The organism is Tolumonas osonensis, assembly GCF_014202415.1.
Taxonomy (GTDB): Bacteria; Pseudomonadota; Gammaproteobacteria; order Enterobacterales; family Aeromonadaceae; genus Tolumonas; species Tolumonas osonensis.
Map to the genome: position 1 here is coordinate 115,344 of NZ_JACHGR010000008.1, position 57,671 is coordinate 173,014.

55 protein-coding genes (2 of these 55 cut by a window edge) are annotated in these 57,671 nt (G+C 54.5%); 22 read left to right on the top strand and 33 right to left on the bottom strand.

The genetic code is table 11. The features are described from left to right. The 3 genes from HNR75_RS12125 to tkt form a co-directional block, all read left to right on the top strand. On the top strand, nucleotides 1-123 hold the final stretch of the coding sequence (locus tag HNR75_RS12125; RefSeq protein WP_188027248.1) for an MFS transporter. Its footprint begins 1,170 nt before the window's first position; only the last 123 of its 1,293 coding nucleotides appear in the window; its start codon lies beyond the left edge, outside the window; it ends in the stop codon at nucleotides 121-123. Nucleotides 124-194: 71 nt separating this feature from the next. Continuing rightward, nucleotides 195-1,148 (top strand): transaldolase, encoded by a 954-nt coding sequence (gene tal, locus HNR75_RS12130; protein WP_343043281.1) that lies wholly within the window; start codon nucleotides 195-197, stop codon nucleotides 1,146-1,148. Nucleotides 1,149-1,350: 202 nt separating this feature from the next. Then, on the top strand, nucleotides 1,351-3,351 hold the full coding sequence (gene tkt / locus HNR75_RS12135) for a transketolase (RefSeq protein WP_188027250.1): 2,001 nt from the start codon (nucleotides 1,351-1,353) through the stop codon (nucleotides 3,349-3,351). 80 nt (nucleotides 3,352-3,431) lie between these two features. Here tkt and rloA3 read toward each other — a convergent pair whose 3' ends face one another. Further along, a complete protein-coding gene (gene rloA3, locus HNR75_RS12140) occupies nucleotides 3,432-3,959 on the bottom strand; it encodes a retropepsin-like aspartic peptidase RloA3 (RefSeq protein WP_188027251.1) in 528 nt (175 codons plus the stop codon). A 533-nt stretch (nucleotides 3,960-4,492) separates the two neighbouring features. Between rloA3 and ilvG the strand changes: the two genes are divergently transcribed. From ilvG to ilvA, 5 genes are all read left to right on the top strand, one after another. Beyond that, the gene (gene ilvG / locus HNR75_RS12145; RefSeq protein ID WP_188027349.1) at nucleotides 4,493-6,142 is read left to right on the top strand and encodes an acetolactate synthase 2 catalytic subunit; all 1,650 of its coding nucleotides are present in this window, start codon (nucleotides 4,493-4,495) and stop codon (nucleotides 6,140-6,142) included. Further along, nucleotides 6,139-6,405: an acetolactate synthase 2 small subunit gene (gene ilvM, locus HNR75_RS12150; RefSeq protein ID WP_188027252.1), complete on the top strand. Its 267-nt coding sequence runs from the start codon at nucleotides 6,139-6,141 to the stop codon at nucleotides 6,403-6,405. The genes ilvG and ilvM overlap by 4 nt, the downstream gene beginning before the upstream one ends. 12 nt (nucleotides 6,406-6,417) lie before the next feature. After that, a complete protein-coding gene (locus tag HNR75_RS12155) occupies nucleotides 6,418-7,341 on the top strand; it encodes a branched-chain amino acid transaminase (protein WP_188027253.1) in 924 nt (307 codons plus the stop codon). Between the two features lie 119 nt (nucleotides 7,342-7,460). After that, nucleotides 7,461-9,311: a dihydroxy-acid dehydratase gene (gene ilvD, locus HNR75_RS12160; protein ID WP_188027254.1), complete on the top strand. Its 1,851-nt coding sequence runs from the start codon at nucleotides 7,461-7,463 to the stop codon at nucleotides 9,309-9,311. Nucleotides 9,312-9,313: 2 nt separating this feature from the next. Further along, nucleotides 9,314-10,849 carry a threonine ammonia-lyase, biosynthetic gene (gene ilvA / locus HNR75_RS12165; protein ID WP_188027255.1) on the top strand — a complete coding sequence of 512 codons (1,536 nt, stop codon included), beginning with the start codon at nucleotides 9,314-9,316 and terminating at the stop codon, nucleotides 10,847-10,849. Nucleotides 10,850-10,911: 62 nt separating this feature from the next. On the opposite strand, the gene HNR75_RS12170 is transcribed toward ilvA, so the two are convergent. After that, nucleotides 10,912-12,561, bottom strand: a complete 1,650-nt coding sequence (locus HNR75_RS12170; RefSeq protein ID WP_188027256.1) for a tannase/feruloyl esterase family alpha/beta hydrolase — start codon at nucleotides 12,559-12,561, stop codon at nucleotides 10,912-10,914. Nucleotides 12,562-12,692: 131 nt separating this feature from the next. Here HNR75_RS12170 and HNR75_RS12175 point away from each other — a divergent pair, with 131 nt between their 5' ends. From HNR75_RS12175 to HNR75_RS12185, 3 genes are all read left to right on the top strand, one after another. Then, nucleotides 12,693-13,574, top strand: coding sequence for a LysR family transcriptional regulator (locus tag HNR75_RS12175; RefSeq protein ID WP_188027257.1), 882 nt, complete (start codon nucleotides 12,693-12,695; stop codon nucleotides 13,572-13,574). Nucleotides 13,575-13,666: 92 nt separating this feature from the next. Then, nucleotides 13,667-14,881 (top strand): multidrug effflux MFS transporter, encoded by a 1,215-nt coding sequence (locus tag HNR75_RS12180; protein ID WP_188027258.1) that lies wholly within the window; start codon nucleotides 13,667-13,669, stop codon nucleotides 14,879-14,881. Then, entirely contained in the window at nucleotides 14,856-15,002 is a 147-nt protein-coding gene (locus tag HNR75_RS12185) for a hypothetical protein (RefSeq protein ID WP_188027259.1), read from the top strand. The genes HNR75_RS12180 and HNR75_RS12185 overlap by 26 nt, the downstream gene beginning before the upstream one ends. Nucleotides 15,003-15,010: 8 nt before the next feature. Here HNR75_RS12185 and HNR75_RS12190 read toward each other — a convergent pair whose 3' ends face one another. The 7 genes from HNR75_RS12190 to HNR75_RS12220 form a co-directional block, all read right to left on the bottom strand. Next, nucleotides 15,011-16,039 carry a LacI family DNA-binding transcriptional regulator gene (locus tag HNR75_RS12190; RefSeq protein ID WP_188027260.1) on the bottom strand — a complete coding sequence of 343 codons (1,029 nt, stop codon included), beginning with the start codon at nucleotides 16,037-16,039 and terminating at the stop codon, nucleotides 15,011-15,013. A 210-nt stretch (nucleotides 16,040-16,249) separates the two neighbouring features. Beyond that, the gene (locus tag HNR75_RS12195) at nucleotides 16,250-17,656 is read right to left on the bottom strand and encodes a 6-phospho-beta-glucosidase (RefSeq protein WP_188027261.1); all 1,407 of its coding nucleotides are present in this window, start codon (nucleotides 17,654-17,656) and stop codon (nucleotides 16,250-16,252) included. 108 nt (nucleotides 17,657-17,764) lie between these two features. After that, nucleotides 17,765-18,097: a PTS lactose/cellobiose transporter subunit IIA gene (locus tag HNR75_RS12200; RefSeq protein WP_188027262.1), complete on the bottom strand. Its 333-nt coding sequence runs from the start codon at nucleotides 18,095-18,097 to the stop codon at nucleotides 17,765-17,767. Nucleotides 18,098-18,132: 35 nt separating this feature from the next. Next, nucleotides 18,133-19,437, bottom strand: coding sequence for a PTS sugar transporter subunit IIC (locus HNR75_RS12205; protein ID WP_188027263.1), 1,305 nt, complete (start codon nucleotides 19,435-19,437; stop codon nucleotides 18,133-18,135). A gap of 24 nt (nucleotides 19,438-19,461) precedes the next feature. Next, a complete protein-coding gene (locus HNR75_RS12210) occupies nucleotides 19,462-19,767 on the bottom strand; it encodes a PTS sugar transporter subunit IIB (protein ID WP_188027264.1) in 306 nt (101 codons plus the stop codon). Between the two features lie 263 nt (nucleotides 19,768-20,030). Then, nucleotides 20,031-21,437 carry a glycoside hydrolase family 1 protein gene (locus tag HNR75_RS12215; RefSeq protein ID WP_188027265.1) on the bottom strand — a complete coding sequence of 469 codons (1,407 nt, stop codon included), beginning with the start codon at nucleotides 21,435-21,437 and terminating at the stop codon, nucleotides 20,031-20,033. A 62-nt stretch (nucleotides 21,438-21,499) separates the two neighbouring features. Continuing rightward, on the bottom strand, nucleotides 21,500-22,900 hold the full coding sequence (locus HNR75_RS12220; RefSeq protein ID WP_188027266.1) for a PTS transporter subunit EIIC: 1,401 nt from the start codon (nucleotides 22,898-22,900) through the stop codon (nucleotides 21,500-21,502). A 248-nt stretch (nucleotides 22,901-23,148) separates the two neighbouring features. Here HNR75_RS12220 and HNR75_RS12225 point away from each other — a divergent pair, with 248 nt between their 5' ends. Further along, a complete protein-coding gene (locus HNR75_RS12225; protein ID WP_188027267.1) occupies nucleotides 23,149-24,747 on the top strand; it encodes a carboxylesterase/lipase family protein in 1,599 nt (532 codons plus the stop codon). Between the two features lie 66 nt (nucleotides 24,748-24,813). Here HNR75_RS12225 and bfr (HNR75_RS12230) read toward each other — a convergent pair whose 3' ends face one another. Continuing rightward, a complete protein-coding gene (gene bfr, locus HNR75_RS12230) occupies nucleotides 24,814-25,281 on the bottom strand; it encodes a bacterioferritin (protein ID WP_188027268.1) in 468 nt (155 codons plus the stop codon). Nucleotides 25,282-25,290: 9 nt separating this feature from the next. Next, entirely contained in the window at nucleotides 25,291-25,755 is a 465-nt protein-coding gene (gene bfr / locus HNR75_RS12235; RefSeq protein ID WP_188027269.1) for a bacterioferritin, read from the bottom strand. A gap of 172 nt (nucleotides 25,756-25,927) precedes the next feature. Here bfr (HNR75_RS12235) and HNR75_RS12240 point away from each other — a divergent pair, with 172 nt between their 5' ends. From HNR75_RS12240 to HNR75_RS12250, 3 genes are all read left to right on the top strand, one after another. Continuing rightward, entirely contained in the window at nucleotides 25,928-26,125 is a 198-nt protein-coding gene (locus tag HNR75_RS12240) for a (2Fe-2S)-binding protein (protein ID WP_188027270.1), read from the top strand. 122 nt (nucleotides 26,126-26,247) lie between these two features. Then, a complete protein-coding gene (locus HNR75_RS12245) occupies nucleotides 26,248-28,521 on the top strand; it encodes a putative bifunctional diguanylate cyclase/phosphodiesterase (RefSeq protein ID WP_188027271.1) in 2,274 nt (757 codons plus the stop codon). Nucleotides 28,522-28,674: 153 nt separating this feature from the next. Further along, complete coding sequence (locus tag HNR75_RS12250; protein ID WP_188027272.1) at nucleotides 28,675-29,391, top strand: DUF554 domain-containing protein; 717 nt, start codon at nucleotides 28,675-28,677, stop codon at nucleotides 29,389-29,391. Nucleotides 29,392-29,405: 14 nt separating this feature from the next. Here HNR75_RS12250 and HNR75_RS12255 read toward each other — a convergent pair whose 3' ends face one another. The 12 genes from HNR75_RS12255 to lptM form a co-directional block, all read right to left on the bottom strand. After that, nucleotides 29,406-30,698 carry a cobyrinic acid a,c-diamide synthase CobB gene (locus HNR75_RS12255; RefSeq protein WP_188027273.1) on the bottom strand — a complete coding sequence of 431 codons (1,293 nt, stop codon included), beginning with the start codon at nucleotides 30,696-30,698 and terminating at the stop codon, nucleotides 29,406-29,408. A 31-nt stretch (nucleotides 30,699-30,729) separates the two neighbouring features. Further along, nucleotides 30,730-31,416 carry a GntR family transcriptional regulator gene (locus HNR75_RS12260; protein WP_188027274.1) on the bottom strand — a complete coding sequence of 229 codons (687 nt, stop codon included), beginning with the start codon at nucleotides 31,414-31,416 and terminating at the stop codon, nucleotides 30,730-30,732. Between the two features lie 92 nt (nucleotides 31,417-31,508). Further along, nucleotides 31,509-32,990: a mannitol dehydrogenase family protein gene (locus HNR75_RS12265; protein ID WP_188027275.1), complete on the bottom strand. Its 1,482-nt coding sequence runs from the start codon at nucleotides 32,988-32,990 to the stop codon at nucleotides 31,509-31,511. A gap of 14 nt (nucleotides 32,991-33,004) precedes the next feature. Continuing rightward, nucleotides 33,005-34,273 (bottom strand): MFS transporter, encoded by a 1,269-nt coding sequence (locus tag HNR75_RS12270; RefSeq protein WP_188027276.1) that lies wholly within the window; start codon nucleotides 34,271-34,273, stop codon nucleotides 33,005-33,007. A gap of 69 nt (nucleotides 34,274-34,342) precedes the next feature. Continuing rightward, entirely contained in the window at nucleotides 34,343-35,368 is a 1,026-nt protein-coding gene (locus tag HNR75_RS12275) for a Zn-dependent oxidoreductase (protein WP_223157895.1), read from the bottom strand. Between the two features lie 11 nt (nucleotides 35,369-35,379). Continuing rightward, nucleotides 35,380-36,594, bottom strand: a complete 1,215-nt coding sequence (gene manD / locus HNR75_RS12280) for a D-mannonate dehydratase ManD (RefSeq protein WP_188027277.1) — start codon at nucleotides 36,592-36,594, stop codon at nucleotides 35,380-35,382. Nucleotides 36,595-36,794: 200 nt separating this feature from the next. Next, nucleotides 36,795-38,285 carry a cobyric acid synthase gene (locus HNR75_RS12285; RefSeq protein WP_246358911.1) on the bottom strand — a complete coding sequence of 497 codons (1,491 nt, stop codon included), beginning with the start codon at nucleotides 38,283-38,285 and terminating at the stop codon, nucleotides 36,795-36,797. Nucleotides 38,286-38,383: 98 nt separating this feature from the next. Then, a complete protein-coding gene (gene xerC / locus HNR75_RS12290; RefSeq protein ID WP_188027278.1) occupies nucleotides 38,384-39,313 on the bottom strand; it encodes a tyrosine recombinase XerC in 930 nt (309 codons plus the stop codon). Continuing rightward, nucleotides 39,306-40,004, bottom strand: a complete 699-nt coding sequence (locus tag HNR75_RS12295) for a DUF484 family protein (protein WP_188027279.1) — start codon at nucleotides 40,002-40,004, stop codon at nucleotides 39,306-39,308. Before HNR75_RS12295 ends, xerC begins: the two co-directional genes overlap by 8 nt. Then, nucleotides 40,001-40,831, bottom strand: coding sequence for a diaminopimelate epimerase (gene dapF, locus HNR75_RS12300; protein ID WP_188027280.1), 831 nt, complete (start codon nucleotides 40,829-40,831; stop codon nucleotides 40,001-40,003). Before dapF ends, HNR75_RS12295 begins: the two co-directional genes overlap by 4 nt. A 15-nt stretch (nucleotides 40,832-40,846) precedes the next feature. Beyond that, nucleotides 40,847-42,097: a diaminopimelate decarboxylase gene (lysA, locus tag HNR75_RS12305; RefSeq protein WP_188027281.1), complete on the bottom strand. Its 1,251-nt coding sequence runs from the start codon at nucleotides 42,095-42,097 to the stop codon at nucleotides 40,847-40,849. A gap of 15 nt (nucleotides 42,098-42,112) precedes the next feature. Further along, nucleotides 42,113-42,304 (bottom strand): LPS translocon maturation chaperone LptM, encoded by a 192-nt coding sequence (gene lptM, locus HNR75_RS12310; RefSeq protein ID WP_223157896.1) that lies wholly within the window; start codon nucleotides 42,302-42,304, stop codon nucleotides 42,113-42,115. 44 nt (nucleotides 42,305-42,348) lie between these two features. On the opposite strand from lptM, the gene cyaY reads away from it, so the two are divergent. Continuing rightward, nucleotides 42,349-42,663, top strand: a complete 315-nt coding sequence (gene cyaY, locus HNR75_RS12315) for an iron donor protein CyaY (RefSeq protein WP_188027282.1) — start codon at nucleotides 42,349-42,351, stop codon at nucleotides 42,661-42,663. 5 nt (nucleotides 42,664-42,668) lie between these two features. Further along, nucleotides 42,669-42,953 carry an Rdx family protein gene (locus HNR75_RS12320; protein WP_188027283.1) on the top strand — a complete coding sequence of 95 codons (285 nt, stop codon included), beginning with the start codon at nucleotides 42,669-42,671 and terminating at the stop codon, nucleotides 42,951-42,953. A gap of 49 nt (nucleotides 42,954-43,002) precedes the next feature. Here HNR75_RS12320 and HNR75_RS12325 read toward each other — a convergent pair whose 3' ends face one another. Beyond that, nucleotides 43,003-43,362: a hypothetical protein gene (locus HNR75_RS12325; RefSeq protein ID WP_188027284.1), complete on the bottom strand. Its 360-nt coding sequence runs from the start codon at nucleotides 43,360-43,362 to the stop codon at nucleotides 43,003-43,005. Nucleotides 43,363-43,482: 120 nt separating this feature from the next. Continuing rightward, nucleotides 43,483-45,909 (bottom strand): class I adenylate cyclase, encoded by a 2,427-nt coding sequence (locus HNR75_RS12330; RefSeq protein WP_188027285.1) that lies wholly within the window; start codon nucleotides 45,907-45,909, stop codon nucleotides 43,483-43,485. Between the two features lie 182 nt (nucleotides 45,910-46,091). On the opposite strand from HNR75_RS12330, the gene hemC reads away from it, so the two are divergent. From hemC to HNR75_RS12355, 5 genes are all read left to right on the top strand, one after another. Then, on the top strand, nucleotides 46,092-47,018 hold the full coding sequence (gene hemC, locus HNR75_RS12335) for a hydroxymethylbilane synthase (RefSeq protein WP_188027286.1): 927 nt from the start codon (nucleotides 46,092-46,094) through the stop codon (nucleotides 47,016-47,018). After that, the gene (locus HNR75_RS12340) at nucleotides 47,015-47,740 is read left to right on the top strand and encodes a uroporphyrinogen-III synthase (RefSeq protein ID WP_188027287.1); all 726 of its coding nucleotides are present in this window, start codon (nucleotides 47,015-47,017) and stop codon (nucleotides 47,738-47,740) included. The genes hemC and HNR75_RS12340 overlap by 4 nt, the downstream gene beginning before the upstream one ends. Before the next feature lie 17 nt (nucleotides 47,741-47,757). Further along, nucleotides 47,758-48,828: a uroporphyrinogen-III C-methyltransferase gene (locus tag HNR75_RS12345; RefSeq protein WP_188027288.1), complete on the top strand. Its 1,071-nt coding sequence runs from the start codon at nucleotides 47,758-47,760 to the stop codon at nucleotides 48,826-48,828. A gap of 12 nt (nucleotides 48,829-48,840) precedes the next feature. Beyond that, the gene (locus tag HNR75_RS12350) at nucleotides 48,841-50,010 is read left to right on the top strand and encodes a heme biosynthesis HemY N-terminal domain-containing protein (protein WP_188027289.1); all 1,170 of its coding nucleotides are present in this window, start codon (nucleotides 48,841-48,843) and stop codon (nucleotides 50,008-50,010) included. A gap of 335 nt (nucleotides 50,011-50,345) precedes the next feature. Beyond that, the gene (locus HNR75_RS12355) at nucleotides 50,346-51,563 is read left to right on the top strand and encodes an ammonium transporter (RefSeq protein WP_246358913.1); all 1,218 of its coding nucleotides are present in this window, start codon (nucleotides 50,346-50,348) and stop codon (nucleotides 51,561-51,563) included. Nucleotides 51,564-51,693: 130 nt separating this feature from the next. Here the strand turns inward: HNR75_RS12355 and HNR75_RS12360 are convergent, their stop codons facing one another. The 8 genes in view from HNR75_RS12360 to atpB are tightly spaced (at most 44 nt apart) and all read right to left on the bottom strand, a layout consistent with a single transcriptional unit that may run on beyond the window. Further along, nucleotides 51,694-52,116 carry a F0F1 ATP synthase subunit epsilon gene (locus HNR75_RS12360; RefSeq protein ID WP_188027291.1) on the bottom strand — a complete coding sequence of 141 codons (423 nt, stop codon included), beginning with the start codon at nucleotides 52,114-52,116 and terminating at the stop codon, nucleotides 51,694-51,696. Nucleotides 52,117-52,133: 17 nt separating this feature from the next. After that, a complete protein-coding gene (atpD, locus tag HNR75_RS12365) occupies nucleotides 52,134-53,522 on the bottom strand; it encodes a F0F1 ATP synthase subunit beta (protein ID WP_188027292.1) in 1,389 nt (462 codons plus the stop codon). A 32-nt stretch (nucleotides 53,523-53,554) separates the two neighbouring features. Next, nucleotides 53,555-54,418 (bottom strand): F0F1 ATP synthase subunit gamma, encoded by an 864-nt coding sequence (atpG, locus tag HNR75_RS12370; protein ID WP_188027293.1) that lies wholly within the window; start codon nucleotides 54,416-54,418, stop codon nucleotides 53,555-53,557. Between the two features lie 44 nt (nucleotides 54,419-54,462). Further along, nucleotides 54,463-56,004, bottom strand: coding sequence for a F0F1 ATP synthase subunit alpha (gene atpA / locus HNR75_RS12375; RefSeq protein WP_188027294.1), 1,542 nt, complete (start codon nucleotides 56,002-56,004; stop codon nucleotides 54,463-54,465). Nucleotides 56,005-56,018: 14 nt separating this feature from the next. Beyond that, a complete protein-coding gene (gene atpH / locus HNR75_RS12380) occupies nucleotides 56,019-56,552 on the bottom strand; it encodes a F0F1 ATP synthase subunit delta (protein ID WP_188027295.1) in 534 nt (177 codons plus the stop codon). Between the two features lie 14 nt (nucleotides 56,553-56,566). Further along, complete coding sequence (gene atpF / locus HNR75_RS12385; protein ID WP_188027296.1) at nucleotides 56,567-57,037, bottom strand: F0F1 ATP synthase subunit B; 471 nt, start codon at nucleotides 57,035-57,037, stop codon at nucleotides 56,567-56,569. Nucleotides 57,038-57,078: 41 nt separating this feature from the next. Continuing rightward, entirely contained in the window at nucleotides 57,079-57,306 is a 228-nt protein-coding gene (gene atpE, locus HNR75_RS12390; protein ID WP_015880175.1) for a F0F1 ATP synthase subunit C, read from the bottom strand. Between the two features lie 44 nt (nucleotides 57,307-57,350). Beyond that, nucleotides 57,351-57,671, bottom strand: the end of a protein-coding gene (atpB, locus tag HNR75_RS12395) for a F0F1 ATP synthase subunit A (protein WP_188027297.1). The gene runs 459 nt beyond the window's last position; 321 of the gene's 780 nt are visible here — the last part of the coding sequence; its start codon lies off the right edge, out of view; the stop codon is at nucleotides 57,351-57,353.

Sequence of the window (57,671 nt, forward strand, 5' to 3'; positions counted from 1 at the left end):
ACCGGTCTGTATCTGTTCGCTGCCGTCCTGACGGTGATCATCAAGGTCGACCAGCCGGCACGGGAATCGCTGACGCAGCCAAAACAGAATGCCGCATACGAGGATGCATTAGATCCACTTTAAGTTGTCACGGCGCCATGCCGCCATGCATGGCGCCGGTAAAAATTTGTCTTAATCTATCCCAAGGAGTCGTTGTGAGCAGTTTATTACAACAGTTGCGTGCCGTTACCACCGTCGTCGCCGATACCGGCGAATTACCCGCCATCAAAACCTATTCCCCGGAAGATGCCACCACCAACCCGTCACTGATCCTCAAAGCCGTTTCCAGCCCGGAATACGCGCCGCTGCTGGAACAGGTGGTGGCGCAAGCCCGTCAGCTTTCTGCTGATTTGGCTGTGCAGGTTGAAGAAGCCGCCGACCGTCTGATTGTCGCCATCGGCTGTGAAGTGCTGAAGCACGTACCGGGCCGCATCTCCACCGAAGTCGATGCGCGTCTGTCCTTTGATACCGCCGCCACCATTGAAAAAGCCCGCAAGCTGATTGGCCTGTACGAGTATCAGGGCATTCCGCGCAGTCGCGTGCTGATCAAGATCGCCTCCACCTGGGAGGGCATTCGCGCCGCCGAGCAGCTGGAGAAAGAAGGCATCAACTGTAACCTGACTTTATTGTTCAGTTTCGCTCAGGCCCGCGCCTGTGCCGAAGCGGGTGCCTTCCTGATTTCACCGTTCGTCGGTCGTATCCTCGACTGGTACAAAGCCAAAACCGGCGAAACCTACACTGCGGAGAATGACCCAGGTGTGTTATCCGTGAAAGCGATTTACCAGTATTACAAACAGCACGGCTATTCCACCGTGGTGATGGGTGCGAGCTTCCGCAATCTCGGCGAAGTGCTGGCACTGGCCGGTTGCGACCGTCTGACTATCAGCCCGAACCTGCTGCAGGAATTGGGAGAAACCGCGGGTGAGCTGGTATGTCAGCTGGCCGATGACGGGCTGCGTCTGCCACGTCCGGCCGCAATGACGGAAGCGGAGTTCCGCTGGCAGCACAATGAAGATGCCATGGCGACCGAGAAACTGGCGGAAGGCATCCGGAACTTTGCGATTGATCAGGTGAAGCTGGAGCAGTTGCTGGCAACGCGGTTGGCATAATTTAGCTTTACCACGCTAGGCCGTCACTAATTCGGGGCGGACGATAAGGACATTGATGCTGACCCTCCGCGCCAGGGATGGCGCGGCGGAGCCCCCATGGATGGGTTTACGGCGTGTCAAGCAGCGATGCCCTTATTGGTCGCCTTACTCTCGACTTTCTTATTTCTAAAGCCTTTCTTTCATTTTTTACGGAGCCCCGCTCATGAGTTTAACCCCTAAAACCCTCGCCAATGCCGTACGCATGCTCAGTGTCGATGCCGTGCAACAGGCCAATTCCGGCCACCCCGGTGCTCCGATGGGCATGGCAGATATCGCCGAAGTATTGTGGCGTCATCATTTAAAACATAATCCGACTGACCCTAACTGGATCAACCGCGACCGCTTTGTACTCTCCAACGGCCATGGCTCAATGTTGCTGTATTCACTGCTGCATCTGACCGGTTATGACCTGCCACTGTCTGAGTTAAAACAGTTCCGTCAGTTGCATTCCAAAACCCCGGGCCATCCGGAATACGGCTATGCCCCCGGCGTGGAAACGACCACTGGTCCGTTAGGACAAGGCATTGCCAATGCGGTCGGTATGGCGTTAGCCGAGAAAACTCTAGCAGCGCAGTTCAATAAACCGAACCACAACATCGTCGACCATTACACCTACACCTTTATGGGTGACGGCTGTCTGATGGAAGGGATTTCACATGAAGTCTGCTCGCTGGCCGGGACTCTGGGTCTTGGCAAACTGATTGCCTTCTGGGATGACAACGGCATCTCCATCGACGGGCATGTTGATGGCTGGTTTACCGACGACACCCCCGCCCGATTTCGCGCCTATGGCTGGCAGGTCATCGATTCCGTGGACGGTCATGACCCGCAGGCGATTGACCGGGCGATTCAAGAAGCGAAGGAAGACCAGCAGCGGCCGACGCTGATTTGCTGCAAAACCATCATCGGTTACGGCTCGCCGAACAAGTCCGGCAGCCATGACTGTCATGGCGCCCCGCTGGGCAAAGACGAGGTCACCCAGGTACGGGAATTCCTAGACTGGCCACACGCGCCGTTTGAAATTCCGCAGGAGATCTATCAGGCGTGGGATGGCAAAACCAAAGGCCTGCAAGTTCAGAAGCAGTGGAACCAGCAGTTCGCGGCCTATCAGGAAGTGTTTCCGCAGGAAGCCGCAGAGCTGCTGCGTCGTAGCGGTGGCACTTTAACGGCGGATTGGTCAGACAAAGCCAATGCCTATATTGCTGACCTGCAGGCCAATCCGGCCAATATCGCTTCGCGTCAGGCCAGCCAGAAGGCCCTGAACGAATACGCTAAAATCCTGCCGGAACTCTTGGGTGGCTCGGCCGATTTAGCGCCGTCCAACCTGACCCGTCACACCAGTGCCCTGGATGTCAGCGCCGAAGTGCCACAGGGTAACTACCTGCACTACGGCGTGCGCGAGTTTGGTATGTCCGCCATCATGAACGGCATCACCCTGCACGGCGGCTTTATCCCCTACGGCGGCACCTTCCTGATGTTTATGGAATATGCCCGCAACGCAGTGCGTATGGCCGCCTTGATGAAACAGCGCTCGATTTTTGTCTATACCCATGACTCGATTGGTCTGGGGGAAGACGGTCCGACCCACCAGCCGGTGGAGCAACTGGCCAGCCTGCGTCTCACGCCAAACATGGAAACCTGGCGGCCGTGTGACCAGGTGGAATCGGCCGTGGTGTGGAAAGCCGCGATTGAACGTCAAAACGGCCCGAGTGCGCTGATATTCTCTCGCCAAAACCTGACCCAGCAGCCGCGCACCCCGCAGCAGCTGAACGATATCGAACGCGGTGGCTACACCCTGCTGGACTGCGACGGCACGCCGGAGCTGATTATTCTGGCGACCGGCTCGGAAGTGGGTCTGGCAGTTAACGCGGCGAACACGTTGAATGCCGAAGGCAAGAAAGTCCGTGTCGTTTCCCTGCCCTGCACCGAGCGCTTTGACAAGCAACCGGCAGAGTACAAAGAACAGGTGCTGCCGAAGTCAGTTCGTGCCCGTCTGGCAATTGAGGCCAGCATCGCCGATTACTGGCAGCGCTATACCGGGCTGGATGGCACCGTTATCGGCATGACCAGCTTCGGTGAATCCGCGCCGGCGGAGCAGTTGTTCCAACTGTTTGGCTTCAGTGACGAGAATGTACTGGCTAAAGCGCGAAATCTATTGGTGTAGCAGGTAAAGTCGCGTCATCTTTTAATAGCCACATCATTAATCCCCGTTCTGATGTGGCTTTTTTTACAGAGAAGAACCGGTCAGACACCCGGGCACTTCGGCTCCACCGTAAACTGGCGGGTGACGTCGATCAGCCCCAGATGCTGGATAGTACGGCGGCCGATCAGCAGCGGATATTTCATATCCCCGCGGTCACGCAAGGTGAACTGTTCTTCATAGACCTGATCACCGATGCAGATCTTCATCAGTACCACCGGACGATCATCCTTACCACCTGCGCCGCGCAGCGTCACTTCACGCACCACTTCCCGTTCAAACGTCTGGCGGGTGACCTTGTCGCTGTCATCCTGCGCTTCCACGTCAAAACGCACCCAGTCCTTGCCATTGCGGGTAAAGGACTCCAGCTTTTTGGCATCCAGGGAAGAAGTCAGCGCGCCGGTATCCATCTTGGCGTTCATCACCAGATTGCCCGGTAATATCATGGCTTTTTCCACCCAACCCAAAACCCGGTCCGGGGCCGGAGCTGAGGGAACAAAATCACGCTCAGCGGCATTCACTACACTGCTCAGGATCATCGCTATCAACGCCCACTTCAGGTTATTACGCATCGGTTCCTCTGATATAACTACGTGTTGTACGATTACAGCGGTCAACACCACTTCAGTTATTAGACAATAAAAATAGCATGCCAGTCATAACAGCGCAGTCTCTTTTCATGATCAGTCAATTTCACCGGATAGCTAAAAAATCTCATGACAGAGCAGTAAAAAAGTGACATTAATTAGTGGAAAATGCTGAGCGACTAGTGATTTATTCGTCGGACAAACCAGGATTTGCCCCAAAATGCTCGATAATTAAGCACCGCTTTGGAAAAAAAGGCTTGTTATCGTGCAACGAAATATGCTAATTCTGTGTCACTCGCGCATGATTTTGCGGCGCAAACTGGATTTTTTGAATTTTATGAGCAAGATTCATTCTCTGATTAGCATTATTGTGATCCTGGTCGTGGTGGTGATTATTCCACCGCTCGGGGCGCGATTGGCTACTCGCTAATTAGACAGAAAGTCACTCAAACCCCCGAGCACACCACTCGGGGGTTTTTTTTCAGCTATTTTTCGCAGTCAAACGAAAGGACATGGAAATGAACGGGGCCCAGTACTTAGTCAAGGCATTACACCAGCAAGGTGTCACCCAGGTGTTCGGTTATCCGGGTGGCGCGATCATGCCGGTGTACGACGCACTGTACGATGGGGGGATTCCTCACCTGTTATGTCGTCACGAACAAGGCGCGGCCATGGCCGCTATCGGTTATGCACGCTCTACCGGTAAGGTCGGTGTCTGCATCGCCACCTCCGGCCCGGGCGCCACCAACCTGATCACCGGTCTGGCGGATGCCCTGCTGGACTCGGTGCCGGTGGTGGCACTGACCGGTCAGGTCGCCTCGCCGCTGATCGGCACCGATGCTTTCCAGGAAGTGGATGTGCTGGGCCTGTCACTGGCCTGTACCAAGCACTCGTTCATGGTGCAGTCCGTGGACGAACTGGGTCAGGTGGTGGCCGATGCCTTCCGTATTGCCCGCTCTGGCCGTCCGGGCCCGGTTCTGGTCGATATTCCAAAAGACATCCAGCTGGCGCAGGCGGATCTGGATACCCTGATTGAACTGGCGGAAGAACAGTACGCAGACGATGAACAGCAGGCGCTCGCCGCTGCCCGTTCGCTGCTGGCTGATGCGAAAAAACCGGTGCTGTATGTGGGAGGTGGTGTTATTGCCGCCGATGCCGTCGCCGAACTGCGTCAGTTCGCTGCCACCACGCAAATGCCATCCGTGACTACACTAAAAGGGATCGGCACACTGGATCCGGCCTGTCCTCACTTCCTCGGCATGCTGGGCATGCACGGTACCAAAGCGGCGAACCTGGTGGTGCAGGAAGCCGATCTGCTGGTAGTGGCTGGTGCACGTTTTGATGATCGGGTCACCGGCAAGCTGGCCGCGTTCGCTCCGCACGCCAAAATCATTCATCTGGATATTGATGCCGCCGAAGTCGGCAAACTGCGTACCGCCCATGTCGCCTTGCATAACGATCTGAAAACCGTTCTGCCACAACTGGCGCAAACGTTGAGCATTGATAGCTGGCGCGAACACTGTAGCGCAATGAAAAATGATTTCCCGTGGCGTTATGACCACCCGGGCGAGCGCATCTACGCGCCGCTGTTGCTGAAACAGCTGAGCGACGCCCTGCCACAGAACAGCGTGGTGTGCTGTGACGTTGGCCAGCACCAGATGTGGGTGGCGCAGCATATGCGATTCAACAGCCCGCGCAATCACATCTCCAGCTCGGGTCTGGGCACGATGGGCTTTGGTCTGCCGGCCGCCGTGGGTGCGAAAATGGCACGTCCGGATGACGAAGTGGTCTTGGTCAGCGGTGACGGTTCCTTTATGATGAATGTGCAGGAACTGGGCACACTGCGCCGCGCCAAACTGCCGGTAAAAATGGTATTACTGGATAACCAGCGTCTGGGCATGGTGCGTCAGTGGCAGGAGCTGTTTTTCGACGCCCGGTTCAGTGAAACTATCCTGTCAGATAACCCCGATTTCGTGCGTCTGGCCGCCGCGTTTGATATTGCCGGCGAGACCATTACACGCAAAGAAGAAGTACCGGCGGCGATCGCCCGCATGCTGCAAAGCGACGGAGCCTATCTGCTGCATGTGTCGATTGCCGCAGAAGATAATGTCTGGCCTCTGGTTCCGCCAGGTGCCGCGAATCAGGATATGATGGAGAGCAAACCATGAAGCAACATCAGCTGAATTTGATCACCGGTTCCCGCCCGGAAGTGCTGGAGCGTGTGCTGCGGGTGGTGCGTCACCGTGGTTTTGCTCTGCGTCAGTTAAATATGGAAGCGTTACCCGATAGCAGTTCCCTGCGTATTGCCGTGACCGTGGAAAGCGAACGCCCGATCCAGCTGTTGCAGAGCCAACTGAATAAACTGGTCGATGTGTTTCACGTGGAAGCACTGGATCAATCCGAACAATCTGCCTTACAGATCAGCGCATAAGGAAATACGAGCATGTCACAGACTACAAAATATATTTGGTTCAATGGTGAAATGGTTGAATGGGATCGTGCACAGGTACACGTGATGACCCACGCTCTGCACTACGGTTCATCTGTGTTTGAAGGCATCCGCGCTTACGATACCCCGAACGGCACAGCGATTTTCCGCCTGGAAGAACACATCCAGCGTCTGTTTGATTCTGCCAAAATCTACTGGATGGAGATGCCGTTCGACAAAGCCGCCATTGAACAGGCCTGCTGTGACATCGTGACCAAAAACGGCATGAAGAGCGCTTATCTGCGTCCGCTGGCTTTCATCGGTAACGTGGGTCTGGGCGTATTGCCGAAGAGCGACAAGGTAGAAGTGATGATCGGCGCACTGCCGTGGGGTGCTTATCTGGGTGACGAAGCCCTGGCCAATGGCGTGGACGTGATGGTCTCTTCATGGAGCCGTCTTGCACCAAACACCATTCCGACGGGCGCCAAAGCCGGTGGTAACTACCTGTCATCACAGCTGATCGCCCGCGAAGCCCGCCGTAACGGTTATGTGGAAGGTATCGCGCTGGATACCAACGGTTATATCTCTGAAGGTTCAGGCGAAAACCTGTTCATCATCAAAAACGGTGTGCTGTACACCTCACCGGCGACTTCCGGCATCCTGCCGGGTATCACCCGTGACACCATCATGACGCTGGCCCGTGAACTGGGTTACACCATCCGTGAAGAGTCACTGCAACGTGAAGCGCTGTATCTGGCGGACGAAATCTTCATGTGTGGTACCGCAGCTGAAATCACGCCGGTACGTTCTGTGGATCGCATGCAGATCGGTGAAGGCCGTCGTGGTCCAATCACCGAAGAGATCCAGAAAGTGTTCTTTGGCCTGTTCAACGGTGAGACCGAAGATAAATGGGGCTGGTTAACTCCGGTTGCCAAGTAATTTTATGCAGAAGGCGCTCATTCAGGCGCCTTCTTGTTTTGCAGAAAATCGTATACATGCAGAGAAGTTGCCCGTAAGGCCGATGAAGATGCCCGGCAGCTTCCATTGAGGAGACAGCAATGCCTAAGTTACGTTCCGCAACGACCACCCAGGGTCGTAATATGGCCGGTGCCCGTGCACTGTGGCGCGCCACCGGTATGAAAGACGGCGATTTTGATAAGCCAATCATCGCCGTGGTGAACTCGTTTACCCAGTTCGTGCCGGGTCACGTACATCTGAAAGATCTGGGCCAGCTGGTTGCGCGTGAAATCGAAGCGGCCGGTGGTGTGGCGAAAGAGTTCAACACCATTGCGGTGGACGACGGTATCGCCATGGGTCACGGCGGTATGCTGTACTCCCTGCCTTCCCGCGAACTGATCGCCGATTCCGTGGAATACATGGTGAACGCCCACTGCGCCGATGCGATGGTCTGTATCTCCAACTGTGACAAAATCACCCCGGGTATGCTGATGGCCGCGATGCGCCTGAACATTCCGGTGATTTTCGTCTCCGGCGGTCCGATGGAAGCGGGTAAAACCAAACTGTCCGATCAAATCATCAAACTGGATCTGGTCGATGCCATGATCATGGCAGCTGACCCGACGGTCAGCGATGAAGATACTGCCGCGGTGGAACGCAGCGCCTGCCCGACCTGCGGCTCCTGCTCCGGGATGTTCACCGCCAACTCCATGAACTGTCTGACCGAAGCGCTGGGTCTGTCTCAGCCGGGTAACGGTTCACTGCTGGCGACCCATGCCGATCGTGAACAGCTGTTCAAAAGTGCCGGCCAGCGTATCGTTGAACTGGCGAAACGTTATTACGAACAAGATGATGCAACTGCATTGCCACGTTCCATCGCCACCCGTGATGCATTTGAAAATGCCATCGCGCTGGATATCGCCATGGGCGGTTCCACCAACACCGTATTACACCTGCTGGCCATTGCCCAGGAAGGTGATGTCGACTTCACCATGGCGGATATCGATCGCATGTCCCGCCGTGTACCACAGCTGTGTAAAGTCGCGCCGTCTACCCAGAAATACCATATGGAAGACGTGCACCGTGCCGGTGGTATCGTCGCGATTCTGGGTGAACTGAGCCGTGCCGGTCTGCTGCACACTGACGTGCGTAACGTGCTGGGTCTGTCGCTGGCAGAGCTGATCGAAAGATATGACATCGCGCTGAACCCATCCGATGAAGTGAAGAAATTCTACAGCGCCGGCCCCGGTGGCATTCCGACCACCAAAGCATTCAGTCAGGATTGCCGCTGGCCATCGCTGGATGTGGATCGTAAAGAGGGCTGTATCCGTACCAAAGAAAATGCCTACAGTCAGGACGGTGGTCTGGCCGTGCTGGCCGGTAATCTGGCGGTGGACGGCTGTATCGTTAAAACCGCCGGTGTGGACGAATCCATCCTGAAATTTGAAGGCCCGGCAGTGGTATTCGAGAGCCAGGACGATGCGGTCGCGGGCATCCTCGGCGGCAAAGTGAAAGCCGGCGATGTAGTGATCGTACGTTACGAAGGTCCGAAAGGCGGCCCGGGCATGCAGGAAATGCTGTATCCGACCTCTTACCTGAAATCCATGGGTCTGGGCAAGGTCTGCGCGCTGATCACCGACGGTCGTTTCTCCGGTGGTTCTTCAGGTCTCTCCATCGGTCACGTCTCTCCGGAAGCGGCTGCCGGCGGTAACATCGGTCTGATTGCCGATGGCGATCTGATCAGCATCGACATCCCGTCCCGTACCATCGACATCAAGATCAGCGATGCCGAGCTGGCCACCCGTCGTGCCGCGATGGAAGCCAAAGGCAAAGCAGCCTGGAAACCGGTAAACCGTGACCGTTTTGTTTCCTTTGCCCTGCGTGCGTATGCCAATCTGGCCACCAGCGCGGATAAAGGTGCGGTGCGCGATCGCAGCAAACTGGGAGAATAAGCATGAGCGACACACAACCGCAGGCCAGCGATTATCTTCGCAAAATCCTGCTGTCGCCGGTATACGAGGTGGCGAAAGTCACCCCGTTACAGACGCTGAAAAAGATCTCCGATCGGCTCGGTAACCATGTGGCACTGAAGCGTGAAGACCTGCAGCCGGTGCACTCGTTCAAGCTGCGTGGTGCCTATAACAAGATCGCCGGTTTGACCGAAGAACAAAAGTCCAAAGGCATCATTGCCGCATCGGCCGGTAACCATGCGCAGGGCGTAGCGCTGTCCGGCGCCAAGCTGAAAATTCCGGCTACTATTGTCATGCCAACGACCACCCCGGACATCAAGATTGATGCGGTGCGCCGCATGGGTGGCAACGTGGTACTGTTCGGTAACAGCTTCGATGAAGCCTATGCGGAAAGCCGTCGTCTGGCGGCAGAACATGGCTACACGCTGATCCCGCCGTATGATGACGTCGATGTCATTGCCGGTCAGGGCACCATCGGCCGTGAACTGCTGGAACAGGATACCCGTCTGACCCACGTGTTCGTGCAGGTCGGTGGTGGTGGTCTGGCGGCCGGTGTGGCGGTGTATATCAAGCAACTGCTGCCGAACATCAAGGTGATCGGCGTGGAAGCCGAAGGCTCTGCCTGCCTGAAAGCTGCGCTGGAAGCCGGTGAGCCGGTCAACCTGTCACGCGTCTCGCTGTTCGCCGATGGCGTCGCGGTAAAACGGGTCGGCGATGAAACGTTCCGTGTCTGCCGGGAATACCTCGACGAAGTCATCACCGTGACCAACGACGAGATCTGTGCCGCGCTGAAGGATATCTTCGATGACACCCGTGCCGTCGCCGAACCGTCCGGCGCACTGTCACTGGCGGGGCTGAAGAAGTACGTCGAAACCACCCACACCCGTGGCGCCCGCATGGCCGCCATTCTGTCGGGGTCGAACGTCAACTTCCACAGCCTGCGCTATGTGTCCGAACGCTGCGAGCTGGGTGAAAAACGCGAAGGCGTGCTGGCGGTAACCATTCCGGAACGCAAAGGCGCCTTCCTGGAGTTCTGCCATATCCTCGGCAAACGCATGGTCACCGAGTTCAACTACCGTTATTCCGAAGACAAGGAAGCGACCATTTTCGTTTCCGTGCGGCTGAGTAACGGGACGGAAGAACTGTTGCAGGTGATGGCGGAGCTGCAGAAAGCCGGTTATGGCGTGATGAATATCACCGACAACAGTCTGGCGAAGAACCATGTGCGCTACATGGTCGGCGGCCGTCCGTGCAAACCGGTACAGGAGCGTCTGTTCAGCTTCGAGTTCCCGGAACAGCCGGGTGCCCTGCTGCGCTTCCTGGAAACGCTGGGTACGCTGTGGAACATCACTCTGTTCCACTATCGCCACCATGGCGCGGACTACGGCTATGTGCTGTGCGCATTTGAACTCAGCGACGAGGACATGCCAGCCTTCAACCGCCATCTGCAGGAGCTGGGATACCCTTCCCGCGATGTCAGTGATGACGTCACCTACAAGATGTTCCTCGCACCGCGCTAATCGCTCTTATCTCTGCATACAAAAAGGCCACTCAGTTAATGAGTGGCCTTTTTTTCTCAAGATTACAGACAGCGATAGGAACTGAGCTGATTCACATCGCCGCCGCGGTAATGCGCGGTTTGCGGATAAGCACAGAGCGGCTGGTGTTTGCCGGGGAAGGCGGCACCACTGGCCGGCAGTGATTCCGGCGCCTTGCTGCTTTCCACCCACGCCTGAATGGCGGTCAGCGGGTCGAAGTTATCCAGCGCCGGGCCATCGCCGCAGTGGGTCATCCCCGGCACCATAAACAGCCGCGACCAGTCACGCTGCTTGTTGATATCGCCTTTCGAGGTGTTGGCGATGGTGGTTTCATACCAGTGCTGGATGTCATGCGCCGAGAACACCGGATCAGACAGCCCCTGGAAGATCACCATCTTGCCGCCACGCGCCACATAGGTGCCCATCTCGGTAGCGACCGCATCATTCAGCGCGCTCATCTCGTCAATCTTGGCCGGATCACGGTCAAAATCGAACTTCATCATGTCGGCATCGGCCTGCGCCGGGGTCATGTAGTAGTGAAACAGCGAATCGGTGCCGAGCACGATGTTGCGCGCATCCGGCTTGTCCGGATTGGTGGATGAACCCAGCTTCCATGCCCGCCAGCCCGGCGCACCAAGACCGGCATCATACGGCCAGCTGCTGTAAAGCGCCTTGCCGCTGCTGTCCTTTGCGCCGCTGAAGATTTTCTGCAGCGCGGCGATCTTGTCAGCGGCCAGACAATCGCTCGCCTGAGCGGATTTGCACTGCAGCACCGATGGCTCGAAATGACAGGCCGGATAGTTATTGATGATGCCGTCTTTCAGGCCATCTTTATCATCACACGCCTGCAGTACCGCATTGCTCAGCAGCGTCAGATCCGCCTGTGTCAGCGCCTGCGAGAAGACGGTCTTGCCGGAAGCATCTTTCGGCGCAATCGCCTGCAGCGCCTGCGTATCCCATGCTTCGCCAATCGCCGCCCGGCTCAGACGGAAACCGGGGTTGCCGACGACGACACCGTTAAATTCCAGTGGATAGCGCTGGGCGGCCAGCATCGCTTCCCGGCCGCCATTCGAGCAGCCCATGAAATAGGAATAGCGGATCTGTGCATCGTAATACGCCGAGACCAGATATTTGGCCTGCTGGGTGACCTTGCCGATGGCGGCATAGGCATAATCGAGCCGCGCCTGCTGATCGACGGCAAATTTGGCGTCGCGACCTTCATGCCCGCCATCCATCGATACCACCGCATAGCCGCGCACCAGTGACGGCGTGGCGGTCGAGCCGTGGCTCGGAATGCTGCCGATGGCCTGACCGAGGAAACCATCCAGTCCGCCGCCGCCCTGGAACATGAAGCGGCCCTGCCAGTTATCGGGCATGCGCAGCTCAAAGCGGATGCCGTAGTTTTTGCCATCCGGACCGGTGTGCTCACCGATCATGCCGCGCACCAGACAGTGTGCCGGCAACATCAGGCCGCCACCGCTGGCACCGGTCAGTGCGCTGGTTTTATCCAGTTTCACCTTGCCGGCGTTAACCCGGTTGGACTCGGTGATTTTCACCCCCGGTAATACTTTTTGTGTCATCTGCTGACAGATCTCGTCCGTCGGCGACCATTGTGCCGCCATCACCTGCGAAGAGCCCAGTACGCCTCCCGTCAGGCAGAGCAGCCGCAACCATTGAGCTGAATGTGATTTCATCGTTTCCCTTTATTTCGTTGTTGTATAAGGATATTTATTTTCCATTCCCCAGAGTAAGATTCACAAATCAGATAAAAAAGCGCTCTTTTCCGATAAAAACCATCGGATTATTGAATTGGTTGTGAGGGTTTATGTTGCCAAAATCGACGCTGGAACAGTGGATCGTGCTGAAAACCGTGCAGGAACAGGGCGGCTTCGCTCAGGCAGCTGCACAACTCAATCGTAGCCAGTCGTCGGTCAGCTATGCCCTGCAGCAGTTACAGGAACGGCTCGGGCTGCCGCTGTTGAAAATTCAGGGACGGAAAGCGGAACTGACCGAGGCGGGCGCCATCCTGCTGGCGCAGGTCACCCCCATCATCGCCACCTATGCAGAGCTGGAGATGCAGGCGCAAAGCCTGCGGCAAGGCATCAAGCCGACCATTCATCTGGTGATCGATACCGTGTTTCCGAAAAACTATCTGTTCCGGGCACTGCAGCAGTTTCAGCAGCGCTTCCCGAAAACGCAGGTGCATGTCACCGAGGTGGTGCGTTCTGAAAGTGCGCGGAAACTGGCGCAGGCCGATGCCGATCTCTACGTCATCTATATGCCGGAGCCGGAGAAGCAACCGGGATCGCTGCTGCTGCACCTCGACTTCATTGCCGTCGCCCGTGCCGATCACCCGCTCCACCAGCAGAATACCCTGCTGACCCAGGCACAGCTGGCGGCCTATCCGCTGATTGCGATCGCCGATCAGCAGACGCAGCGGCAGGAGAAACGCAAAATCGCTACCCGTTCGGAGTGGATCCTGACCACCGTGCCGGCCGCGGTCGAGGCGATCCGTCATGGCGTCGGTTACGGCTGGCTGCCGCTGAACCAGATCCAGCCACTGCTAGCCAGCGGCGAGCTGAAACCCTTGCCGGTCGAGCAGCAGATCCGCTCCACGCCGGTCTATCTGCTGGTCAGCGAAGAGCAGCTGTTTGATCCGACGGTCTGCGCGCTGGCCGATTTGCTGCGGCAAAGCATCAGCGAGTGAGTTTTGCATCCCTTTACCTCGCTGCCTCTTTATTCAACCGGTTTCAGATCGCATAATAACTAGAATAAACGTTCTAAAAGAGATCCGAGATAATGACTTCCCGCCCATCATGGCAAAAACCTGCCATTCCATTTCCCCGTCTGATCCTGATCCTGTCGCTCTGTTCCGCCTTCGCGCCGTTTGCCACCGACATGTATCTGCCGGCGTTTTCGCAGCTGGTGAACCATTTTCAGACCGATGCCGGTCATATCGAAACCACCGTGTCGTTCTTCTTTCTTGGCCTGTCGGTCGGACAGATCCTGTATGGCCCGCTGATTGACCGCTTTGGCCGCCGCAAACCAATGCTGGCTGGTATCGCCGTGTTTCTGCTGGCCACGTTCGGTTGTCTGCTGGTGACCGATATCAACACCTTTATCGGCCTGCGGCTGTTGCAGGCGATTGGCGGTTGCTGTGGCATGATCATCGGCCGGGCGATTGTCAGCGATCTGTTCGCCCAGCATGAAATGGCGCGGGTGATGTCCTCGCTGATGATTGTGATGTCGATGGCACCGATCTGTGCCCCGCTGATTGGCGGCTGGATTGTCACGCATTACGACTGGCAGGCGGTGTTCTTTGCCCTGCTGTTGCTCGGCACCATTTGCGGGTTGGCGGTCTATTTCGGTCTGCCGGAAACCAAACCGCCGCATATCACGGCATCCGGCAATCTGCTGCGGGGCTATCTGACACTGCTGCAACGCCCGGCCTATCTGGTGCCGGCCCTGAGCGGCAGCCTGACGCAATCCTGCATGTTTGGTTTTATCACCGGCTCGCCGTTCGTTTTCCTGCATCACTTCGGGTTGAATGAACAGCAATACAGCTGGGTGTTTGGCTGCATCACTTTTGCCTTCATCATCTCTGCTCAGCTGACCAAAATGGCGCTGCGGCGCTATTCGCCAAAACAGATTTTCTCAACTGCATTGCTCGCCAATTCGGCATTTGGCCTGATGTTATATGCGGTGACACAAACCCCGCACATGTGGCTGTTTATTATTCCGCTGTGGCTGACCATTGCGACGCTGAGCTTTCTGGGCGCGACCTCGACAGCACTGGCGATGTCGAACGCCGGTGATCACACCGGCAGTGCGTCCGGTCTGATTGGCTTGCTGCAATTCGGCTGTGGCTTTATTGCCAGCAGCGTCATTGCCGCCTCGCAGAACGGCACGCCCTATCCGATGACCATCACCATCGCCGCCTGCGGCCTGCTCGGTACACTGCTGTGGTTTAGCGGCTCATGCCGGCGAAGTGCTGAATTATCTGCTCGCGGATAAACTGCTGCACCGGGAGGCATTGCATTACACCCGGCAGGCTGACCTGGATTTCTTTGCGCTGATTGCTGTAGTGGGAGCCGGATTTATCATCCACAGTCTGTGGCAAAAACAAATCCGGTAAAGGGAGTGTTAGCGGGCGGCAACCGAACCGCGGATGACTAGTTCACCAACAAATGCGCTTTCATCCGGAGCAGGTGTTTCAGTGCTGGTCAGTTTATCCAGCAGCAGCGTCATCGCATGTGTCACAAACGCATGTGCCGGTAACTGCACCGAGGATAACGAGGGGGAAAGGTAATCCAGCACCGCTTCGTTATCAAAGCCAAACAACGACACTTGCTCCGGTACAGCGATGCCATGTTCCTGTAATGCCTTCAGTGCGCCAATCGCGGTCAGATCATTAAAACAGCAGAGCGCAGTAAACTCGGTCCTGCGCTGGAGCAGCTGATTACAGGCACTATAACCGCCGTGGTAATAACGGTCACCTTCCACAACCAGCAAGGGATCAAACGCAATACCGGCATTGGCTAACGCATCCTGATACCCCTGCAAACGCAGTTGGGCTGTACGCTGATTCAGTGGGCCAGCGATATAAGCGATCCGTTTATGCCCCTGCGCCAACAGATATTCCACGGGTAACCGCGCGCCCTGTGAGTGATCAAACCAGACACAGTTCTGCGGATGACGCGGCAGATAGCAGTTCATGACTACCAGTGGTACCGGCAGTTCATCAATCAAATTGCTGAGTTCATCACCACGGATATTGTAATGATCAAAGAAGGAGTTGTTGTAATACAACACCGCATCGCAACGGCGATCGACCAGCGAACGGATCGCCTTGATACCACCATCAGGTTGATCGCTAACCTGGGTAATCATCAGGAATTTGCCGGCTTTATCTGCCAGTTCCTGACAAATCTCGATCAGCAACGCCAGATACTGAGAAGTATTCGAGCCGCGGGGAATGACCAGACCAATAGTGTTCGTTTCCTGCTTGGAAAGGGATTGCGCTAATACGTTCGGCCGGTAATTGAGCTCTTCGATAGCCTTAAACACCGCTTCGCGGGTCGCTTCAGAGATTTTGGCTGTTCCGTTCAGCACACGAGAAACTGTCGATTTGGAAACGCCAGCTCTACGTGAAACATCCAGCATCGTAGCCATAAACTGAAAAACTCCTCTCTGAACAACTGTGTAAGAAAACTACGAACATCCATTATCTATTACAGATGTGAAGAAGTACAAGTTGCAGGTTTTTTTATGACACAAATAAAAATGCCGGATTGAACACGGGGTGGTTCAATCCGGCAGAAACAGGCTCATGGACGCACAGGTAAGATATTCAGGAGCTCACCTTTCCAATGCCTGACTCTCTCAGAGTTCTTCACCATTGGTCGCAATGACGTCTTTGTACCAATAGAAACTTTTCTTCCGCAGACGACGACCGGTACCCTGACCTTCATTGTCTTTGTCTACGTATATGAAACCATAACGTTTTTTCATTTCACCGGTGGACGCACTAACCAGATCGATCGGCCCCCAGGTGGTGTATCCCATTAGTTCTACACCATCTGCTATCCCCTCTGCAACCTGTTGCAGGTGATCACGCAGATAATCGATACGATAGTCATCGCTAATGGAATCGTCGGCGTTCACGCTGTCGATCGCGCCCAGCCCGTTTTCCACGATAAACAGCGGTTTCTGATAACGGTCGTACAACTGGTTCAGGATGATACGCATGCCTTTCGGGTCAATCTGCCAGCCCCATTCCGATGCTTTCAGATACGGGTTCATCAGGCCGCCCATCAGGTTACCGCCGGTTTTTTCCCGACGATCCGGATCGGCACTTTCCACCTGGCTCATGTAATAACTGAACGCCACATAATCCACGGCATACTGTTTCAGGATCGCTTCATCACCGGTGGCCATCTCGATTTCAAACCCGTTCTCACGGAACAGACGTTTGGCATAAGACGGATAATAACCACGCGCCTGCACGTCGCCAAAGAACAACATCTGACGATCTTTCGCCATCGCTTTCAGCGTATCGTCCGGGTTACAGGTATCCGGGTAAGTTGGCCAGGCGGCAATCATGCAGCCAATTTTGGCGTCAGGAATAATTTCATGACAGGCTTTGACGGCCAGTGCACTGGCAACCAGCTGATGATGCGCAGCCTGGAATTGTAACTGCAGTTTGTTTTCGCCTTCTTTGAACACCAGACCTGCAGCAGTAAACGGCGCATGCAGTACACAGTTGATTTCATTGAACGTCATCCAGATTTTGACTTTGCTCTGGTAACGGGTGAACACGGTTTTGCAGTAACGCTCATAGGCAGTAATCAGCTCACGGCTGCGCCAGCCACCATATTTGGTCACCAGCCCTAACGGCAGATCGTAGTGGTTCAGCGTGACAACCGGCTGCATGCCTTTGCTCAGCAGATCGTCGAACACGTCATCATAGTATTGCAGACCGGCTTCATTCGGTTCGGCATCATCGCCGTTCGGGAAAATACGTGACCAGCCGATAGAAAGACGCAGGCAGTTAAAGCCCATCTCGGCAAACAGGGCGTTGTCGTCTTTATAGGTGTGATAGAAATCGATCGCGGTGTGGTAAGGGAAATCACCCAGCTCGCCGTTTAACACCGGCTCAGAATTCAGAATGCCACGCGGCATGACATCAGCCACGGATAACCCTTTACCATCGGCGTTATAGGCGCCTTCAACCTGGTTGGCGGCAATCGCGCCACCCCAGAGGAAATTTTTTGGAAACTTAGCAGTCATTATCAGAAATCCCTAGTCGTGTTGTTTTTATAAGTTTTTTGTAAGTCCCGGCGCGTGTGCCTGTCGTTCACCCCTGAATGTGGCACACGCTCCGGATACTCGGGTTACTTACGCCGCTTCCGCCGCCGCAACCGCTTCTTCACGCTGACGGTAAATCGCGATCAGCTCTTCGATCATTTCGCGCGCCAGCATGGAGGTCATGATGTGGTCCTGTGCATGCACCATCACCAGATTGACCGGGATCTTGCCGCAACCTTCGTCCATACCAATCAGCATGGTCTGCACATCATGGGCACGCTTGGACGCTGCTGAGGATTCCGCCAGTTGCTCTTCCACCTGGGCCCAGTCACCTTTTTTGGCCGCACGCAGTGCCTGCATCGCATAACTACGGGCTTCACCAGCGTTGATGATCAGCTCCATTACAGTTGATTCCATATCCATCTTTACATCTCCGGTATCAAATTCAGGTTAATTAATCAGGCAGTTTGCGCATTCATTTCTGCTTCCATCTCAGCTTCCTGAGCCAGCAGTTGTTTTTCATACACTTTGAAGAACGGCAGGTAGATCAGGAAATCAATCACCAGCAGACCCAGAACCAGTAAGCCGTTATTGACCTGCCAGCCGGCACTCCATGCCGCACCGATTGGCGCAGGCGCAGTCCACGGTACCAGCGAGATCACCTTACCGATCAGATCCGCACTGGCAGCGGTATAGGCGATGATCGCGTTAACCATCGGAGCGACAATGAATGGGAAGAACAGCACCGGGTTCATCACGATCGGGCTACCGAAAATCACCGGCTCGTTGATGTTGAAGCAGGCTGGTACTACGCCCAGTTTGCCGATAGAACGCAGGTGAGCCGATTTACTGCGGGTATACATCAGCACCAGTGCAAAAGTCGCACCTGAACCACCGATAGTGATGAAGTACTGCCAGAAGGACTCAATAAAGATGTGTGGCAGAGGCTGACCAGCCGCCAGTGCGTCCTGGTTCAGACCCAGGTTCACCAGCCAGAATGGCTGCAAAATACCGCCGACAATCGCCGCGCCGTGGATACCGGCGAACCACAGAATATGGCACAGGAACACTGCAAACAGGATCGCTGGCAGGGAGTCTGCAGCAGAAATCAGCGGTTTGAAGATGGCCATGATCGCTTCAGGCAACAGCATACCGAACTGATGCTGCAGGAACAGGTTCAGCGGGTAGATGGTCAGGATCACAATCAGTGCCGGGATCAGCAGGTTGAAAGACTGACGGATTTTTTCCGGTACCTGCTCAGGCAGTTTGATACCGATGTTGCGTACTTTCAGGAAGCGCATCAGCTCGGTGACATAGATACCGACGATGATGGTGGTGAAAATACCGGTGCCACCGAGGAAACCGGCCGACAGCGCGCCATCTTTCATCGGAGCGGCAATCAGCAGGAAGGTCATCAGCGACAACATGGCGCAAGGGAAAGCGTCCAGTTTGTAGCTTTGCGCCAGGTTAAAGGCAATACCGGCACTGATATAACAGGCCATGATCCCCATCGACATGTTGAACGGGGTCATGATCTCGTTGAAGTATTGTTTGGACATGCCCAGCCACCATTGCCCGAAAGCAAAGGAGGTATCCGGTGAAAACGGTGGAAACGCAAACACCAGCAGGAATGAACCTACGATCATGAATGGCATCGCACCGATGAAGCCGTCACGAACGGCCATGATGTGACGTTGCGTACCCGCTCGCGCCGCGATTGGGCTGATTTTATTCTCGATAAAATCAAAAAATGCGTTAGACATAAGAATTTCCCTGACTAGTGTCTGTTATTGCATCATGGCCAGTGCATCGGCGAGGATCTTGTCGCCGCGCATCATGCCGTAATCCATGCTGTTGATAACGGCAATCGGTTTGCCTGCCGCTTCCGCCTTTTTCTTGAATTCTTCAAATTTGTATTTGATCTGCGGGCCTAACAGGCAGCAATCATATTTCGGCAGGGTGGCATCGAATTCTTCCATGGCCACTGCCACGATTTCAGTCTCGATACCCTTCTGTGCCGCCGCCTGTTTCATTTTGTTGACGACCATGCTGGTTGACATACCAGCTGCGCAGCATAAAAAAATCTTTTTCATAATCACTAACTCCAGGGTTTCCCCAATGCATCCTGTGTGTGCGTGTAAAGTGGCAGGTGCCCCCAAGCGATCCTGCAACCGGTTGCATAATCCCATATACTGAAACCGGTTTCTGTGAGGTGTTTCGCAAAATGTAAGAGGAAAATAACGGGCAGGAATTTTTGTGATCATGGATCACAAAAAGAGGGAAAACGAATCGGGGATGGTTTGACCAATATAAGAAAAAGGCTCCACAATCGGAGCCTTTTCAACGCAGATCGCTGTTATTTCGCGCCGTTTTTCGCAATCAGCGCGTTATACCAGAAGAAGCTCTTCTTCTTGGAACGTTTCATGTCTTTCAGGTCAAACTCGTCACGGTTGACGTGGATGAAGCCGTAACGTTTGCTGCAACCCTGGTGCGTGGAAACCAGATCGATCGCAGACCATGGGCAGAAACCGAACACCTCAACGCCGTCGGTGATCGCCAGCTGGATTTGATCGATATGCGCCTGCAGGTAGTTGATGCGGTAATCATCGTTGATTGAACCGTCCGCTTCGACCTTGTCAAACGCGCCCAGACCATTTTCGGTCACGATCAGTGGCAGCGCATAGCGCTCGTAGATTTCACGCAGCGTGTTGCGGAAGCCCACCGGGTCAATTTCCCAGCCGAAGTCGTTTTTGCCCAGATTCGGGTTAGACGCGCCTTTATACACGCCGATTTCACCAACCACGATCTGCTGGTCACCGGTCGAGCCGACATCGCTGGCATCACCGGCACTGGCGGCCACGGTCTGGGTGGAGTAGTAGTTGAAGGCGATGAAATCCGGCTTGGCGCTGGCCATGATTTCCATATCCCCTTCTTCGATATCCGGAGTAGCATTACGCTCTTCCAGGAAACTCCAGGCAATGTTGTTGTAACGGCCATACACCGCCATATCCAGGTACAGCCAGTTACGGATGGACGAGCAGTTGCTGGCCGCCAGCACATCTTCCGGTTTGGAAGAAGCCGGGTAGATCGCCGAAATGTTCGGTGCCGGACCAATCTTCGCGTGCGGCAGAATTTCGTGGCACGCTTTCATCGCTTTGGCCTGAGCCAGCAGCATGTGATGGTTCTGCTGATACAGATCTTTGACCGGGTTTTCACCGGAAACACTCTTGGTACCGATAGCATCACCGTGCAGAATCATCATGTTCTGCTCGTTGATGGTCAGCCAGTATTTGACGCGATCGCCATACAGCTCGAACAGGGTTTCGCAATAGAACGCAAACGCATCGACGGTGGCACGGTTGGACCAGCCGCCTTTCTGCTGCAGTGCATACGGCAGGTCGAAATGATAAATAGTCACAATCGGTTCAATGTTATGCGCTTTCAGCTCATTGATCAGATTGTTGTAGAACGCCACGCCCAGCGGGTTAATTTCGCCGGTGCCGTGCGGGAAGATACGGGTCCAAGCAATCGAGAAGCGGTAGGCTTTCAGTCCCAGCTCGGCGAACAGTTTCACGTCTTCTTTGTAGTGATGATAGTGATCACTGGTCACTTTGAAATCGGTGGTGCCCGGCACGACCGGCGCTATATCAATGACTGACGGACCTTTACCGTCTTTATCCCAGGCGCCTTCTACCTGATACGCAGAAGTCGACGCACCCCAGAAAAAGTTCTTCGGAAAATCTTTCAGTGTCTTATGCAGCATGTTGTTTCTCCGTACCTCGAAATGGATTGGGCTTCACCCTGTCGGATGAAGCCTTAATAAAATCAGTTTGTTGCCAGTGATGTCGTTGTCGCCATTGGTCTTTTCTTGTGTTCGGTCTTAACTGGTTTCTTATCAAAACCGAACATCATGGTCAGCAAGAATGCCAGACCGAAACCGGTTCCAATTCCGATAGCATATTGCAGTACCGGGGTGAAAACAGGGATCGACAGCACGCTATGGAAAGCAAACGCGGTCAGTTTCGCCTGGAACGCACCGTTCAGAGCGCCACCCACGGCACCGGCAATCACCACCACCGGAATCGTGCGGCGGAAGCGCATGATCAGGCCGTAGATAATCGGTTCAGTCACACCTGCCAGCAGACCGGTGACAGTAGCCGGACCAGCCAGCGCCTTCACATTGGCATCTTTCGCCCGCAGGAAAATCGCCAGCGCGACGCCCATCTGGGCAAAGGTCGCCGGAGCCCACATCGCGGCAATCGGATCACCGCCGGCACCCAGGTTGGCAATGATGATTGGTACGATGCCCCAGTGCAGACCCAGCACCACCAGAAACATCATCGAACCGCCAATCACCGCACCGGTCAGAATGCCGCTGTGCGCGCTCAGCCAGTTGATACCATCGGCGATCAGGTTACCCAGGTAGACGCCGAACGGACCGAACGCCAGCACGGTCAGCGGCACAATCGCCAGCAGACACAGCATCGGCACCATGAACATCTGGATGTTGTGCGGGCAGACCCGCTTCAGGAATTTTTCCAGAATGGCCAGAATGGCCACGGCGATAAACACCGGGAACACAGTAGAAGCATAGTTGATCGCCACCACCGGAATGCCGAAGAAGGTCGCGCTCTGCGAACCGATCAGGCCGGTAAAGTTAGGCTCCATCAGGGCCGCGCCGATGGCACCACCGACATAACCGTTCGCGCCCATCTTGATGGCGGCGGAGATACCCAGCAGCACCGGCAGGAAGTGGAATACGGAGTTCGCGGCGGCCGACAGAATCAGATAGGTACTGCTGGCCGGATCAATCCATTGCAGCATCACCAGCACCGCCAGCAGCGCCTTGATCATGCCGGAGCCAGCCATGGCGCCGATCAGCGGCGAAAAGCTGCCGGATACCACTTCAAAAATGCGGGCGCCCAACGATCCTTTTGCTTTGCTTTCAGTACGGGTGGCGCTGGCCGCAGTGACAGCACCACCGCTCAGCAGGGTCATCAACTCTCTGTAAACATGGGAGACATGGCTGCCCACGATCACCTGAAACTGACCGCCGCTTTCGACCACGCTTAAGATACCGTTCAGGTTCTGCAGCTCGGTTTTGTTCGCCTTGCTGTTGTCGTGTAAGGTAAAGCGCAGACGGGTTGCACAATGCACCAGCGCCTGCACATTCTCTGCGCTGCCCACCAGCTGCAGAATTGTTTTTGCCAAACCAGAATAACTCATGTGGAAACCTCGGAATTTCTCGACCTGTGTGTTTTTTATTCGTTATGACGACGGGGCACGCCTCCGTCTGTGCTGACACAATAAAATGCAACCGGTTGCACAACTACCAGAAGTGATCAGTTTTGTGATGACACTCGCAAAGATAATTCCCCCGAAGCGATGATTACCCGGTAAAAATGTAACCGGTTTCTGTTTGGTATACAAACGGGTACTTGAAGCGCATTATTTAATCAACGGGAGAGTTCGGCATGAGGTTAATTCAAGGTAAGAGGGCTTGTATGATGGCGATTTGTACTGCCAGCGCATTGTTTCCCTATGCATCTGCGACCGCGCAGGCATCACCGGTGGTCACCATTGAGAGCGGAACGCTACAGGGCGTTGCCGACGATGGTGTGCTCGCGTTTAAAGGGATCCCGTATGCCGCACCACCGGTCGGTCAGCTGCGCTGGCAAGCGCCACAACCGGCCCCTGCCTGGAAAGGGGTTCGTCAGGCCGATCAGTATGGTCATGACTGTATGCAGGAGCCTTTCCCCAGTGATGCCGCACCTTTAGGTACGCAGCCGGCCGAAGATTGCCTGGTGCTGAACGTCTGGAAACCCGCACACAACGTCAGCGGAAAATTACCGGTGATGGTGTGGATTTATGGCGGTGGTTTCGTCAATGGTGGCTCATCTCCGTCGGTTTATGACGGCAGCCAGTTTGCCCGGCAGGATGTGATCCTGGTCAGTTTCAATTACCGCGTCGGCCGCTTTGGCTTCTTCGCCCATCCGGCGCTGACCAAAGAAAATCCGGATGGAGTACTGGGCAATTACGGCTTTATGGATCAGATCGCCGCGCTGCAATGGGTACAACGCAACATCGGCGCTTTTGGCGGTGATGCGGAGAATGTCACGCTGTTCGGTGAATCGGCCGGCGGGTTCTCGGTACACACCATGCTGACCTCGCCGCTGGCCAAAGGCCTGTTCCACAAGGCCATCATCCAGTCCGGCGGCGGCAGAACCAGCATTGGCGGTGGCCGTTACCTGCAAAGCCCGAGCGCCAGCGGGTTACCGTCGGCGGAAGATGTCGGGCTGGCTTTCGCGGCGAAAAACCAGATCAGCGGCACCGATGAAAAAGCACTGGCCGCCCTGCGTGCATTGCCGGCAGAAACCGTCACCGACGGTCTGAACATGATGACCATGAATGATCCGACCTATTCCGGCCCGTTCCTTGATGGCAAGCTGGTGACCGCCGAACCGCAGGATATCTACCGTGCCGGTGAAGGCATGAGCGTGCCGCTGCTGGTCGGCGCAACCGATATGGATATCGGCTTCCCGCCGCAGGTGAAAAACATGCAGGAAGCGCTGGCGCCATTAGGCAAGCCGCAATATCAGCAAGCCGTACAGGCCTATAATCCGGACGGAAAATATAGTGCGCAGGAGGTCGCGCAGATGCTGGCCAGTGACCAGATGATGGTCGAACCGGCCCGCTTTGCCGCCAGAATGGCCACCGCGCAGGGACAACCGGTTTATGCCTACCGCTTCGCTTATGTCGCCGATTCGATGAAATCGGAATGGCAAGGGGCGCAACATGCCACCGAAATTCCGTATGTGTTCAACACGGTACAAGCCCGTTACGCCGATGCGCTGACGGAAAGCGATAAAGCGATGTCGGCCCAGGTGCAGCAATACTGGGTGAACTTTGCCAAAACCGGCAATCCGAACGCGGCAGGCTTACCCAACTGGCCGGTTTACGATGCCAAAAGCGATCAGATCCTGCTGTTTTCTGCCAACGGCGCACCGCAGACAGCGGCCGTTACCGATCCGTGGCAAACCCGCCTGGATTTGATAGAAAACCTGTTCAAATAGATCCGGAAACGGCCTGTCATCAGGCCGTTATTTCCGCAGCACGTGATCCGGCAACAGCAGAAAAAATTACATCTGTGACTGCAGATAGTTCTGCAAACCAATCTGATCGATCAGGCGCAGCTGTTTTTCCAGCCAGTAAGCATGATCTATCTCGGTGTCTTCCAGCTGTTTTTCCAGCATTTCCCGGGTCTGGTAGTCCTGTTCATCCTCGCACAGCTTGATCGCCGCTTTCAGGTTTTTTACCACGCTGTATTCCAGCGCCAGATCATTCTGCAGCATTTCCAACACACTTTTCCCGATATGCAGCGGTTCACGCACCGTCATCTCGGGTACACCTTCCAGAAACAGAATACGCTCGATGATCCAGGCGGCATGCTGCTTCTCTTCATCCGACTCATGGTTATTGCGTTCAAACAGCTTGTTATAACCCCAGTCCTGATACATGCGGGAATGAATGAAATACTGATCGACCGCAGTCAGCTCGCCGGCCAGCAGCTTATTCAGCTCCGCAATGACAACGGGTTTTCCTTGCATAACTCCCCCTTACATCTGACTTTGCAGATAATTCTGAATACCGGTGGTGGCGATCAGGTTTTGCTGTGTTTCCAGCCAGTCGAGAAAATCCTCCTCATACTCGAGGATTTCTTCCAGCAGATCCCGGCTGACAAAATCGGCCGCCTGCTCGGCGACGGCTATCGCTTCACGCAATAGCACCAGCTGATCCTGTTGCAGCGACAGATCGCATTGCAGCATCTCTTCGGCGTATTCCCCGATACGCAGATATTCCAGATTCTGCAGATTAGGTAAGCCATCCAGAAACAGGATCCGCTCAATCAGCGCATCCGCCTGTTTCATGTCTTTGATCGATTTCTTGTAGTCATGCTCGTTTAAGGCATTAAACCCCAGATGACGGTACAGGCGGGCATGCAGAAAATACTGGTTGATGGAAGTCAGTTCCCAGGTCAGCACTTTGTTCAGCATGGCGATGACTGCTTTATCTCCTTGCATGGCGGATCCTCATGTGGTGACAAGCTATATAATTTAGCCTAATCCCTGCAGCGGATTTCGCAACTTAATTAGCATCTGCAGCACATCTTTTTTTGCGCAAAAAACCGGCAACTCTCTTGATTGAGCTCGTAATGAGAAGTATTATCAAATAAGAGGCTAACAGGAGATTGCGATGATCATTTGTCATTGTCATGCGGTGAATGACCGGCAAATTAAAGAGGCGGTGGCGAACGGCATTGATACCGTGCGCGGACTGAACCGAGAACTGCAGGTGGGTAATACCTGTGGCCAGTGTCTGCCACACGTCCGTCGTGTTCTTGAACAGACCCTAATGCAGATCGCCGAGCCATCCGCGAAAAAAGTCGCCTGATCTCACCGTTCCGGCGCAGCAGTCATAGCCCGACGCGGGGTTTTGTGCACCGGGGGTTTTACCTTCGGCGCAGATTACGTCATTCTAGCAGTGTATGGTGTATCAGGACCCGGAATAATCCCATGCTGCTGGAATTCATCAAAAACGTCGCGCTGTTATTATCATTGTGCCTGCTGCAGGGATTCAATCTTCGCCTGAGCCGGAACTACCAACCGCTACAGCCACTCCTGGCCGGATGCCTGTTCGGCTGTATTTGTGTCGTAGGCATGATGACACCGGTACAGCTGGAGCCCGGCGTTATCTTCGACGCGCGTTCTGCCATTCTCAGTATGGCCGGCCTGTTCGGCGGGGCGCTGGTCGCTACGGTTGCCGGCGTGATTGCCGGGATTTATCGTCTGTGGCTGGGTGGTGCCACCTATGCGCTCGGTATCCTCACCATTGTGATTTCGGTGGTGCTGGGGCTGGTATTCCGGGTCGCTCATCAGCGAAGTTGGGTGAAAAAGGGCCCCCTCCAGCTTTTGCTGTTTGGCTTTCTGCTGCACACCGTGATCCTGCTGATGTTTTCGCTGTTCCCGTTCCCGCTGCTCAATTCCTTCATGCAGCAGATTGCGCTGCCGTATACGCTCTCGTTTGCCCTGGCCACCATGCTGCTGGGGCTGATGCTGCAGGGCATCATGAACCGGAACAGAACCGAGCAGGCCTTGCATGACAGTGAATCCAGTCTGCGAGCCATCGTGCAGGCTATCCCGGATCTGATGGTCATCATTGATGAAGACGGGCATTATATTGACACGCTGCCCGCCACCAACAATCCGTTTTATCCGCGGGCGCAGGCACTGATCGGCAGTAGACTACACGCAGAACTCCCGCAGGAAACCGCCGACCTGATACTTGCGACCGTCCGTGACAGTCTCCGCCTGAAACAAACACAAACCATCGAATATGAACGTGACGACGGGATTGGCAGCAGACTGGTCGAAGGACGGGCGCAGCCGCTGGGTCACCGTATCAACGGTAAACAGGTGGTGGTTTTTCTGGCGCGGGACATTACCGATCGCAAGGTCAAAGAAGAAGAGATCACCTGGCTGGCCTTTTACGATCCGCTGACCGGACTGCCGAACCGGCGTTTACTGCAGGACCGGCTGCATCAGGCAATGGCCGGCAGCAAGCGCAGCGGACATTACAGTGCCCTGCTGTTTATTGACCTTGATAATTTCAAGACTCTGAATGACACCCAGGGTCACGACATGGGCGATCAGCTGCTGAAACAGGTCGCCGCACGTCTTACCGGCTGTGTGCGGGAATGCGATACCGTGGCACGGCTCGGCGGGGATGAATTTGTTGTTATGCTGGAACAGTTAAGTCATCAGGAAGAAATCGCCGCCACCCAGAGCCAGATGATCGGAGAAACCATTCTGGCGACTCTGGCTGCGTCCTATCAAATCGCCGGTTATGAACATAACAGCAGCGCCAGTATCGGCATTACCCTGTTCGGCGCGCATCAAACCAGCAGCGATGAACTGATGAAACGTGCCGATATTGCCATGTATCAGGCCAAGTCCGCCGGCCGCAATACCCTGCGTTTCTTTGACAACAAAATGCAGTTCCTCATCTCGTCCCGGGCGGAGCTGGAAAAGGATCTGCGGGAAGGGCTGCGTCAGCAGCAACTGCGGTTGTTTTATCAGCCGCAGGTGGATGTGCACGGACAAATCACCGGCGCCGAAGCTCTGCTGCGATGGCAGCATCCGACCCGGGGCATGGTACCACCGGCAGATTTTATTCCGTTGGCAGAAGAGAGTACCCTGATTCTGGTGATCGGTGACTGGGTACTTAACGAAGCCTGCCGCCAGTTACAGCGTTGGGCCGGGCAGCCTGCCATGGCCCACCTCTCGCTGGCCGTGAATATCAGTGTCCGCCAGATCCACCAGCCGGATTTTGTCGATCGGGTATTAGCCGCCATTCACACCACCGGCATCCGGCCAGAACGGCTAAAACTGGAACTGACTGAAAGCCTGCTGCTGGAAGACAGGGACGAAATCATTCACAAAATGACCGCACTTAAAACCTGCGGGGTCGGCTTTTCCCTGGATGATTTCGGCACCGGTTACTCCTCGCTGGCCTATCTGAAACAACTGCCGCTGGAACAGCTGAAAATCGATAAGTCCTTTGTCCGCGATTTGCTGATCGACCAGAAGAATGCCGCTATTGCCAGCACGATCATTACGCTGGCCCGGAGTTTGGGGCTGAATGTAATCGCCGAGGGCGTGGAAACCGAAGCACAGCGTCAGCGTCTTGCAGAGCTCGGTTGTGACGCTTATCAGGGCTATCTGTTTGGCCGCCCAGTGACGGCAGATACGCTGTTTGCTTTGACTGTTCACGGACCGGCACTGCGCTGAAATTCGCCATAAACAGACTCTTTTGGTTCTGGAAAGAACTCCGCTTCAGGCATATCATTCCTGTGAACCACATCACAGTATGTCTGCACATTCCGACATCTCTGCCATTCCGCGATAACGAATGCATTCAGTAACCAGACTCTTGGAGGATTTATGCTGGGTCCTTGGATCAACAGCGGCGCATTATTATTAGGCGGCGCTTTAGGCACGCTGCTGGGCAAAGTCATCCCGAAACGGGTCAGAGAAGCCCTGCCACTCAGCTGTGGCCTCATGTCGATCGGGATCGGTACGATCATGCTGAACAAGGTGCAGACGATTCCGCCGGTTGCGATGGCGCTGCTCGCCGGCGCGTTCCTTGGTGAATTGCTCTATCTGGAAAAACGACTGGAAACCGGCATTAACTGGATACAGGAACGCATCACAAGCCGTACGCAAAGCGCGGGCGCCAAACCCCTGCCGCAAGGATTCATTCTGAAATTCGTCACCATTCTGGTGCTGTTCTGCATCAGTGGCATGGGGATTTTTGGTTCCATGCAGGAAGGGATCAGCGGCGATGCCACCGTGCTTATCACCAAATCGATCCTCGACCTGTTCACCGCCACTATTTTTGCCACCGAGCTGGGGCTGGCAGTGATACTGATTGCCATCCCGCAAATTGTCATTCAAAGCACGCTGTTCTTCGCTGCAGTGCTGTTGCTGCCGCTGCTCACCCCCACCATGCAGGCCGACTTCTCAGCCTGTGGCGGTATCGTGATGCTGGCCACCGGCCTGCGCATCTGCGGCATCAAAATCTTCCCGATCGTCAACATGCTGCCGGCACTCATCCTGGTAATGCCGCTCTCCGCACTGTGGGCGCATTTTGTGGGATGAATGCCTGACAGTTACTACGGCTTAAACCACGCCAGGCACGCTTCCGGCTGATCACCTAAATACCAGTGCACATAGGAGGCCAGCAGACGGCCCTGCTGATAAACCGGCTCTGGCTGGCCATGTACCGGATGCTGCGCTTCCAGTGTGGTTTCAGCGCGGATCTGGCAGCTGGAGAAATGAAAGGTATGGCCCCGCACCTCACCAAACGGGAACGACGCAGAAAGTACGCCCAGTCCGGAAAGACGGGGCTCCATCAACGCCTCGCCGGGTAATACCCCCAGCAGATCGCGCCGGTGGCCCTCTTTGTTGGTCAGGCCGTTCAGCAGATAGAGCATGCCGCCACACTCGGCTACGGTCGGCTTATCCGCCTGCACATGGCTACGGATGGCATGCAGCATGCTCTGGTTATCCGCCAGTTCATCCAGATACAGCTCCGGATAGCCACCCGGCAGATACAGCGCATCGGCTTCCGGCATAGTCTGATCGGAAATGGGGGAAAAAAAACGCAATTGTGCGCCCATCTGCTGCAATAACTGCAGATTATCGCGGTAAATGAAACTGAAGGCCGCATCCCGGGCCACGGCAATGGTGACGCCGTTTAATCCGTCATTCCACGTCTTATTGCTGATCGGGTAGCTGAATTCACTGGCGGGAGGTAGCAGTAATGCACCATGGCTCGCCAGCTGTTCCGCCGCCAGATCGAGGCGCTGGTCCAGATCGGGCAACTCCGCTGCCTGCACCAGTCCGAGATGCCGTTCCGGCAGCGTGATCGAGTCATTTGACGGCATATAACCGCAGAAATGGATGCCTTCCGGTAGACTTTGCTGCAGATAACGGGCATGGCCGGCACTGTTGACGCGGTTAGCAACCACCCCGAAGACGTTCAGCCCCGGCTGATAGCTGGCCAGCCCATACACCAGCGCGCCGAAGGTCTGCGCCATCGCGGAACCATCGACCACCAGCAACAGCGGAATAGCAAACAGGCGGGCAATATCTGCTGAGCTGGTATGGCCGTCATACAGCCCCATCACCCCTTCAATCAGGATGAGATCGGCTTCCTGCGCCGCCTCCGCCAGACGACGCCGGCAGTTATCCTCGCCCATCATCCACAGATCCAGCTGATGTACCGGCGCACCGGATGCTTGTTCCAGCAACATGGGATCGAGAAAATCCGGCCCGGTTTTAAACACCCGGACTTTTTTGCCCTGTTGCGTCCAGTAACGCGCTAACGCGGCGGTAACGGTAGTTTTACCGCTGTGACTGGATGGCGCACTGACCAGCAGCGCCGGACAGGATTTAGTGTGCATGCTGAGGTTCCCACTGCTGAGGAGTTTTTTATTATACGTCCTCAAACCACTCCTGGTGGCTTTCAGCTATCGGTTTCACAGAATAAATCATCTCTTCCAGATGTTGCTGTATCGCATTTTCAGCAGCGTCAGGATCTCGTTGCTGCAGCGCCTCCAGGATCCGGTAATGTTGCACAATCAGCTCTTTAGGCGGCGACACTTCGCTGAGCGTCAGATAGCGGACCCGGTCCATCACCGCTTTAATATTTTCGATGGTTTCCCACGCCAGTTCACAGCCGGCAATCACCGTCAGCTGGTGATGAAACTCATCATCCAGCATTAAAAACTCCGCACTCTGATTGTTCTCGGCCGCCAGTGCCTGCCGTTTCAGATTGTGTTCCAGCATCAGCAGCTGAGCATCGGTCACCTGCTCCGCCGCTTTACGGATAATGCTGCTTTCAATGGCTTCACGAATGAAGCGTCCATCGGCGACACGTTTCTCCGAAATCTTACACACGAAGGTGCCCCGTTGCGGCAGAATTCTGACCAGCCCGTTTTCGGCCAGCTTGATGAATGCCTCCCGAACCGGTTGCCGGGAAACATTGAATTGCGAGGAAATTTCCTTTTCCGACAGCAGCGTCCCCGGCGGGATACTGCATTCCACGATACTGGCTCTTAACACCCGGTAAATCTGCTGATTCACCGGAATGGCATTGTTCAGAATTAATTTATCATTCATAGGGATATACGGTAGAAAAGCATTCCTACCATACTAGCATGAGTAAAATAGAAAAATTAACAGGAAGGTGGTGTCCCTTCCTGTTAACAGGGTTACGCGTAGCGGGTGACTAAATCATTCACTGCGGCTTTCGCGCCTTTTTCCAGAAGCGTCAGATAGGCAGCCGTGAGCTGGCTGACAAACTGCGAGTTAGCTCTCAGGTCTTCACCGAAAATCGAGGTTATCGACAGCAGGGCCTGAACCCGGGCCTCGCCTTCCGCGCTGGCAGCGACCACCTGGGCGATTTCGTCACGGATTGGATCGCTGATCTCGATCGCTTCTCCTTTCTCATCGACGCCTTTGACATAACGCATCCACCCAGCCACACCCAGCGTGAGAAAATCGTAGCTGTGCCCGTGATTGATATGCCAGCGGATAGAGTCCAGCATCCGCTGTGGCAGCTTCTGACTGCCATCCATCGCGATCTGCCATGTCCGGTGTTTCAGTTCCGGATTTTCATAGCGGTGTACCAGCGAATCGGCATAGGCGCTCAGATCAACATCGGTCACCGATAGCGTAGGCGCCTGCTCTTCCAGCATCAGCAGACGCGCGGCGGAGGCAAACGATTTATCCTGCATACAGTCACAGATGTGCGGATAACCGGCTAAATAGCCCAGATAGGCCAGAAACGAATGGCTGCCATTCAGCATGCGCAGTTTCATCTCTTCATAAGGCAGTACATTCTTAACCAGCTGTGCCCCGACCTTTTCCCATTCCGGACGGCCAGCCACAAAATCATCTTCAATCACCCATTGGCGGAACGGTTCACAAGCAATCGAGACCGGATCATGAAAGCCCAGCAGCTGATCGATTTTACCGAATGATTCCGCGGTCATTGCTGGCACAATCCGATCCACCATCGTGGAAGGGAAAGACACGTGCTGCTTGATCCAGCCAGCCAGTTCAGCATCGACCTGTCCTGCATATTCAAGTACCACATGACGCATGACATGGCCATTTTCCGGCATGTTATCGCAGGACATTACGCTGATTCCGCGCATCCCTTTGTCTTTACGCTGTTTCAGCGCGAGAACAATTACCCCGACGGCTGATTGCGGTGCGTCTGGATTATTCAGATCACGCACGATTAACGGATGCTGCAAATTCAAATGGCCGGTAGCCGGATTATGACAATAGCCTTTCTCGGTAATGGTCAGGGATACAATGGCGACATCCTCTTTGCACAATTCAGCAACCACGGCATTCATCCCATCCATATACGCATGCAGGGCTTTTTTCACGACACCGACAACCCGGGTATTCCAGCCGGTAGGCGACATTTCAGCCACGCAATACAGATTGTCCTGTGCATGCAGATCACTGATTTGTTTTTCCCCGCCAATCAGGTTGATCTCACAATATCCCCAATCGCTGTTATATTGTGCTGCCAGCTGGTCTGCATATACCGCCTGATGGGCACGATGAAAGGCACCGAAACCAATATGGACAATTTTTGTCTTTAGGTTATTGCGGTCATAATCGGGTTTAATTATTTCTTTGGGTAATAACGCTAAAAATTCATTCAATTTTTTCATTTTTTAAATCTCTATTAAACCGCATTAATTAATACAGACTCGTTATTCTTTTCTTTGATTACCGTGAACACCAATCCGGCACCAATCGCGGCGATAACACCCGCCAGAATAAAGGCACTATCAAACTTCCCGGTATTTTGCACAATAAAGCCGGTGATGATCGGACCAATAATTCCTGAAATACTGCCAATCAGATGAATAAAGCCACTGACACTGCCCACTTTCGCTTTATGCACGATATCCTGAATGATTGCCCAATAAATAGAGCCGGTCAGATACAGGAAGAAAATAGAAACCGACATTAAGGCCACCGCAGGAACAACACTGGATACCGTACCGGCAAAACCAACACAGATAGCCGCAGCCAATAAGCAGGTCACCAGTACAATTTTTCTTGATAACAAGACTTTACCGGTTACCTGAAGAATTTTATCCGATACAAAACCACCAATAGCCAGGCCGACAAATCCCACTACCCACGGAATAATGGTCGTTAAGCTCATTTCCTTGATATTCAGGCCGTGTGCCTGCACCAGATAGGATGGGAACCAGCTCAGGAAGAAAAACAGGATGTAGTTGTAACAGAAGAAAGCAAACGCAGTGACCAGAATGACCGGCTGTTTCAGATAATGCATCAGGCCCAGCTTGGCATCTTCATCAGTAAAACCGGAAACGCTGGCAACACTGTTTTCAATGACGGCAGAAGACTTATCCATTTCCTTCGCGGTATTGGCGACCGAAAAGAACCAGATCCCCATCCATACCAGACCGATACAGCAGATAATCACGAACGCCAGGCGCCAGCCAAAAGCCAATGCCAGATAACCCACAATCGGACCCGCAACCGCGCCCCCCAATGGTGAACCCGCGCTCAGAATCCCCATCGCAGTGGCTGCTTCTTTTTTCGGAAACCAGCCGTTGATCATTTTATTGGCGGAGGAGCAAATCGGACCCTCTGCCATACCAAACAGGACACGTAACACCAGTAACGACATGAATCCTGTAGCAATTGAGGTTAAGCCGCAGAAAATAGACCACATCCCAACTGCCACGCCAAGCACAATTTTAGGGCCGAATTTATCAACGGCCAGACCGCCGACAAAATTGAACAGCGCATACCCAAAAAAGAAACTGCCGAATATAACACCGAACTGTTCCGCATTTAATGCTAAATCTTTTTCAATCATCGGAACTGTGATCGATAACGCGACACGATCTAAATAGTTAACCATGTAAACGAGAAATAGCAAAAAGACTATTACCCACTTATAGTTTTTGGACATAAGTGCCTCACTTTAATTTTATGTAGAAGATTAAAGTTGCGGGTTTGCCCCGCAACTCATTACATTCGCTTACTTACTTATTTCCAAAAGAACCTTACAGCAGTTTTTCTGGTCTTTTTCAAATACAGCTAATGCAGTTTCCACTTCATTAATTGAAAATTTATGAGTAATTAAAGCGTCAGGGTTTATTTTTTGGTTATTTAACCATGAAATAACCAAAGGAAATTTATTACTGTTTAATCTTGAGCTGAAAATGGTTAATTCTTTACTGGTAATTGCCTGTTGCGTAATGGTGCAGGGTTCAGATGAGAAACCCATGATGCCAATTCGCCCAGCTGGCGATATTAATCTGGTTGCCTCATCCAGAATGCTCGGGTGACAGGCCGCATCAATAATCAGAGTTGGCAAAATACCCTGGGCAGATAAGGTATCTTTCAGCGGCTGATGCGTGTTATCAATCAGGACATCCGCACCACACGCTTTGGCCATCGCCAACCGTTCCGGAATACGGTCAGCCACGATCACCTGTTTGACCTGATACACGTTTTTCAGCGCCTGGATCGTGGTTAAACCCATCGGCCCCGCACCATATACCAGGGCCGTATCCAGTGATGTTGGTTTTAACTGCTCACAGATATTGGCCGCTATAGTGAACGGTTCAATCATGACCGCCATTTCATCGGTGATATGATCGGCAATCTCATGGGCGTTACCGGCTGGCACACAAGTAGACTCGCTGAAACCGCCATCCCGGTGCACACCCAGGACGGTCAGTTCCTTACAGACATTCGGTCTGCCGATCTGGCAAGGGTAGCAGTGACCGCAACTGATAACCGGATCAACAGAAACGCGCTTGCCCAGTTTATCCGCCGACACACCCTCGCCAACCGCATCGATGACACCGAAAAATTCATGACCGATCACGCGCGGGTATTTGGCAAACGGATTATGCCCACGGTAAATATGCACATCCGAACCGCAGATACCGGCCAGCTGCACTTTGACCCGGACTTCACCCGCTAATGGCTGAGCAACCTCATGTTCATCAATCACCAACTGGCCCGGTTCTTTAATAACAACACTTTTGATTTTCATGTTAAGGCTCCTTACCAGTTCCAGAGAGTGCCATCTTCAAGACGTGCCACCGGCAGGTAAGCAGGGTCGTAAGGATATTTGGCCGCCAGTTTTTCATCAAACTCGATACCCAGACCCGGTTTATCGCCCGGATGCATATAACCGTCTTCAAACGTCCAGTTATGCGGGAAGACTTCCAGCATCTGTTCGGAATAACCCATGTATTCCTGAACACCGAAGTTAGGCACCCAGAGGTCGAAGTTCAGCGCCGCCGCCATACAGACCGGTGATAAATCCGAAGGACCGTGCGAACCGGTACGAACCTGATACAGGCTGGCAAAATCAGCAATCCGGCGCATACCAGAGATACCGCCGGCATGGGTGATGGTGGTGCGAATGTAATCAATCAACTGTTCTTCGATCAGCTGTTTGCAATCCCAGATACTGTTAAAGACTTCGCCTACCGCAATCGGCGTCACAGTGTGCTGACGGATCAGTCGGAAACATTCCTGATTTTCAGCCGGCGTCGGATCTTCCATCCAGAACAGACGGTAGTCTTCCACGCTCTTGCCAAAACGCGCCGCTTCAATCGGGGTTAGGCGGTGATGCATGTCATGCAAAAGATGCTCATCAAAACCAAATTCCTGACGAACCCGATCAAACACCTTCGGCATGAAATCCAGATATTTTTCGGTGGACCAGATCTGCTCTTCCGGCCAGTTACCTTTGGTGGCCGGTTCATAGGCCAGGCCTTTACCCTTGGTTACGCCATACGAGGTTTTCATGCCAGGAACCGCGCTCTGCACACGAATCGCCTTGAATCCCATCTCTTTGTGTCTGGCATAGTCATCGATGACTTCATCGACCGTATGGCCGGTGGTATGGCAATACACCATGACCCCGGAACGGGAGGCACCACCCAGCAATTGATAAAGCGGCAAGCCGGTCACTTTGCCTTTGATATCCCACAGCGCCATGTCTACGGCAGAGATAGCCGACATGGTCACCGGGCCTCGGCGCCAGTAAGCGCCTTTATAGAAAAACTGCCAGATATCTTCGATTTGGTGAGCATCGCGACCAATCAGCTGCGGGCAAAGGTGATCCTTCAGATAAGAAGCTACCGATAATTCACGACCATTCAGCGTCGCATCACCTAAGCCATACACACCTTCATCGGTCGTAATTTTTAAGGTAACGAAATTACGACCGGGACAAGTTACAAAAACTTCTGCATTAACGATTTTCATTGTGTTTTCACCTTGAGTTAAACCACTACACCGCGAACGAGGTTAAAACTAGATCTAACACAACTACCATACAAGTATGATAATCAGAAAATCACATCCCGATCACAAATTCAGGGCAAAGAAAAAGCAACCGGGTGTGAACGGCATGAAGGAATGCAAGAAGCCGTGTTCGAGTAAACACGGCAGAAAACAGAGGAGAATTAACGTTTCCTGTCAGTTCCCCACCGTTCCAGAAGGCTAAAAAGCTTATCCATATTCAGATGATCGGCCAGACAATCTGCCAGTCGGTTGATGCCGTCTTCACGTAGTTGCTGCATATCCGGGGCCGTCTGTGCCTGCAGGCCGGCCCACTGCAGCAGCACATTGCAGGCTGCCGGCTCATCAAACAAGCCATGCAGGTAGGTGCCGAAAATCAGATCATCGTCGGAAAGAAGTCCGTCCGCGAGCATGGCTTGTCCATCGTGCAGGTGCAGCGGTTGCCGGGCCCCGGACGGGATCGCCGTCACCCCGGCATGAATTTCATACCCGATCACAGGAACGGTTTCACCCTCCAGTATCAGGGAGCCGGTGACCCGGCGCAGCTGTTTTTCCGGTGCCAGTGTGGTCGTGATCGGCAGTAGACAGAGCCCGGACATACTGCCGGCCTCACCTTCCAGACCCAGCGGATCGTGCAGCATCTCACCCAGCATCTGATAACCGCCGCAGATCCCGATCAGCTTGCCGCCAAAGCGCAGGTGCCGGGCAATCGCCTTGTCCCAGCCCTGCTCGCGCAGGAAACGCAGATCACCCTGTACCGATTTGGAGCCAGGCAAAATGATCAGATCCGCCGGCGGCAGTGGCTGATTCGGCGGTACCATGACGAGATCGACATCCGGATGCAGCCGCAATACATCAAAATCGGTGTGATTGCTGATGCGCGGGAAACAGGGCACCACCACGCGGAATTTACCGCGATCGCTCTGTTGCACGGCAATGGCATCTTCCTGTTCCAGATACAGGCCATGCAGGTAAGGCAGCACACCCAGCACCGGCTTGCCGGTGGTTTGCTCCAGCCAGTCGAGACCTCCCTGCAACAGCGTGATATCGCCGCGAAAGCGGTTGATCACAAAGCCGATGACGCGGTTCTGTTCGCTTTCCGACAGCAGCGCCAGCGTGCCGTAGAGATGGGCAAACACACCGCCACGATCGATATCGGCAATAATGATGACCGGACAATCCGCCTCTTCGGCAAAACCCATATTGGCAATGTCACGATCACGCAGGTTGATTTCCGCCGGACTGCCCGCGCCTTCGATAATCACCGCCTGATAGTGCGCCTGCAGATGACGATACGATGCCATCACCGCACCCATCACCCGGGGTTTGTATTCGTGATAGGCGCAGGCGTCCATATCCGCCAGTGCCTTGCCCTGTACGATCACCTGTGCACCGATATCGGTATTCGGCTTCAGCAACACCGGATTCATGTGTACCGACGGCTCCAGCCCGCACGCCTGTGCCTGCACCGCCTGTGCGCGGCCAATTTCACCGCCGTCCACCGTGACCGCACTGTTCAGTGCCATGTTCTGCGATTTGAACGGCGCCACCGCCCAGCCCTGCCGTTTCAGCAGACGGCACAGCCCCGCCACCAGCGTGCTTTTACCGGCATCGGATGTGGTGCCCTGCACCATGAGAGAGAATTGTTTTAGCAACTTGTGAAGATCCTGACAGGTCTTTTATTCAAAAGAGATGTGCCATCTTAAGCCGGTTTGGAAATGATTAACACGCGCAATCCATGTGCCTAAACTGACTACTCTTCCTCTTCCGGCCTGAGCTTTTTACGTTTGGAGCGCGGATGTGTCTGGTCATACACGGCCGCCAGATGCTGAAAATCGAGGTGGGTATAGATTTGTGTGGTCGCCAGATTGGCGTGACCCAGCAGCTCCTGCACCGCACGCAGATCGCCGGAGGATTCCAGCATATGCGTGGCGAAACTGTGGCGCAGTTTATGCGGATGCACATGGCTGTTTAGCGTCTGTTTCTGCCCCCACTGCTCAATGCGGATCTCTACCATCCGGGCGGTAATGCGCCGTTTACGGCTGCTGAGAAACAGCGCCGGTTCACCTTCGCTCTGGTAGGCCACTCTGACGGTCAGCCATTTTTCCAGCCACTCCAGCGCCAGCCGTCCTACCGGCAGAATGCGCTCTTTGTTGCCTTTCCCGATCACCCGTACCTGACGGCTGGTCATGTCCAGATCCGCCAAATCCAAGGCCACCAGCTCGGATAGACGCATACCGGTGGAATAGAACAGCTCCATGATGGCGCGATCGCGCACCGCCAGCGGATCCGACTCATCGGTGATATTCAGCAGCTGATGTACCTGATCGACATCGAGATTTTTCGGCAACGGCCGCCCGAGCTTGGGCAACACCACGCCCCGCGCCGGATTCGCGGTCAGCAGACCACGGATCACCAGCCAGTCGGCAAAACTGCGCAGTGCCGACATTTTGGTACTGATGGTACGCGGCGAGGTCTCTTTGTATTTACGCAGGGTATGTGCCCATTGCCGCACCAGCGGCGCATCCAGCTCTTCCCAGTGCCGGATCTGCTTTTCCTGCAGCCATTCAATCAACGCCTGCAGATGACGCTGATAATTGCTGAGTGTATGCGCGCTCAGCTGCCGCTCGACGCGCAGATACTCCAGCCAGGTGTGCAACACCGTCGCGAGAGAGTCACTCACAGGAACGGGCCAAGGTGGGCAACAGCAGGGTCACGAAGCGGCCTAACTGCTCCAGCAGCAGACTGTCCATGCCCGGCTGATAATGATGTGGGTTGGCATGGCCAAACGCCAGAAAACCCCATTCGCCGTATTCCCCGAGCCGCAGCAGCGCCATCGAGTGCACCAGCGAGCCCTGGCCGAAAATCAGCTCACGATCGCAGTCGCTGACCCGGCCAAAATAGACCAGCTGATCAGCCATCGGATACAGGCACAGGCGCTGAAACAGCGGGAACTCCATCTCATACGGCTTGTCAAAACGTTTGGCCTTGACCCGCGCCTGATTCACCCACAGCGCACAGGCCGGAATGCGCAAGCGCTCACGGAAGGTACTGTGCAGACATTTCCACAGCTGGCGCAGCGAGGTGCAGGCAAACAGCGAGGAGTAGACATCGGTATACACCCGGAAGATGAACTCGTTGCGGGTGGCATTCGCCAGCAGCTCCTGGCGTTCATCCTCCAGCTGCTGCAGACGCTCGCGCTGACGCTCCAGTTTCACCTCAAACAGTGACACCGTACCGCGCTGTTCATGGGGCACTTCTATCTCATCCAGCAGCGCTTTATGCCGCAGGAAAAAGTCCGGATGTTGCTTCAGATAATCGGCGATGCGGTTCTCTTCCAGCATCGACTCCAGTGCACCCATGTTTATACTCATAGCTCGATCTGTCCGTCAAAGACATGCTCTGCCGGGCCGGTCATGTACACCGGACTGCCGGGACCATTCCAGGCGATATAGAGCGAACCGCCGGGCAGATTAACCTTCACGCGGCCTCTGAGTTTCTCCTGCTGGATGCCAACCACGACGGCAGCGCAGGCACCGGTACCACAGGCCAGTGTCTCACCGGCACCGCGCTCATATACCCGCAGATTTATTTCGTTGGCCGATACCACTTCCATGAAACCGACATTGACCCGCTCAGGGAAGCGGTCAAACGATTCCAGTTTCGGTCCCAGGGTTTCCACCGGTGCCGTTTTCACGCTCGGCACTTCGATCACGCAGTGCGGATTGCCCATCGACACCGCGCCACACATTACCGTTTGTTCGGCAACACGCAGCAGGTAAAGCTTCTCGGCTTTCAGGGCCCGGAACGGGATCTTGGATGGTTCAAACTCCGGCACGCCCATGTTGACCGTGACCTGATCGTTATCTTCCAGTTGCAGCACAATGCGGCCACTGACCGTACTGACCGCAATACGGTCTTTGTTGGTCAGCCCTTTCAGACGCACAAAACGGGCAAAACAGCGCGCCCCGTTACCGCACTGCTGCACTTCCGAACCATCGGCATTAAAAATACGATAGTGGAAGTCGAGATCAGGATCATACGGCGGTTCAACCAGCAGCAGCTGGTCAAACCCGATACCAAAATGACGATCACCGAGGCGTTTCAGCGTTTCCGCATTAAAAAACACCTTCTGCGTGACGCCATCAACCACCACAAAGTCATTTCCCAGACCGTGCATTTTGGAAAACTGGATCAACATGCAGCCTGACTCCTGTTACGGCAACAGATGTTCGAATTGCCACAGTGATGCCAGCGGTTCACGCTCACGGATCAGATGCGGCTGTTCACCGTCCACCAGCACTTCGGCCGCACGGGAACGGGCGTTATAGTTAGAGGCCATGGAGAAACCATAGGCGCCGGCAGAACGAACCGCCAGATAATCGCCCGGCGCAATCGCCAGTTCGCGATCTTTACCCAGGAAATCGCCGGTTTCACACACCGGGCCGACCACGTCGTAACGCTGCGCATCACGCGGCAAGGCACGGTTCACCGGAATGATGTTCATCCAGGCACTGTACAGTGACGGACGGATCAGATCGTTCATCGCTGCATCGACAATCGCAAAATGACGGTCTTCACCCGCTTTCAGGTATTCCACTCTGGTCGCCAGAATACCGGCATTCGCCATGATGGCGCGGCCCGGTTCAAACATCAGCGTCAGATCGCGATCCTGCAGCTTCTGTTTCAGTGCAGTTGCATATTCGCTCGGGTGTGGTGGCGTTTCATCGTTGTAATTGACGCCCAGACCACCACCGACATCCAGATGGTGGATCTTGATACCAGCGGCGGCCAGTTCATCGATCAGCGTCAGCAGCTTGTCGGCTGCTTCCAGAAACGGCGCAATTTCGGTCAGCTGCGAGCCAATATGGCAATCAACCCCGGTCACCTGCAGATGCGGCAGGCTGGCGGCGTACTTATACACTTCCGGCGCCCGTTCAATCGGGATACCGAATTTGTTCTGTTTCAGACCGGTAGAGATATACGGATGGGTACCGGCATCGATATCCGGATTGATGCGGATCGAAATACGCGCCACTTTCCCCATGCTGCCAGCCACCTGATTCAGGCGTTCCAGTTCCGGCTCGGACTCCACGTTGAAGCAGAGAATGTCCTGCTCCAGCGCATAGCGCATTTCCGCTTCGGTCTTGCCGACACCGGAGAACACCACTTTTTTCGCGTCGCCACCGGCAGCAATGACACGCGCCAGCTCACCACCGGAAACGATGTCAAAGCCGGAGCCAAGACGCGCCAGCAGATTCAGGACCGCCAGGTTGCCATTGGCCTTTACCGCGTAGCAGATCAGGTGCGGCACTTCACCGGCCGCGGCATCGAATGCTTTCCAGTGGCGTTCAATGGTGGCCCGGGAATAGATATATAAAGGCGTGCCGTATTGGGCAACTAACCCACTGACAGCACATTGTTCGGCCAGCAGTTCGCCATCTTCTCGGTAGTTAAAATAATCCATGGCTCCATCGTTTCCTTATGATTGGGTCTGGGAGTTGTCAGTCTGATTTTGCGGCTGGGCAGTCGGCTGTTTCGCCGGTGGCTGTTGTGGCAGGTACAGCGGCCCTTTTAAGCCACAACCACTCAGCAAACCGGCCAGTAATAACGCCAAACCCACACTGTAAGTGCGCATTTTCATGATCTTGTGCGATTCGGTAATTTGGCCCACTATAATCTCACTCATCGCAGCAAATGCAAATAGGACAAGCCGTAATGAAAGACAGTGAATTTCACGCGCTGGTGGAAGGGCGCTACCAGGTGATCGAACAGGCCATCGATAATTGCGAGACCGATATCGATTGTGAGCTGAACAGTGGTGTCATGACGCTGACCTTCGTCAACGGCAGCAAAATCATTATCAACAAGCAGGAACCGCTGCATCAGATCTGGGTCGCCACCCGTGAAAACGGCTATCACTTTGACTGGAAAGACGGTCACTGGATCGATAACCGCGGTGGCCGGGAACTGATGGAACTGCTGAGCGACGCCTGCAGCAAGCAGTCCGGTGAAACCGTCACCTTAGGATAAACCATATGGACAAACCGGTTGTTGATATCTATTACTGCCGCCAGTGCAACTGGCTGCTGCGGGCCGGCTGGATGGCGCAGGAACTGCTGCATACTTTCAGCGAAGAACTGGGCAGTGTCAATTTACACCCGGATACCGGCGGCCATTTTGAAATTCTGGTCAATGGCGTCACCATCTGGGAACGCAAGGCCGATGGTGGCTTCCCGGATGTCAAAGCCCTGAAACAGCGGGTGCGCGATCAGATTGCTCCGGAGCGCGACCTGGGCCACATCGATAAAAAGACAGATTAGGTCACCAACAAAAACGGCTCCTTGAAGGAGCCGTTTCGTTTTTTGCAGATCACTCTGCTGCCGGTGCATCTTGCGGTGGCTGACCATCTTTGGGTGGTTTTTTCTTCGGATCTTTTGGCTGTTTCTGCTCATCACGTGGTGCAGGCGCCGCTTTATCGCCTTCAGGTCTGTTCATGGATTCAGAGTGTGCTCTGCCTTCCGGTGATGCCTGATTAGTCCGCTCTTCACCCGGTTTGCGGGCTTTTTTATTATCCGGAGCCGGACGATCGCATTTCTGGCCTTCCGGGCATTCCTGTCTGGCTTCATCATCAGCCGGCGCCGGACTGGCATTCGCCATTGATATACCGCAAGCAGAAACAACCGCGCTCAGACCCAGGCTCAGCAGAACTTTTTTGATACCCATACTCATTTACAACCTCATAAGTCATTTGACGTAATGCGGAGGCGATAATAATCCTTCAGGTATTCTTCTCATCCTGATTTGCGATTATTTACACTCGGAACTGAGTACGGAACGGTTGCCCGGTGATTAGCCGGATGCCTGCTGCGGCATCTCCCGCATGGCGGAACGGTAGGGTACGACCTGCAGCGCATCCGGGCCGGAGACCAGCTCGTAAAACTGCGGCAAATTGAAATTGATCACCTGTTCGGTGAAATCGAAACGCTGATGGGTCATGGTGTAATAACGGTTGACGTTCTGCACCAGATCTTCCTTGCTGCCGGCATATTCGTGGTAGATCTCGACCTTGTTGTTTTCATCCAGAATATAGACATTAAAGCCGTTGTCATTATCTTCAAAGAAATACTGGATCAAGCCTTCACTGGCATACGCATCGACGATCGACGGCACATGCAGCCCGTTATCCGGTTCGGCAGTCTGACGTTCCAGCTTGTTATCCGACACCTGACGGTAAAAATCGATCGCGCTGCTGAGCTGACGCACCGACACTCCGCGGCGTTCAAGGAACAGGGCATATCGGCTTTCGCCTACCGACAGCAGTTTCACCATGCGCTGTTTATCCAGCGCCAGACGCAGCGAAATACAGGAGTTCACCAACTCGGTGAACTGATGACGGATCTCGTCGCGGTAATACTGACTGTAGCAGAACACGTCGATCGCATCCGGCGCCGCCGCATCCTGATGCATCTTGCTCAGGATGGTACTCAGCGCTTCCACCACCGCGTCCGGACCATTAAAGTGCAGCGTACGCACTTCATTCCAGGAGTTGCGGTAAACCAGATCCACCGTCCCGACCAGGCACTCCTGACGCACACCGAAACAGAGCATATCCTCGCCATGTTCCAGCACCGGCGGCATCTCTTCCGGCCAGTCGGCGGTCGGATCGCGCTCCAGATTGAGGAAAATACCCAGATGGCGGATTTCACACGGCCGGCTCAGTGCCAGGTTGCTGGCGGGTGGCAATTCCACCGGGAAGGTATCCGCCAGATCCTGACAGAACTGATGCAGACAGGTTTTGGTTATATCGGAGCCTGACGGACGAATGTCCACCCGGGTATTCGCCACCATCAGACCATTAAAGTACGCCCAGGCCACCAGCTTGGAGAGATAACCGTTATATTCCAGCGGCGCCCGGCCGATGATGTCGTGTGGCCGCAGCGAGTATTTATACAGATACCAGCCCTGACGGTTAAGATGTCCCGGTGGGACCTGAATCAGGCTTAAATCGGTTTCACGCAGATCAGGGGCAATTTTCAGGTTAATGCGCTGAACCTTGCCCGGCAGCGCTTCAAACGCGGTATAGAGTTTGCGCGACAGAATACCGATATCTTCCGGATTGATGGATTCGCTGATGTTATTGCGCCGTGCGAACTGGATCAGCTTGCTGTAACTCTGCATCAGCGAGCTCAGCAGCTCCTCATAGGCGATCTTAACCTGTTCCACCTTCCACTGATCATGACTGTCGAGATGCTGTAACGTCTCCAGATCCCAGCCCCAGTCACGCACCAGTTTTACCAGCAAATCCCGCCGCCAGCGTCCATTCTTCGGCGGAGTGTTGCAGCTTAAGGGATCGCAGATCTTCAGGTAGAAACAGCGTCGCGCCAGATCCAGCCGTTTGGTATCCCCCAGTCGGGTCAGATAATCCGTCACCTTATCCAGCATCAGATAATAGGCATCGAGCGACAAACCAAAGTCATCATGCTGCTGGAACCAGCGTTTCGCCTGGACCGCCAGCAACTCGGTATGCGGAAATTCGGCGGAATAGGCTTCCATTACCAGAATTTTCAGCACCGCCTTGTAAGGCGAATCCAGCCCTTTGTAGAGCAGCCACAAGGCCGAACCGAAATACTCTTCCGCCGGAATGCGGCTGACACCGCCCAGATCCAGCCAGTCGTCTTCGGAAATCATGCCGGTGCTGAACATCGCGGCGGCCAGCGAATCATATTCCTCTTCACGCTCTACCGGCAGCAGATGCTGGGCACTGCCGCAGTTATCCAGCCCAACCTGTGCCCGGTTGCCGATACGGAATTTGTTTTCCGGGATCAGGAAAAAGTTCATTTCCACACTGTGCTGTTCAGCCAGACGGGAGATGAGCTGACATTTCTGCTCCAGCAGCGCCAGCCGTTCCGCCGACAATGCCGGATCGTGACACACCCAGATATCGAGATCGGAACCTGCGCTCTGGCCGATAGAGGAAGTGCTGCCCATGGTATAAACCGCCGAGATGCAGCGTTCGTTCACCACCGGCTCTGCGGTGTGACCGCATTGGGTTACCAGAAATTTGCGCTGGGCCGGATCCGGCTGAAAATTGGCAATACCCGATGGCACCTCACCGGACACGTAACCCGGAAGGTGTGAATGATGATAATGCAGCAGAACCGGCAGGATGGAGAGCATACGCCGTCCCGCCTCGTTCATTGCCTCCAGCGCCCGTTCCATCTTTATCTGATTGATGGCATCACAGCGGGCAACCAGCAACTCAAACTGTTTAAACAACCGTTTGGCCTTAATTGATCAAATTCGGATACTTCGCCGGCAATGGCTGATGTAATTCCCCCCATGTTAGCACAGCTGACAGCGCGGTAAACCTCCCCGCAATGGTGCGATGTCATGCACAAGGTTCAATCGCCATCTGCTACCATGTTAGTATCCGGTAAAAACCTCTGGTACAGGCACTCATGACCGAATTGCGTATCGCCACCCGAAAAAGCCCGCTGGCCCTGTGGCAGGCCAACTTCGTCAAACAACAACTGGAACAGCATCACCCCGGCTTGCAGGTCACACTGATCCCGATGAGTACTCAGGGCGATAAAATTCTGGATACTCCGCTGGCCAAAATCGGCGGCAAAGGCCTGTTTGTCAAAGAGCTGGAACAGGCAATACTGGAAAACCGCGCGGATATCGCCGTCCATTCGATGAAGGATGTACCGGTGGAGTTTCCTGACGGACTCGGCCTGGCGGTGATCTGTGAACGGGATAATCCCTATGACGCCTTTGTCAGCAACCGTTTTGCCGGCATCCACGAGTTACCGGACGGTGCCGTGGTCGGCACGTCCAGTCTGCGCCGGCAATGTCAGCTGCGGGCACAGCGCCCGGATCTGGTGATCCGCGATCTGCGTGGCAATGTGAATACCCGCCTAGCGAAGCTGGATGCCGGTGACTACGACGCCATCATTCTGGCTGCCGCCGGTTTACGCCGGCTGGAAAAGGCCGATCGTATCCGTTCACTGTTACCACCGGAATACAGTCTGCCCGCCAATGGCCAAGGTGCGGTTGGCATCGAATGCCGGCTGAATGATACTGCGACCCTGACGCTGCTGGCCTCGCTGGAACATGCCGAAACCCGTTACTGTGTGCTGGCGGAACGCGCCATGAACCGGACCTTGCAGGGTGGCTGTCAGGTCCCCATCGGCGCGTTTGCGGAAATGGAAGATAACGATCACCTCTGGCTGCGCGGACTGGTCGGTTCGGTGGATGGCAAACAGATCATCCGCGGCGATATCTCCGGGCCGAAAGAACAGGCAGAGGAACTGGGGCAATTACTGGCAGAACAGTTGCTGGTCCAGGGTGCCGACGAGATTCTGCGTGCGGTTTATGGCGCATGACCCCGCTGATCCTGCGCCCGCAACCGGCCGCGGATGAACTGGCGGCACGTCTGCGCCGGGACGGCCATGCGCCGGTACTCTGCCCGCTGCTGACCTATCAGCCGGGCAGTGAATTAGCCTTGTTACCCCCCCTGCTGAACGAAGCCGATATCGTTATAGCGGTCAGCGCCGCCGCCGTACAGCATGCCAGCCTTTATCTGCAGCAACAGCACCGGTCATGGCCGGCGACCCCGACCTATCTGGCGGTGGGCCCCGCCACGGCGGCCAGCTGGCAACAGCAGCATCTTCCGGTGATCTCGCCGGCCGATGCCCGCAGCGAGGGGTTACTGGCATTACCCGAACTGCAGGCGGTAAACGGCAAACGGATTGTCCTCCTGCGCGGTAACGGCGGACGGGAGCTGCTGGCCGACACATTGCGCCAGCGTGGCGCAGAGGTTACCTGCGTTGAATGTTACCGGCGTCACTATCTGCAAACGGACGGCAACCGTTTATTACAGGAATGGCAGGCAGCAGCGGTGGACAGTGTTATCATCACTAGTAGTGAATTATTTCAGCAACTACTGACCCTGTTACCCGCGACCGCCCACAGCTGGTTATCTGCCCTGCATTGGTTTGTCGTCAGTGAGCGGACCGCAGAAGAGCTGCGGCAGGCAGGTTTAAACCGAATAACCATCATGCCGGGTGCACAGCACGACGCTGTTGCCGCGGCATTATCAGAATAATTCAGAGGATGAAACAAATGAGTGAAACTCAGGAACCCGTTCTGCCCTCCGCCGGACAGGCCCCCAAACCCCATACCACCAGAAACCGCGGCACCGCGAAAACCGCGATCGGCCTGTTGTTGATCCTGATGGCCGGTATCGGTGGTTTCAGCGCCTACCTCTATCAGCAGCAGCAACAATCCATGCAGGAAATCAGTACCCTGCGCAGTGAACTGACACAATTCCGCACCGAACAGACGCCGCTCCTGCAAAACCAGCAGGATGTGCAGACGGTCAAAGCCACACTGACCAGTCTGGGCGAACAGCAACAACAACTGGATGGCCGTCAGCGCGAACTGGAACAGAAATGGCAAAGCCGGGAACTGCAGCGGCCGAACGACTGGCTGCTGGCGGAAGCCAGTTACCTGATCCGGATGGCCGGACGCAAACTCTGGCTGGAACAGGATCTCGCGACCGCCGCCACCCTGCTGACAGATGCTGATACCCGAATCCAGGCGATGGCCGACCCGTCACTGATCCCGCTGCGTAAAGCACTGGCGGAAGACATGGCGGCCGTCAAATCAGCCCCGGACGTTGATCAGGAAGGACTGGCGCTGCGGGTGGGAACCCTGCTGGACAATATCGATCAGCTGAAAATAAAAGGACTGGAACCCAAACTGGAACAGGACCCGGCCAGTGACGAAATCAGTGATCAGCTCAGTGACTGGCAAACCAACCTGCAGAAGAGCGCCAAACAGTTCGCGGAGAACTTCATCACTATCCGCCGGCAGGGCGGTCAGATCGAAGCCCTGCTCTCCCCCGACCAGTCAGCCTATCTGCAGGAAAATCTGCGCCTCCAGCTGCAACTGGCACAACTGAATTTACTGCGTCAGGACCAGGCCAATTTCCGCAATCACCTGCAGAAAGCCCGGTCGTGGCTGACGGATTATTACGAAGCGGACGACAGCGCGACCCAGTTCATGCAAAAAGAACTGGCCGTTCTGCAGGAAACCGATATCACCGCGCACTATCCGAAAACCTTTGCTGTGCAGCCGTTGCTGGAAAAAGTGCTCGCTGAACGCGCGCAAACTATTCCCGCAGTCCGCTAAGGAGAAGACAGGATGATCCGTCTGATTATTTTACTGGTGATTCTGGCTGCAGCGCTGTTACTCGGGCCACAGCTGGCAAATCATCAGGGTTATGTGATGATTGCGGTTGCCGGCTACACCATTGAAATGAGTGTTATCACCGCCGCCATTATCGCCTTTGTTTTTTACTTGCTGCTGTTGCTGACCGAAGGCCTGCTGACCCGGCTGTTCAGTGTTCGCCGGGGCCTGCGTGGCTGGTGGGGTAATCGCCGCTACCTGAAAGCACAGCGTCAGACCCGGAAAGGCATGACCGCACTGGCAGAAGGCGAATATCAGCGGGCTGAATACCTGATGCTGCGCAGTGCCGGTCAGAGTGACCAGCCGTTACTGAATTACCTTTCCGCCGCAGAAGCGGCACATGCGCAGGGCGCCTATCAGAAACGCGATGAATACCTGCTGAAAGCCGGCGAGCTCGACCCGCAGGCGCAGCTGGCGATACAGCTCACGCATGTGCGTCTGTTGCAGGATCAGGGGGAATGGCAGCAAAGCCGTGAACTGCTGGAACAACTGCGTCAGCGCTGGCCGCAACATCCGCAAATCCTGCAGCGCCTGCACCATATCTATCAGCAACAACAGGCCTGGCAGGAAGAGCTGGAGCTGCTGCCTCTGCTGCGTAAACAGCAACTGCTGAATGACAGTGAAGTGCTGGCAGCACAGGTTCGCTGCTATCAAGTCCCTTTTGGCAACATTCTGCAAAAACAGAATGAAGATGAGTTACTGGCCTTCTGGCAACGCCAGCCCCGCACCATACGTCATACCCGGCAGTTACAGCTGTTGCTGATTGATAACCTGATCCAGCACCAGCATTATCAGGCTGCGTTTGAACAACTGGCACCGTTACTGCGCAAGCAGGCCGATGAGGCACTCTGGCAACGCTGTATCACGCTGCAACTCCGTGATCCGGAACCGTTATTACAGCTGCTGTTACGCCAGCTGAAACACCACCCGCAATCACCAGCATTGCTTTCCGCGCTGGGTCACCAGTATTTCCATCAGCAACAATATGTGCAGGCCCAGGAATATCTGGAGCGCAGCGTTGCGCTGCAGCCTACCGCTGCCGGACAGCGGACCCTGGCCGTCATCATGGAACAGCAGCGCTTATTCGAAAAAGCCGCTGAATATTACCGTCTGAGCTTAAACTGAACCTGCCTCTTCCCCTGCTGAAGTCAGCAGGGGATGTTTCGAATCCCATCTTTTTTGCCGTTTTATGCCTTGACTGCCTTATTTTTGTGCGCGATAGCACCAAAATGGTTAAAAAATTCAGCTTCATCCTTTTTTCATGAGCTATAACCATATAGAACTTATTGTTTTATAAGCCAAATAACCAAATAACCTCATCCTGGCACAGTTCATGAATCATGTTTGCGCCCCAATACGGGGAATAGCACAAATTTGAATCAATCAAGACTCAAAAAAGAACTTAGTCGTCACAAAGGCACTGAAATGGGGCGACAGTTTAATTACCAAAGGAGATGTTGTTGGAAACTACAACCAATGCAATCGCAACCCTGACCAATGGTGCAGATACCCTGTTTTTATTGCTTGGTGCAATCATGGTTCTGGCCATGCATGCCGGTTTTGCCTTTCTCGAACTCGGGACAGTGCGTCATAAAAACCAGGTCAATGCGCTGGTTAAAATCATTACTGATTTCGGCATCTCAACCTTGGCGTACTTTTTCATCGGTTATTATCTGGCCTATGACAAAACCTTTCTCAGCAGCGCCAGTACGCTGATGAGTCAGAACGGCCTGGAGCTGACCCGTTTCTTCTTTCTGCTGACCTTTGCTGCCGCGATCCCGGCCATTGTCAGTGGCGGCATTGCAGAACGCGCCCGCTTCTACCCGATGCTGTGCTGTTCATTCCTGGTTGTCGGTCTGGTTTATCCGCTGTTTGAAGGGATTGCCTGGAATGGCCGCTTCGGTGTGCAGGAATCGCTGACCGCGCAGTTTGGCGCGCCATTCCATGACTTTGCCGGTTCGGTGGTCGTGCACGCGGTGGGTGGCTGGATCGGTCTCGTTGCCCTGACACTGCTGGGCATGCGCCGGGGCCGTATCCGCGGCAAACAGATCTTCAGCTTCGCGCCATCCAACATTCCGATGCTGGCACTGGGTGCCTGGATCCTGATTGTCGGCTGGTTCGGCTTTAACGTGATGTCCGCCCAGAAGCTGAGCGGTATCAGCGGACTGGTTGCCGTGAACTCGCTGATGGCAATGGTGGGCGGTACGCTGGTTGCCTTGTTCCTCGGGAAAAACGACCCCGGCTTTATTCATAACGGTCCGCTGGCGGGTCTGGTTGCCGTCTGTGCCGGCTCGGATGTGATGCACCCTGTTGGTGCTCTGGTCGTTGGTGGCATTGCCGGTGCCATTTTCATCGTGGTCTTCACGTTGCTGCAACGCCGTCCGCAAGTCGACGATGTGCTGGGGGTATGGCCTCTGCATGGTCTGTGCGGCGCCTGGGGCGGCATTGCGGCCGGTATCTTTGGCAGCACCGCCCTGGGCGGTCTCGGCGGCGTATCGTTCATGTCCCAGCTGCTGGGTACCCTGTTGGGGATTACGATTGCGGTCGCCGGCAGCCTGCTTATCTATGGCATCATGAAAAAAGTGGTGGGCCTGCGTCTGTCGCAGGAGGATGAGCATGAAGGTGCGGATCTCGCTATCCATAAAATCAGTGCCATTACCGATGATATGAAGTCTTAATCTTCCCCTGTCTCAACAGCCGCAGGATGGATGACGGCGGCTGTTCACTTCTCAATAGCGATAAGCTGATCGGGAATAAAAAAACGGCCTGTTGATACAGGCCGTTTTTATCATCAAGGCATACGCCAAATCAGAAGTGTTTGCGGGTGATCTCGATGACACGCAATTGTGCCATTGCTTTCGCCAGCTCGGTGATCGCGGCAGCATAGTCGACATCGCCCGGGTTGCCGTGGATTTTCTCCTCGGCCGCCCGTTTCGCGGTCTGCGCTTTCGCTTCATCCAGATCGGCAGCACGGATCACGGTATCCGCCAGCACGGTCACGGTTTCTGGTTGCACTTCCAGCATACCACCGGAGATATACATTACCTCTTCGGCGCCATGCAGTTTAACCAGACGTACCAGACCAGGCTTGATGGAGGTCAGTAACGGTGCGTGACCGTGACGGATCCCCAGTTCCCCTTCCGCGCCGGAAACCTGAACGGATTCCACACGACCGGAAAACAGCATGCCTTCAGCACTGACCACATCCAGGTGGAAGGTAATCTCAGCCATAGAGCCTCCTGCCTGAATTACAGTTTCTTAGCTTTCTCGACCACTTCGTCGATGGAGCCAACCATGTAGAACGCCTGTTCCGGCAGATCGTCGTACTCACCGTCCAGAATGCCTTTAAAGCCACGGATAGTCTCTTTCAGAGACACATATTTACCCGGAGTACCGGTAAATACTTCCGCCACGTTAAATGGCTGAGACAGGAAACGCTCGATCTTACGCGCACGCGCAACGACCAGTTTGTCGTCTTCTGACAGCTCGTCCATACCCAGGATCGCGATGATGTCTTTCAGCTCTTTATAGCGCTGCAGAACGGTCTGCACGCCACGGGCCACATCATAGTGTTCCTGACCAACCACCAGCGGATCCAGCTGACGTGAAGTCGAATCCAGCGGGTCTACCGCAGGGTAAATACCCAGCGCGGCGATCTGACGGCTCAGCGTTACAGTCGAGTCCAGATGCGCGAAGGTGGTTGCTGGTGACGGGTCGGTCAAGTCGTCCGCCGGTACGTATACCGCCTGAATCGAGGTGATAGAACCAGTCTTGGTAGAGGTAATACGTTCCTGCAGCACACCCATCTCTTCTGCCAGTGTCGGCTGATAACCTACCGCAGATGGCATACGACCCAGCAGCGCAGATACTTCGGTACCGGCCAGGGTGTAACGATAGATGTTGTCGATAAACAGCAGAACGTCACGGCCTTCATCACGGAATTTCTCCGCCATGGTCAGACCGGTCAGTGCCACACGCAGACGGTTTCCTGGTGGCTCGTTCATCTGGCCGTAAACCATCGCAACTTTATCCAGAACGTTAGACTCCTTCATTTCATAGTAGAAGTCGTTACCCTCACGGGTACGTTCACCCACACCGGCGAATACTGACAGACCGGAGTGTGCCTTCGCGATGTTGTTGATCAGTTCCATCATGTTTACGGTTTTACCTACACCCGCACCACCGAACAGACCCACTTTACCACCCTTGGCAAACGGACAAATCAGGTCGATAACCTTGATGCCGGTTTCCAGCAGTTCAGTGGTGTTGGACTGATCTTCGTAGCTAGGGGCAGCACGATGGATAACCCAGTCGTCTTCCGCACCGATAGGGCCCTGTTCATCCACAGGCTCACCCAGTACGTTCATGATACGACCCAGTGTTTTAGTACCAACAGGCACTTTGATACCAGCGCCAGTGTTAACTACTTCAGCACCACGACGCAGACCGTCTGATGTACCCATTGCGATACAACGAACCACACCGCCGCCGATTTGTTGCTGTACTTCCATTACCAGACCCTTGGTCTGGCCTTCGCTCACTATCTTCAGTGCGTCATAAACCTGTGGAACCGCATCTTGCGGAAACTGTACGTCTACAACCGCACCGATGACTTGAACGATGATACCGTTACTCATGTCAAATCCTCTAAAGCCTGGAAACCTTTGCCTTATACTGCCGCTGCACCACTGACAATCTCGGTGAGTTCCTGAGTAATCGCCGCCTGACGGGCTTTGTTATACACCAGTTGTAAATCACCAATCAGATTGCCGGCGTTGTCGGTAGCAGCTTTCATCGCCACCATACGGGCTGCCTGCTCACTGGCTAAATTCTCTACCACACCCTGATAAACCTGTGATTCGACATAACGGATCAGCAGTTCATTCAGCAGATGTTTGGGATCAGGTTCATACAGATAATCCCAGTGGCGTTTCGCCAGCGCCTGGTCATCAGCCTTCGGCAAAGGCAGCAACTGATCGACGCTTGGTTTCTGTACCATGGTGTTTACAAACTTGTTGTAAACCAGATACAGACGATCGATCTCGCCGTTGTCGTAAGCTTGCAGCATTACTTTTACAGAACCGATCAGGTCGCCGACGCTTGGTGCGTCGCCCATGCCGGAAGTCTGCGCCAGTATTTTGCTACCAAGGCGTTCGAAGAAGCCGGCCGCTTTTGTGCCGATCAGCGCAGTAGAAACTTCTACGCCCTGCTCCTTCCATTCTTTCATTGATACCAGTGCCGACTTGAACAGGTTAATGTTCAAACCACCACACAGACCGCGATCGGTCGATACGATGATGTAACCTACCCGCTTAACCTCACGCTCAATCAGGTAAGGATGCTTGTATTCGAGGTTACCCAACGCGAGATGACCAATCACTTTGCGCATAGCCACGGCATAGGGACGACTGAAAGCCATGCGATCCTGCGCTTTGCGCATTTTGCTGGCTGCCACCATCTCCATCGCACCGGTGATCTTTTGCGTGTTCTTCACACTGGCGATTTTATTGCGTATCTCTTTTGCGCCGGCCATTGCTGACTCTCCACATCAGAGGCTGCCCGAAAGCAGCCGCGTTATTACCAGGTATGAGTCGCTTTGAAGCCGTCGATCAGCGCAGACAGACGAGCAACGATATCATCGTTGTAATCGGCTTTTGCGTTGATTTCGGCCATCAGATCCGCATGCTCATTGTTGGCATAAGAGAGCAGCGCCGCTTCGAAGTCGCCGATCTTGTTCAGTTCAACGTCTTCCAGATAGCCACGCTCGGCCGCAAACAGAACCAGTGCCTGCTGAGCGACGCTCATCGGGGCATATTGTTTCTGTTTCATCAGCTCGGTTACTTTCTGGCCGTGGCTCAGCTGTTTACGGGTTGCATCGTCCAGATCAGAAGAGAACTGCGCGAATGCTGCCAGTTCACGGTACTGTGCCAGTGCGGTACGGATACCACCGGACAGTTTCTTGATGATCTTGGTCTGTGCGGCACCACCTACACGCGATACCGAGATACCCGGGTCAACCGCAGGACGAATACCGGCGTTGAACAGCTGAGTCGTCAGGAAGATCTGACCGTCAGTGATCGAAATAACGTTAGTCGGAACGAACGCCGATACGTCACCGGCCTGAGTTTCGATGATAGGCAATGCGGTCAGAGAGCCGGTCTGGCCTTTTACCACGCCTTTGGTGAACGCTTCAACGTAGTCGGCGTTAACTCGGGAAGCACGCTCCAGCAGACGGGAGTGCAGATAGAATACGTCCCCTGGGAACGCTTCACGTCCAGGTGGGCGACGCAGCAACAGGGAGATCTGACGGTAAGCCACCGCATGCTTAGACAGGTCATCATAGATGATCAGCGAGTCTTCGCCACGGTCACGGAAGTATTCGCCCATGGCGCAACCGGCGTAAGGCGCCAGGTATTGCAGCGAAGCAGATTCAGAAGCAGAAGCAACGACAACGATGGTGTTCGCCAGCGCGCCGTGCTCTTCCAGTTTGCGTACTACGTTCGCAATGGTAGACGCTTTCTGACCGATAGCCACGTACACACATTTGATACCGGAATCTTTCTGGTTGATGATCGCGTCAATCGCCAGAGCTGTTTTACCAGTCTGACGGTCACCGATAATCAGCTCACGTTGACCACGGCCGATCGGGATCATCGCGTCTACCGCTTTATAACCAGTCTGTACTGGCTGAGAAACGGATTGACGTTCGATAACGCCTGGTGCAATCACCTCAACCGGTGAGAAACCATCGTTATCAATCGGACCTTTACCGTCGATAGGCTGACCCAGTGTATTCACTACACGGCCCAGCAAACCACGACCAACCGGTACTTCCAGAATACGGCCAGTGCCCGTTACTTTCTGACCTTCAGCCAGATCAGCATACGGACCCATGACGATAGCACCTACGGAGTCACGCTCCAGGTTCAGCGCCAGACCGTAACGGTTACCAGGCAGTTCAATCATTTCACCTTGCATCACGTCAGCAAGGCCATGAACACGAACGATACCGTCGCTCACCGATACGATAGTCCCTTCATTGCGGGCTTCGGTGACGACGTTGAATTGCGCGATACGCTTTTTAATCAGCTCGGCAATTTCAGTGGAATTGAGTTGCATGCTTTAATCCCCAATCAAGATTGCAATGCTTCCGCCAAGCGGTTGAGTTTACTGCGAACACTGGCATCGATGATGTCATCACCAATCTTAATTACCAGACCAGCCATCAAAGATGGATCCAGCTGGCAAGTTAAGCGAACTTTGCGCTGATAACGGGTTTCCAAAGATTTCTGAATCTTCACCTTTTCAGCGTCAGATAAAGCAGCAGCCGATGTGATCAGCGCTTCCACTTCTTTATCCAGCTCGGCTTTCAGTGCGGTGAATTCCACCAGCACATCCGGCAGTACACTCAAACGTCCGTTTTCAGCCATCACCTTGATCAGGTTATGGCCATACTCGTTGAGCTGTTCACCACAGATCTGGATAAACAGCTGCGCCAATTGGTTCGGCGCAATCGAGCTGTGGATCACCTGTTGCAGGGTGCTATCTTTCGACACTTCAGCCGCAAAGACCAACATCTCCAGCCAGCTATCCACCGCTTTCTGTTCAACGGCAAAATCGAACGCCGCTTTGGCGTAGGGGCGCGCAATGGTTGTCACTTCAGACATAGCCCCGGCTCCCCTTAGAGTTCAGCAACCAGCTTGTCAACAATGGCGCTGTTCGCGGCACTGTCCAGCTGACGCTCCAGAATTTTTTCCGCACCAGCCACTGCCAGAGCAGCGATATGTTTACGGAGTTCTTCTTTCGCACGGTTGCGTTCAGCCTCAATTTCCGCTCTGGCCTGGTTCAGGATTTTTTCCCGTTCCGCCATTGCTTCCTGATTGGCTTCATCAATAACCTGAGCACGACGTTTGTTGGCCTGCTCAATAATCTCAGCAGCTTGCTGTTTTGCTTCCTTGATCTGTTCCATGGCTTTGTTCTGTGCCAGGTCCAGGTCTTTTTTCGCACGGTCAGCAGAAGCGATACCGTCAGCAATTTCTTTCTGACGTTTTTCGATGGCAGCCATCAGTGGCGGCCATACAAACTTCATGCAGAACCAGACAAAAAGAATGAAAGCAATCGTCTGGCCGAGGATGGTTGCATTGATATTCACTGCCCATCTCCCTTAAAAAAATAAATTGCCCGGAATGACTCTTATTTCGCAACCGCGAACATAACGTACATACCCAGACCCACTGCGATCATTGGGATAGCGTCGACCAGACCCATCACGATGAAGAACTGGGTACGCAGCAGTGGCAGCAGGTCAGGCTGACGTGCAGCACCTTCCAGGAACTTACCACCCAGCACACCGATACCGATAGCCGCGCCGATAGCAGCCAGACCCATCATCAGACCCGCAGCGATGAATAACATCTCCATGATTTTTCTCCGTCAATAATATGAACTAAACGTTGATCAAAAAATTAATGTTCTTCACTGGCCATTGACAGATATACGATCGTCAACACCATGAAAATAAACGCCTGCAGCGTGATAACCAGAATGTGGAAGATAGCCCACGGCACATTCAGGAACCACTGTGACCACCATGGCAGCATGGCAGCGATCAGAATGAAAATCATCTCGCCGGCATACATGTTGCCGAATAGTCGCAAACCTAACGAGATAGGTTTGGAAATAAGGGTAACGGTTTCCAGCAGCAGGTTAATTGGCACGAATGCCCAGTGATTGAATGGCGTCAGTGTGAGTTCTTTAACAAAACCACCCACACCCTTGATCTTGAT

What these genes read in the sequence shown, in the direction of transcription:
- HNR75_RS12245 (WP_188027271.1), top strand. Translation starts at nt 26,248, where the DNA reads ATGCTGCTGGAATTCATCAAAAACGTCGCGCTGTTATTATCATTGTGC.
- HNR75_RS12320 (WP_188027283.1), top strand. Translation starts at nt 42,669, where the DNA reads ATGGACAAACCGGTTGTTGATATCTATTACTGCCGCCAGTGCAACTGG.
- ilvD (WP_188027254.1), top strand. Translation starts at nt 7,461, where the DNA reads ATGCCTAAGTTACGTTCCGCAACGACCACCCAGGGTCGTAATATGGCC.
- HNR75_RS12195 (WP_188027261.1), bottom strand. Translation starts at nt 17,656, where the DNA reads ATGACTGCTAAGTTTCCAAAAAATTTCCTCTGGGGTGGCGCGATTGCC.
- atpE (WP_015880175.1), bottom strand. Translation starts at nt 57,306, where the DNA reads ATGGAGATGTTATTCATCGCTGCGGGTCTGATGATGGGTCTGGCTGCT.
- HNR75_RS12240 (WP_188027270.1), top strand. Translation starts at nt 25,928, where the DNA reads ATGATCATTTGTCATTGTCATGCGGTGAATGACCGGCAAATTAAAGAG.
- ilvG (WP_188027349.1), top strand. Translation starts at nt 4,493, where the DNA reads ATGAACGGGGCCCAGTACTTAGTCAAGGCATTACACCAGCAAGGTGTC.
- bfr (WP_188027269.1), bottom strand. Translation starts at nt 25,755, where the DNA reads ATGCAAGGAGATAAAGCAGTCATCGCCATGCTGAACAAAGTGCTGACC.
- HNR75_RS12220 (WP_188027266.1), bottom strand. Translation starts at nt 22,900, where the DNA reads ATGAGTTATTCTGGTTTGGCAAAAACAATTCTGCAGCTGGTGGGCAGC.
- HNR75_RS12325 (WP_188027284.1), bottom strand. Translation starts at nt 43,362, where the DNA reads ATGAGTATGGGTATCAAAAAAGTTCTGCTGAGCCTGGGTCTGAGCGCG.
- HNR75_RS12155 (WP_188027253.1), top strand. Translation starts at nt 6,418, where the DNA reads ATGTCACAGACTACAAAATATATTTGGTTCAATGGTGAAATGGTTGAA.
- HNR75_RS12170 (WP_188027256.1), bottom strand. Translation starts at nt 12,561, where the DNA reads ATGAAATCACATTCAGCTCAATGGTTGCGGCTGCTCTGCCTGACGGGA.
- HNR75_RS12255 (WP_188027273.1), bottom strand. Translation starts at nt 30,698, where the DNA reads ATGCACACTAAATCCTGTCCGGCGCTGCTGGTCAGTGCGCCATCCAGT.
- manD (WP_188027277.1), bottom strand. Translation starts at nt 36,594, where the DNA reads ATGAAAATCGTTAATGCAGAAGTTTTTGTAACTTGTCCCGGTCGTAAT.
- atpH (WP_188027295.1), bottom strand. Translation starts at nt 56,552, where the DNA reads ATGTCTGAAGTGACAACCATTGCGCGCCCCTACGCCAAAGCGGCGTTC.
- HNR75_RS12275 (WP_223157895.1), bottom strand. Translation starts at nt 35,368, where the DNA reads ATGAAAATCAAAAGTGTTGTTATTAAAGAACCGGGCCAGTTGGTGATT.
- tkt (WP_188027250.1), top strand. Translation starts at nt 1,351, where the DNA reads ATGAGTTTAACCCCTAAAACCCTCGCCAATGCCGTACGCATGCTCAGT.
- HNR75_RS12350 (WP_188027289.1), top strand. Translation starts at nt 48,841, where the DNA reads ATGATCCGTCTGATTATTTTACTGGTGATTCTGGCTGCAGCGCTGTTA.
- HNR75_RS12340 (WP_188027287.1), top strand. Translation starts at nt 47,015, where the DNA reads ATGACCCCGCTGATCCTGCGCCCGCAACCGGCCGCGGATGAACTGGCG.
- HNR75_RS12260 (WP_188027274.1), bottom strand. Translation starts at nt 31,416, where the DNA reads ATGAATGATAAATTAATTCTGAACAATGCCATTCCGGTGAATCAGCAG.
- hemC (WP_188027286.1), top strand. Translation starts at nt 46,092, where the DNA reads ATGACCGAATTGCGTATCGCCACCCGAAAAAGCCCGCTGGCCCTGTGG.
- HNR75_RS12205 (WP_188027263.1), bottom strand. Translation starts at nt 19,437, where the DNA reads ATGTCTAACGCATTTTTTGATTTTATCGAGAATAAAATCAGCCCAATC.
- ilvM (WP_188027252.1), top strand. Translation starts at nt 6,139, where the DNA reads ATGAAGCAACATCAGCTGAATTTGATCACCGGTTCCCGCCCGGAAGTG.
- rloA3 (WP_188027251.1), bottom strand. Translation starts at nt 3,959, where the DNA reads ATGCGTAATAACCTGAAGTGGGCGTTGATAGCGATGATCCTGAGCAGT.
- HNR75_RS12270 (WP_188027276.1), bottom strand. Translation starts at nt 34,273, where the DNA reads ATGTCCAAAAACTATAAGTGGGTAATAGTCTTTTTGCTATTTCTCGTT.
- HNR75_RS12250 (WP_188027272.1), top strand. Translation starts at nt 28,675, where the DNA reads ATGCTGGGTCCTTGGATCAACAGCGGCGCATTATTATTAGGCGGCGCT.
- lysA (WP_188027281.1), bottom strand. Translation starts at nt 42,097, where the DNA reads ATGGATTATTTTAACTACCGAGAAGATGGCGAACTGCTGGCCGAACAA.
- atpD (WP_188027292.1), bottom strand. Translation starts at nt 53,522, where the DNA reads ATGAGTAACGGTATCATCGTTCAAGTCATCGGTGCGGTTGTAGACGTA.
- HNR75_RS12360 (WP_188027291.1), bottom strand. Translation starts at nt 52,116, where the DNA reads ATGGCTGAGATTACCTTCCACCTGGATGTGGTCAGTGCTGAAGGCATG.
- HNR75_RS12225 (WP_188027267.1), top strand. Translation starts at nt 23,149, where the DNA reads ATGAGGTTAATTCAAGGTAAGAGGGCTTGTATGATGGCGATTTGTACT.
- HNR75_RS12190 (WP_188027260.1), bottom strand. Translation starts at nt 16,039, where the DNA reads ATGGCTACGATGCTGGATGTTTCACGTAGAGCTGGCGTTTCCAAATCG.
- cyaY (WP_188027282.1), top strand. Translation starts at nt 42,349, where the DNA reads ATGAAAGACAGTGAATTTCACGCGCTGGTGGAAGGGCGCTACCAGGTG.
- bfr (WP_188027268.1), bottom strand. Translation starts at nt 25,281, where the DNA reads ATGCAAGGAAAACCCGTTGTCATTGCGGAGCTGAATAAGCTGCTGGCC.
- HNR75_RS12345 (WP_188027288.1), top strand. Translation starts at nt 47,758, where the DNA reads ATGAGTGAAACTCAGGAACCCGTTCTGCCCTCCGCCGGACAGGCCCCC.
- HNR75_RS12265 (WP_188027275.1), bottom strand. Translation starts at nt 32,990, where the DNA reads ATGAAAAAATTGAATGAATTTTTAGCGTTATTACCCAAAGAAATAATT.
- HNR75_RS12200 (WP_188027262.1), bottom strand. Translation starts at nt 18,097, where the DNA reads ATGGATATGGAATCAACTGTAATGGAGCTGATCATCAACGCTGGTGAA.
- atpG (WP_188027293.1), bottom strand. Translation starts at nt 54,418, where the DNA reads ATGGCCGGCGCAAAAGAGATACGCAATAAAATCGCCAGTGTGAAGAAC.
- dapF (WP_188027280.1), bottom strand. Translation starts at nt 40,831, where the DNA reads ATGTTGATCCAGTTTTCCAAAATGCACGGTCTGGGAAATGACTTTGTG.
- ilvA (WP_188027255.1), top strand. Translation starts at nt 9,314, where the DNA reads ATGAGCGACACACAACCGCAGGCCAGCGATTATCTTCGCAAAATCCTG.
- atpA (WP_188027294.1), bottom strand. Translation starts at nt 56,004, where the DNA reads ATGCAACTCAATTCCACTGAAATTGCCGAGCTGATTAAAAAGCGTATC.
- HNR75_RS12180 (WP_188027258.1), top strand. Translation starts at nt 13,667, where the DNA reads ATGACTTCCCGCCCATCATGGCAAAAACCTGCCATTCCATTTCCCCGT.
- HNR75_RS12210 (WP_188027264.1), bottom strand. Translation starts at nt 19,767, where the DNA reads ATGAAAAAGATTTTTTTATGCTGCGCAGCTGGTATGTCAACCAGCATG.
- HNR75_RS12295 (WP_188027279.1), bottom strand. Translation starts at nt 40,004, where the DNA reads ATGAGTATAAACATGGGTGCACTGGAGTCGATGCTGGAAGAGAACCGC.
- HNR75_RS12215 (WP_188027265.1), bottom strand. Translation starts at nt 21,437, where the DNA reads ATGCTGCATAAGACACTGAAAGATTTTCCGAAGAACTTTTTCTGGGGT.
- HNR75_RS12175 (WP_188027257.1), top strand. Translation starts at nt 12,693, where the DNA reads ATGTTGCCAAAATCGACGCTGGAACAGTGGATCGTGCTGAAAACCGTG.